Source organism: Eoetvoesiella sp. (genome assembly GCF_035555955.1).
In the GTDB taxonomy this organism is placed as follows: Bacteria; Pseudomonadota; Gammaproteobacteria; order Burkholderiales; family Burkholderiaceae_B; genus Eoetvoesia.
This window is the reverse complement of record NZ_DATMGA010000066.1, coordinates 226,405-280,076: the sequence shown is the minus strand read 5'-3', so window position 1 is coordinate 280,076 and position 53,672 is coordinate 226,405. Positions and strand designations below refer to the sequence as shown.

Annotated in this window: 57 protein-coding genes (1 of these 57 running past the window's edge); 30 read left to right on the top strand and 27 right to left on the bottom strand. The window is 62.9% G+C overall.

Features of this window, described 5'->3' with window-relative positions:
• Together VNT00_RS16300 and VNT00_RS17900 are read left to right on the top strand one after the other, a co-directional pair.
• A partial coding sequence (locus tag VNT00_RS16300) for an NAD(P)/FAD-dependent oxidoreductase (RefSeq protein WP_325589373.1) occupies window positions 1–604 on the top strand: 604 nt, incomplete at its 5' end.
• A gap of 20 nt (window positions 605–624) precedes the next feature.
• Window positions 625–1,317: a methylated-DNA--[protein]-cysteine S-methyltransferase gene (locus VNT00_RS17900; protein ID WP_414650942.1), complete on the top strand. Its 693-nt coding sequence runs from the start codon at window positions 625–627 to the stop codon at window positions 1,315–1,317.
• 34 nt (window positions 1,318–1,351) lie between these two features.
• Here the strand turns inward: VNT00_RS17900 and smpB are convergent, their stop codons facing one another.
• Window positions 1,352–1,813 carry an SsrA-binding protein SmpB gene (gene smpB / locus VNT00_RS16290; RefSeq protein ID WP_325589371.1) on the bottom strand — a complete coding sequence of 154 codons (462 nt, stop codon included), beginning with the start codon at window positions 1,811–1,813 and terminating at the stop codon, window positions 1,352–1,354.
• Window positions 1,814–1,873: 60 nt separating this feature from the next.
• Between smpB and VNT00_RS16285 the strand changes: the two genes are divergently transcribed.
• From VNT00_RS16285 to VNT00_RS16275, 3 genes are read left to right on the top strand one after another with little or no spacing between them, the layout of a single operon-like run.
• On the top strand, window positions 1,874–2,308 hold the full coding sequence (locus VNT00_RS16285; RefSeq protein WP_325589369.1) for a type II toxin-antitoxin system RatA family toxin: 435 nt from the start codon (window positions 1,874–1,876) through the stop codon (window positions 2,306–2,308).
• On the top strand, window positions 2,298–2,678 hold the full coding sequence (locus tag VNT00_RS16280) for an RnfH family protein (protein ID WP_325589367.1): 381 nt from the start codon (window positions 2,298–2,300) through the stop codon (window positions 2,676–2,678). The genes VNT00_RS16285 and VNT00_RS16280 overlap by 11 nt, the downstream gene beginning before the upstream one ends.
• Before the next feature lie 35 nt (window positions 2,679–2,713).
• The gene (locus VNT00_RS16275) at window positions 2,714–3,847 is read left to right on the top strand and encodes an enoyl-CoA hydratase/isomerase family protein (RefSeq protein WP_325589365.1); all 1,134 of its coding nucleotides are present in this window, start codon (window positions 2,714–2,716) and stop codon (window positions 3,845–3,847) included.
• Window positions 3,848–3,950: 103 nt separating this feature from the next.
• Here VNT00_RS16275 and ygfZ read toward each other — a convergent pair whose 3' ends face one another.
• Entirely contained in the window at window positions 3,951–4,916 is a 966-nt protein-coding gene (ygfZ, locus tag VNT00_RS16270; RefSeq protein ID WP_325589363.1) for a CAF17-like 4Fe-4S cluster assembly/insertion protein YgfZ, read from the bottom strand.
• Window positions 4,917–5,153: 237 nt separating this feature from the next.
• Between ygfZ and mltG the strand changes: the two genes are divergently transcribed.
• The 5 genes from mltG to VNT00_RS16245 all read left to right on the top strand — a co-directional run bounded on the left by mltG (window position 5,154) and on the right by VNT00_RS16245 (window position 9,989).
• Window positions 5,154–6,164 carry an endolytic transglycosylase MltG gene (gene mltG / locus VNT00_RS16265; RefSeq protein WP_325589361.1) on the top strand — a complete coding sequence of 337 codons (1,011 nt, stop codon included), beginning with the start codon at window positions 5,154–5,156 and terminating at the stop codon, window positions 6,162–6,164.
• Complete coding sequence (tmk, locus tag VNT00_RS16260) at window positions 6,164–6,820, top strand: dTMP kinase (RefSeq protein ID WP_325589359.1); 657 nt, start codon at window positions 6,164–6,166, stop codon at window positions 6,818–6,820. Before mltG ends, tmk begins: the two co-directional genes overlap by 1 nt.
• Complete coding sequence (gene holB / locus VNT00_RS16255; RefSeq protein WP_325589357.1) at window positions 6,817–7,872, top strand: DNA polymerase III subunit delta'; 1,056 nt, start codon at window positions 6,817–6,819, stop codon at window positions 7,870–7,872. Before tmk ends, holB begins: the two co-directional genes overlap by 4 nt.
• Window positions 7,873–7,944: 72 nt before the next feature.
• Window positions 7,945–8,715, top strand: a complete 771-nt coding sequence (locus tag VNT00_RS16250) for a TatD family hydrolase (protein ID WP_325589355.1) — start codon at window positions 7,945–7,947, stop codon at window positions 8,713–8,715.
• A gap of 257 nt (window positions 8,716–8,972) precedes the next feature.
• Entirely contained in the window at window positions 8,973–9,989 is a 1,017-nt protein-coding gene (locus tag VNT00_RS16245; RefSeq protein WP_325589354.1) for an ankyrin repeat domain-containing protein, read from the top strand.
• 120 nt (window positions 9,990–10,109) lie between these two features.
• Here the strand turns inward: VNT00_RS16245 and VNT00_RS16240 are convergent, their stop codons facing one another.
• A complete protein-coding gene (locus tag VNT00_RS16240) occupies window positions 10,110–11,078 on the bottom strand; it encodes an AraC-like ligand-binding domain-containing protein (protein ID WP_325589352.1) in 969 nt (322 codons plus the stop codon).
• A gap of 284 nt (window positions 11,079–11,362) precedes the next feature.
• Here VNT00_RS16240 and VNT00_RS16235 point away from each other — a divergent pair, with 284 nt between their 5' ends.
• Both VNT00_RS16235 and VNT00_RS16230 read left to right on the top strand, forming a co-directional pair.
• Complete coding sequence (locus VNT00_RS16235; protein ID WP_325589350.1) at window positions 11,363–12,835, top strand: aldehyde dehydrogenase family protein; 1,473 nt, start codon at window positions 11,363–11,365, stop codon at window positions 12,833–12,835.
• Window positions 12,836–13,033: 198 nt separating this feature from the next.
• Window positions 13,034–14,020, top strand: a complete 987-nt coding sequence (locus VNT00_RS16230; RefSeq protein ID WP_325589348.1) for a ketopantoate reductase family protein — start codon at window positions 13,034–13,036, stop codon at window positions 14,018–14,020.
• A gap of 92 nt (window positions 14,021–14,112) precedes the next feature.
• On the opposite strand, the gene VNT00_RS16225 is transcribed toward VNT00_RS16230, so the two are convergent.
• From VNT00_RS16225 to VNT00_RS16200, 6 genes are all read right to left on the bottom strand, one after another.
• Window positions 14,113–15,366 carry an NAD(P)/FAD-dependent oxidoreductase gene (locus tag VNT00_RS16225; RefSeq protein ID WP_325589346.1) on the bottom strand — a complete coding sequence of 418 codons (1,254 nt, stop codon included), beginning with the start codon at window positions 15,364–15,366 and terminating at the stop codon, window positions 14,113–14,115.
• A 76-nt stretch (window positions 15,367–15,442) separates the two neighbouring features.
• On the bottom strand, window positions 15,443–16,189 hold the full coding sequence (locus VNT00_RS16220) for an ABC transporter ATP-binding protein (protein WP_325589344.1): 747 nt from the start codon (window positions 16,187–16,189) through the stop codon (window positions 15,443–15,445).
• Window positions 16,179–16,931 carry an ABC transporter ATP-binding protein gene (locus VNT00_RS16215; RefSeq protein ID WP_325589342.1) on the bottom strand — a complete coding sequence of 251 codons (753 nt, stop codon included), beginning with the start codon at window positions 16,929–16,931 and terminating at the stop codon, window positions 16,179–16,181. The genes VNT00_RS16220 and VNT00_RS16215 overlap by 11 nt, the downstream gene beginning before the upstream one ends.
• A complete protein-coding gene (locus tag VNT00_RS16210) occupies window positions 16,924–18,006 on the bottom strand; it encodes a branched-chain amino acid ABC transporter permease (RefSeq protein WP_325589340.1) in 1,083 nt (360 codons plus the stop codon). Before VNT00_RS16210 ends, VNT00_RS16215 begins: the two co-directional genes overlap by 8 nt.
• 4 nt (window positions 18,007–18,010) lie before the next feature.
• Complete coding sequence (locus tag VNT00_RS16205) at window positions 18,011–18,931, bottom strand: branched-chain amino acid ABC transporter permease (RefSeq protein WP_325589338.1); 921 nt, start codon at window positions 18,929–18,931, stop codon at window positions 18,011–18,013.
• A 19-nt stretch (window positions 18,932–18,950) separates the two neighbouring features.
• Window positions 18,951–20,141 (bottom strand): ABC transporter substrate-binding protein, encoded by a 1,191-nt coding sequence (locus VNT00_RS16200; RefSeq protein WP_325589337.1) that lies wholly within the window; start codon window positions 20,139–20,141, stop codon window positions 18,951–18,953.
• Window positions 20,142–20,341: 200 nt separating this feature from the next.
• Between VNT00_RS16200 and VNT00_RS16195 the strand changes: the two genes are divergently transcribed.
• The 4 genes from VNT00_RS16195 (at window position 20,342) to VNT00_RS16180 (ending at window position 23,067) form a co-directional block, all read left to right on the top strand.
• Window positions 20,342–20,830: an RrF2 family transcriptional regulator gene (locus tag VNT00_RS16195; RefSeq protein WP_325589335.1), complete on the top strand. Its 489-nt coding sequence runs from the start codon at window positions 20,342–20,344 to the stop codon at window positions 20,828–20,830.
• Between the two features lie 132 nt (window positions 20,831–20,962).
• Complete coding sequence (locus VNT00_RS16190; protein ID WP_325589334.1) at window positions 20,963–21,457, top strand: glutathione peroxidase; 495 nt, start codon at window positions 20,963–20,965, stop codon at window positions 21,455–21,457.
• Window positions 21,458–21,559: 102 nt separating this feature from the next.
• Complete coding sequence (locus VNT00_RS16185) at window positions 21,560–22,258, top strand: glutathione S-transferase N-terminal domain-containing protein (protein WP_325589333.1); 699 nt, start codon at window positions 21,560–21,562, stop codon at window positions 22,256–22,258.
• 5 nt (window positions 22,259–22,263) lie between these two features.
• Entirely contained in the window at window positions 22,264–23,067 is an 804-nt protein-coding gene (locus tag VNT00_RS16180; RefSeq protein WP_325589331.1) for an RsiV family protein, read from the top strand.
• A 93-nt stretch (window positions 23,068–23,160) separates the two neighbouring features.
• Here VNT00_RS16180 and VNT00_RS16175 read toward each other — a convergent pair whose 3' ends face one another.
• From VNT00_RS16175 to VNT00_RS16150, 6 genes are all read right to left on the bottom strand, one after another.
• Window positions 23,161–23,889, bottom strand: a complete 729-nt coding sequence (locus VNT00_RS16175) for an alpha/beta hydrolase (RefSeq protein WP_325589329.1) — start codon at window positions 23,887–23,889, stop codon at window positions 23,161–23,163.
• A 95-nt stretch (window positions 23,890–23,984) separates the two neighbouring features.
• Entirely contained in the window at window positions 23,985–24,809 is an 825-nt protein-coding gene (locus VNT00_RS16170; RefSeq protein ID WP_325589327.1) for an SDR family oxidoreductase, read from the bottom strand.
• Window positions 24,806–25,417 (bottom strand): cysteine hydrolase family protein, encoded by a 612-nt coding sequence (locus VNT00_RS16165; protein WP_325589325.1) that lies wholly within the window; start codon window positions 25,415–25,417, stop codon window positions 24,806–24,808. The genes VNT00_RS16170 and VNT00_RS16165 overlap by 4 nt, the downstream gene beginning before the upstream one ends.
• On the bottom strand, window positions 25,417–25,950 hold the full coding sequence (locus tag VNT00_RS16160; protein ID WP_325589323.1) for an aromatic-ring-hydroxylating dioxygenase subunit beta: 534 nt from the start codon (window positions 25,948–25,950) through the stop codon (window positions 25,417–25,419). The genes VNT00_RS16165 and VNT00_RS16160 overlap by 1 nt, the downstream gene beginning before the upstream one ends.
• A 24-nt stretch (window positions 25,951–25,974) precedes the next feature.
• Window positions 25,975–27,282: an aromatic ring-hydroxylating dioxygenase subunit alpha gene (locus tag VNT00_RS16155; RefSeq protein WP_325589321.1), complete on the bottom strand. Its 1,308-nt coding sequence runs from the start codon at window positions 27,280–27,282 to the stop codon at window positions 25,975–25,977.
• A gap of 81 nt (window positions 27,283–27,363) precedes the next feature.
• Window positions 27,364–28,536: an ABC transporter substrate-binding protein gene (locus VNT00_RS16150; protein WP_325589319.1), complete on the bottom strand. Its 1,173-nt coding sequence runs from the start codon at window positions 28,534–28,536 to the stop codon at window positions 27,364–27,366.
• 278 nt (window positions 28,537–28,814) lie between these two features.
• On the opposite strand from VNT00_RS16150, the gene VNT00_RS16145 reads away from it, so the two are divergent.
• Window positions 28,815–29,795 (top strand): AraC family transcriptional regulator, encoded by a 981-nt coding sequence (locus VNT00_RS16145; protein WP_325589317.1) that lies wholly within the window; start codon window positions 28,815–28,817, stop codon window positions 29,793–29,795.
• A gap of 72 nt (window positions 29,796–29,867) precedes the next feature.
• On the opposite strand, the gene VNT00_RS16140 is transcribed toward VNT00_RS16145, so the two are convergent.
• From VNT00_RS16140 to VNT00_RS16125, 4 genes are read right to left on the bottom strand one after another with little or no spacing between them, the layout of a single operon-like run.
• On the bottom strand, window positions 29,868–30,578 hold the full coding sequence (locus VNT00_RS16140; protein WP_325589315.1) for an ABC transporter ATP-binding protein: 711 nt from the start codon (window positions 30,576–30,578) through the stop codon (window positions 29,868–29,870).
• The gene (locus VNT00_RS16135; protein WP_325589313.1) at window positions 30,575–31,330 is read right to left on the bottom strand and encodes an ABC transporter ATP-binding protein; all 756 of its coding nucleotides are present in this window, start codon (window positions 31,328–31,330) and stop codon (window positions 30,575–30,577) included. The genes VNT00_RS16140 and VNT00_RS16135 overlap by 4 nt, the downstream gene beginning before the upstream one ends.
• Window positions 31,327–32,295 carry a branched-chain amino acid ABC transporter permease gene (locus tag VNT00_RS16130; RefSeq protein WP_325589311.1) on the bottom strand — a complete coding sequence of 323 codons (969 nt, stop codon included), beginning with the start codon at window positions 32,293–32,295 and terminating at the stop codon, window positions 31,327–31,329. Before VNT00_RS16130 ends, VNT00_RS16135 begins: the two co-directional genes overlap by 4 nt.
• Entirely contained in the window at window positions 32,295–33,215 is a 921-nt protein-coding gene (locus VNT00_RS16125) for a branched-chain amino acid ABC transporter permease (protein WP_325589309.1), read from the bottom strand. The genes VNT00_RS16130 and VNT00_RS16125 overlap by 1 nt, the downstream gene beginning before the upstream one ends.
• Window positions 33,216–33,505: 290 nt before the next feature.
• Here VNT00_RS16125 and arsC point away from each other — a divergent pair, with 290 nt between their 5' ends.
• From arsC to VNT00_RS16105, 4 genes are all read left to right on the top strand, one after another.
• Window positions 33,506–33,850 carry an arsenate reductase (glutaredoxin) gene (gene arsC / locus VNT00_RS16120; RefSeq protein WP_325589307.1) on the top strand — a complete coding sequence of 115 codons (345 nt, stop codon included), beginning with the start codon at window positions 33,506–33,508 and terminating at the stop codon, window positions 33,848–33,850.
• Between the two features lie 108 nt (window positions 33,851–33,958).
• Entirely contained in the window at window positions 33,959–34,396 is a 438-nt protein-coding gene (locus tag VNT00_RS16115; RefSeq protein ID WP_325589305.1) for an MbcA/ParS/Xre antitoxin family protein, read from the top strand.
• Window positions 34,396–35,085, top strand: coding sequence for an RES family NAD+ phosphorylase (locus tag VNT00_RS16110; protein ID WP_325589303.1), 690 nt, complete (start codon window positions 34,396–34,398; stop codon window positions 35,083–35,085). Before VNT00_RS16115 ends, VNT00_RS16110 begins: the two co-directional genes overlap by 1 nt.
• A gap of 9 nt (window positions 35,086–35,094) precedes the next feature.
• Window positions 35,095–37,176: a DUF8189 domain-containing protein gene (locus VNT00_RS16105; protein WP_325589301.1), complete on the top strand. Its 2,082-nt coding sequence runs from the start codon at window positions 35,095–35,097 to the stop codon at window positions 37,174–37,176.
• 31 nt (window positions 37,177–37,207) lie between these two features.
• On the opposite strand, the gene VNT00_RS16100 is transcribed toward VNT00_RS16105, so the two are convergent.
• Window positions 37,208–38,104, bottom strand: a complete 897-nt coding sequence (locus VNT00_RS16100; RefSeq protein ID WP_325589299.1) for an ADP-polyphosphate phosphotransferase — start codon at window positions 38,102–38,104, stop codon at window positions 37,208–37,210.
• A gap of 76 nt (window positions 38,105–38,180) precedes the next feature.
• A complete protein-coding gene (locus VNT00_RS16095) occupies window positions 38,181–38,630 on the bottom strand; it encodes a flagellar protein FlhE (protein ID WP_325589297.1) in 450 nt (149 codons plus the stop codon).
• Between the two features lie 147 nt (window positions 38,631–38,777).
• Between VNT00_RS16095 and dmeF the strand changes: the two genes are divergently transcribed.
• Window positions 38,778–39,869: a CDF family Co(II)/Ni(II) efflux transporter DmeF gene (gene dmeF, locus VNT00_RS16090; RefSeq protein WP_325589295.1), complete on the top strand. Its 1,092-nt coding sequence runs from the start codon at window positions 38,778–38,780 to the stop codon at window positions 39,867–39,869.
• Between the two features lie 34 nt (window positions 39,870–39,903).
• Entirely contained in the window at window positions 39,904–40,257 is a 354-nt protein-coding gene (locus VNT00_RS16085) for a gamma-glutamylcyclotransferase family protein (RefSeq protein ID WP_325589293.1), read from the top strand.
• A 1-nt stretch (window position 40,258) separates the two neighbouring features.
• Here the strand turns inward: VNT00_RS16085 and VNT00_RS16080 are convergent, their stop codons facing one another.
• Window positions 40,259–40,807 (bottom strand): VOC family protein, encoded by a 549-nt coding sequence (locus VNT00_RS16080; RefSeq protein ID WP_325589291.1) that lies wholly within the window; start codon window positions 40,805–40,807, stop codon window positions 40,259–40,261.
• Between the two features lie 114 nt (window positions 40,808–40,921).
• On the opposite strand from VNT00_RS16080, the gene mhpA reads away from it, so the two are divergent.
• On the top strand, window positions 40,922–42,388 hold the full coding sequence (mhpA, locus tag VNT00_RS16075; RefSeq protein WP_325589289.1) for a bifunctional 3-(3-hydroxy-phenyl)propionate/3-hydroxycinnamic acid hydroxylase MhpA: 1,467 nt from the start codon (window positions 40,922–40,924) through the stop codon (window positions 42,386–42,388).
• Between the two features lie 76 nt (window positions 42,389–42,464).
• Here mhpA and VNT00_RS16070 read toward each other — a convergent pair whose 3' ends face one another.
• The gene (locus VNT00_RS16070; protein ID WP_325589287.1) at window positions 42,465–43,214 is read right to left on the bottom strand and encodes an IclR family transcriptional regulator; all 750 of its coding nucleotides are present in this window, start codon (window positions 43,212–43,214) and stop codon (window positions 42,465–42,467) included.
• A gap of 232 nt (window positions 43,215–43,446) precedes the next feature.
• Here VNT00_RS16070 and VNT00_RS16065 point away from each other — a divergent pair, with 232 nt between their 5' ends.
• The 3 genes from VNT00_RS16065 to VNT00_RS16055 all read left to right on the top strand — a co-directional run bounded on the left by VNT00_RS16065 (window position 43,447) and on the right by VNT00_RS16055 (window position 46,086).
• Window positions 43,447–44,616: an ABC transporter substrate-binding protein gene (locus tag VNT00_RS16065; protein WP_325589285.1), complete on the top strand. Its 1,170-nt coding sequence runs from the start codon at window positions 43,447–43,449 to the stop codon at window positions 44,614–44,616.
• Window positions 44,617–44,677: 61 nt separating this feature from the next.
• Complete coding sequence (locus tag VNT00_RS16060) at window positions 44,678–44,974, top strand: acylphosphatase (protein ID WP_325589283.1); 297 nt, start codon at window positions 44,678–44,680, stop codon at window positions 44,972–44,974.
• Window positions 44,975–45,105: 131 nt separating this feature from the next.
• On the top strand, window positions 45,106–46,086 hold the full coding sequence (locus tag VNT00_RS16055) for a glutathione S-transferase family protein (RefSeq protein WP_325589281.1): 981 nt from the start codon (window positions 45,106–45,108) through the stop codon (window positions 46,084–46,086).
• 83 nt (window positions 46,087–46,169) lie between these two features.
• Here VNT00_RS16055 and VNT00_RS16050 read toward each other — a convergent pair whose 3' ends face one another.
• The 4 genes from VNT00_RS16050 to VNT00_RS16035 all read right to left on the bottom strand — a co-directional run bounded on the left by VNT00_RS16050 (window position 46,170) and on the right by VNT00_RS16035 (window position 50,433).
• Window positions 46,170–46,511 (bottom strand): chaperone modulator CbpM, encoded by a 342-nt coding sequence (locus tag VNT00_RS16050; protein WP_325589279.1) that lies wholly within the window; start codon window positions 46,509–46,511, stop codon window positions 46,170–46,172.
• The gene (locus VNT00_RS16045) at window positions 46,508–47,452 is read right to left on the bottom strand and encodes a DnaJ C-terminal domain-containing protein (RefSeq protein ID WP_325589277.1); all 945 of its coding nucleotides are present in this window, start codon (window positions 47,450–47,452) and stop codon (window positions 46,508–46,510) included. Before VNT00_RS16045 ends, VNT00_RS16050 begins: the two co-directional genes overlap by 4 nt.
• Before the next feature lie 221 nt (window positions 47,453–47,673).
• The gene (locus VNT00_RS16040) at window positions 47,674–49,512 is read right to left on the bottom strand and encodes a monovalent cation:proton antiporter-2 (CPA2) family protein (RefSeq protein WP_325589275.1); all 1,839 of its coding nucleotides are present in this window, start codon (window positions 49,510–49,512) and stop codon (window positions 47,674–47,676) included.
• 30 nt (window positions 49,513–49,542) lie between these two features.
• Window positions 49,543–50,433 (bottom strand): dienelactone hydrolase family protein, encoded by an 891-nt coding sequence (locus VNT00_RS16035; protein ID WP_325589273.1) that lies wholly within the window; start codon window positions 50,431–50,433, stop codon window positions 49,543–49,545.
• Between the two features lie 244 nt (window positions 50,434–50,677).
• Between VNT00_RS16035 and VNT00_RS16030 the strand changes: the two genes are divergently transcribed.
• The 3 genes from VNT00_RS16030 to VNT00_RS16020 form a co-directional block, all read left to right on the top strand.
• Entirely contained in the window at window positions 50,678–52,969 is a 2,292-nt protein-coding gene (locus VNT00_RS16030; protein WP_325589271.1) for a heavy metal translocating P-type ATPase, read from the top strand.
• A 113-nt stretch (window positions 52,970–53,082) separates the two neighbouring features.
• On the top strand, window positions 53,083–53,373 hold the full coding sequence (locus VNT00_RS16025; protein ID WP_325589269.1) for a nucleotidyltransferase family protein: 291 nt from the start codon (window positions 53,083–53,085) through the stop codon (window positions 53,371–53,373).
• Window positions 53,370–53,672, top strand: the 5' portion of a protein-coding gene (locus VNT00_RS16020) for a HepT-like ribonuclease domain-containing protein (RefSeq protein ID WP_325589268.1). The gene runs 39 nt beyond the window's last position; 303 of the gene's 342 nt are visible here — the first part of the coding sequence; its start codon is at window positions 53,370–53,372; its stop codon lies beyond the right edge, outside the window. The genes VNT00_RS16025 and VNT00_RS16020 overlap by 4 nt, the downstream gene beginning before the upstream one ends.

Genomic DNA, 53,672 nt, shown 5'->3' with positions numbered 1-53,672 from the left:
GCTGAACGACAGGGGCGTTACCGTCAGCACCTCGGTCAAGGTGGCCGCCATCGAGGCCGATGCCGTGCTCGATACCGAGGGCCGCCGCTATCCCTGCGACCTGTGCGTATGGGCGGCGGGCATCAAGGCCCCCGATATTCTCAAGAACACGGGCCTGCCGCTCAATCGCATCAACCAGGTCATTGTCGATGCGGGCTTGCAAACCGAGGATCCCGCCATCTTCGCCATCGGGGATTGCGCCCAGGCTCCGTGGGACGGCACCGATAGTTTTCTGCCGGCGCGTGCCCAGGTCGCCCACCAGCAGGCCGATTTCCTTGTTTCCGTCCTGACCGCCCGTATCGAAGGCAAGGAGCCGGCCGCAAAGGCCTTCCTCTTCAAGGACTATGGCTCCCTGGTCTCGCTGGGCCATAATCGCGGCGTGGGCAGCCTCATGGGTGTTCTGTCGGGCAGGAAGATGTTCGTGCAGGGCCTGGTGGCGCGCCTCATGTACATGAGCCTGCACCTCATGCATCACCGGGCCGTCCTGGGGCTGGTGCGCACCATCAACATCGCCATCGGCCGCCTGTTGCTCAAGCGCAGCGCGCCACGCGTCAAGCTGCACTAGTGTCCTGTCGACAAGCCTCGATGCCTTATACTGGATCCATGATCTTCCATGCCAGCATGCCCAGCGCCCTGGGCGCTTTGTTGTTGTCGTCCGACGGCGCGGCGCTGTCGGGCCTGTATTTCATCGGCCAAAGAGATTGCCCCAATCTCGACGGATTTGCGCCCATGCGCCCCGACCATTTCGACCCTTCGGCGGGCGAGCACGAAGGCAGGCCCATCCGCACGTTCAGGGCCGTCAAGAACGGGTCGCAAGACGGCGACCTGTTCGCCGCGGAACCGGAAGCCGTCGCGCCGGCATTGGCCGTGGATGACGGCCCGCTGGCGTTCATGCAAGAGGAAACCCCCGCGCCGGCCAGGCAGGTGTTCCAGCAGGCCAGAACCGAGATCATCGAGTATTTCCAGGGCAAGCGCCGTAGTTTCGAAATGCCCTTGCGGCCCCAGGGCACGGCATTCCAGAAAAAAGTCTGGGATGCCTTGCTGAAGATTCCTTACGGCGAGCTGGTGTCCTACGGCGACGTCGCGCGCAGCGCCGGCCTGTCGGCGGGGCACGGACGAGCCGTGGGAGCGGCCGTGGGGCGCAACCCCCTGAGCATCATCATTCCCTGCCATCGGGTGGTGTCCGGCAGCGGCCTGCTTACCGGCTACAGCGGCGGCCTGGATCGCAAGCTGGCCCTGTTGCAGCTCGAAGGCTTTTCCCTTTTGCCAACGAATTAGCCGGACACGTACTGGCTGTCTAGCAAACAGCGCGCTAGCTGTCGCGGCGGCGGGTGTCGTGCTTCATGATGCGTTCTTTTTCGCGCGCCCAGTCCTTGTCGCGCGCGGTGTCGCGCTTGTCGTGCAGCTTTTTGCCGCGCCCCAGGCCGAAGTCCAGCTTGATGCGGCCGTTCTTGTAGTGCAGGTTCAAGGGCACCAGCGTGTAGCCGCGCTGCTCGACCTTGCCGATGAGCTTGCTGATTTCCTCGGCCTTCAGGAGCAGCTTGCGGGTGCGGGTGTTTTGCGGGTGGATATGGGTGGAAGCCGTGGGCAGCGGGCTGATGTGCATGCCGACTATGAAGATTTCACCGTCCCGCACAATGACGTAGCTTTCCTTGATTTGCACATGGCCGGCGCGTATGGCTTTGACTTCCCAGCCTTCCAGCACAAGGCCCGCCTCGTAGCGGTCTTCGATGAAGTAATCGTGGGTTGCCTTGCGGTTTTCGACAATGCTCATGAATCAATGTTGCTATAGTAGTAGGTAAAATCAATACATTCTATCCATTAACGACATTCGATGCATACCGTTCAACGCTCCGTTTTGGTTCCCTACAGCTGCGCGCAAATGTTCGATCTTGTGGCCGGCGTGGAAAAATACCCCGAGTTCATGCCATGGTGCGGCGGAACCACGGTCCAGGAGCGCGACGAGCATGGCATGCAGGCCGCCATTACCATCAGTTTCGCCGGCATACGGCAAACCTTCAGCACGCGCAACCAGCACGATTATCCCAGCCAGATCACGTTCAATCTGGTGGACGGGCCTTTTTCCGCCTTGACGGGCAAATGGCAGTTCCAGGAATTGGCCGAAGACGCGTGCAAGGTCGTTTACACCATGGAATACGCGTTTTCCAATCGGGCGCTCGAAATGGTGGTAGGGCCGGTGTTCAACCGGATCGCCACCAGCTTCATCGATTCGTTCACCCAGCGCGCGCAGGTCTGTTATGGCGAGTAGCACCGCCGCCGGGCCTGCCGCGATGACCGTGCAGGTGGTGTATGCGCGGCCCGGCGCCGTATGGCATAAAACCCTGGCGCTGCCCCCGGGCGCCACGCTTGGGCAGGCGCTGGAGGCCAGCGGGTTTGCCGAGGCGTTTCCCGATGCGGCGGCAGGCCGCCCGGCGGCGGGAATCTATGGGCAGGCCTGCTCCGAAGAAAGGGTGCTGGCCGACGGCGATCGCATCGAAATCTACCGCCCGCTGGTGTTCGACCCCATGGAGTCGCGGCGCAGGCGCGCCCTGCATCGTCAGGCATTCATGATCAAGGCGCGCAATCGTCCGCGCAAACGCAAGGCCAAGCTCGCCGCCGCGGCCAGAAGCGGCGTTTGACCAAAGCCTAAGAGCGAACCAAGGAGGCGATCATCATGGACGCAGCGGTTTTATTCGACACATGGTCGGCGGTGGGCAAGCAGAAAATCGGCGTGGTCACGCTTAACCGCCCGCGCAGCCTGAACGGCCTGACCCTGGAAATGTGCCGGGAAATCGGCTTGCGGCTCAAGCAATGGGAAAACGACCGTTCCATCGCCTTCGTCATTTTCAAGGGAGCTGGCGAGAAGGCCTTTTGCGCCGGCGGCGACGTGCGCAAGCTCTACGATACGGTGCTTGCCAACGTAAGCGGCCATCCCTGGGACAATACATACGCCAGGCAGTTCTTCGAGGCCGAATACCGGCTGGACTATGCTGTCCATACTTATGCCAAACCCGTGCTGTGCTGGGGGTCGGGCATCGTCATGGGCGGCGGCGTGGGGCTCATGATGGGAGCCAGCCACAGGGTGGTCGGCGAAACCACGCGCTTTGCCATGCCCGAGATCACCATCGGCATGTTTCCGGACGTTGCCGGCACCTGGATGCTGGGCCATCTTCCCGCCGGCATCGGCATGTTTCTGGCGCTGACCGGCGCGCAGCTGGGCGCCAGCGATTGCCAGTTCCTGGGGCTGGCCGATTATTTCGTCGAGTCCTCGAAGTGGGAAGAATTGAGGCAGGCGCTGGTCGCCCAGGCGTGGTCCGAGGTTCGAAACGAAAACGATATCCGGCTGCACCAGGTCTTGCGTTCCCTGCAGCCGGGCTCGATGGCGCTTTCCGGGCCGTTGCAGGCTCATTTTGCGCTGATTTCCGACCAGTGTTCCGGGCCGGATTTCGATGCCATTTGCGCCAACCTGCTGGCCCTGACCGATTATGAAAACGCCTGGGTGAAGCAGGCGGCCCAGACCTTCAAGCATGGCTCCCCGGGCGCCGCGCGGCTTTCCTTTACCTTGCTCAGGTCCGTGCGCACGCTTTCCCTTGCCGATGTGTTCCGCCGCGAATACATGGCGGTGCTGCAATGCATGGCCATGGGGGATTTCCAGGAAGGGGTGCGCGCCTTGCTGGTCGACAAAGACAAATCGCCGCGCTGGAGTCCGGCTTCGCTGGCCTGCGCCAGCCAGGAATGGGTGCGGCGCTATTTCGTCCAACCCTGGCCCGAAGACACGCCGCATCCTCTGGCCGATCTCGGCCGGTAGCGCAAGACTCCTATCGGAGCCGCCCGGCATCGAAAGTATATTGCGGCCGGTTCGTCCGCGCAGCGTGGTGGCCGCCGGCATCAACCCCGGATATCGGGCGCTCTCAGGCGGCGATGGAGTAGGGCAGGGGCTGAATGCGGATTGTCGCGCCCTCGGCCGTCTCCAGCCTGAAATCGGCCGAGTCCAGATCGGCCAACTGTACTTCCAGCAACAGGTGGCAGCCCGTTTCCGTGCTGGCGGCGTTGATCACGCGGCCGCAGGGCGACTCGGGCTGCCGGGCGTCGTAGATGTCGGCGCCCGGCAGCGGCTCCGAAGCGGGTGCGGGTTCGATCAGGCCATGGGCCATGCGCCGCTTGATGGTGCCCCGGTAATGGCTGCGGGCGACGACTTCCTGGCCGGGATAGCACCCCTTGGTAAAGCTGACGCCGTCGATGAGATCGAGATTGAGCGTCTGCGGGATGAAGGTGTCTTGCGTGGCGGCCACGATCCAGGGCAAGCCCGCTGCGATGTCGGCGGCCCGCCAAAGAGCCTCTGCGCCCGGTTGCGCGGCGGCGCCCGCTTTGCCGACGATCCACCATCGGGCCGCGCCGGCGTCAGCGCTCGGCGCGGCGATGCAGGCAGCGTCCGGCAAGTGGACGACCGTGTAGGGCGATGGGTCGGATGGCAGCGAGGCGCCGGCAATGCCCGCCCGCTCCAGGGCTTGTTCCGCCTGTTTCGCCTCGTCCCGGCGCAGCACGATTCCTTGCACGGGCAGCGTGGTGACGGCGAGCTTGGCCTTGGCGCGCAGCACGAACATGGACAGGCGCTTGACCACGGTTTCGGCGATGTCTTTTGCAATGAGGGCATGGAATGCGGGCGGCTCGGATTGCGGCGCGCGCCAGACGACCAGGCTGGCCAGCAGCCGTCCCTTGGCGGTGCAGTAGCCGGCCAGGCAGGCCAGGCCGGGGGGCAGCTGGGCGATGTCGTGGGTGAGCTGGCCGTGCAGGAAGGTGGCTGCGTCGGCGCCGGAAATTTCGATGACGGCGAGTTGTTCCAGGGGGACGGCAGTGTTTTCGAGGGGTTCGGTCATGGATGGTGCGGCGGATTTTCAAGACACAGGAATGGGTAGCGTTTATGATACGGTCTTTCCGAAAATATTGCCGCCAAGGCATTGCCGCCGGCGAGGTTTGCCCATGGCCCAGGCGGGCATCGCGGGCCTGGGGCGCCGCCGTCCCGGCACAGCATCCCGATCCCGCCGTTCAATGCTGGTTACGTATTTCCGGCCGCCGCGCCGGCGAGGCCGTCCGCCTCGGCTACACTTGAAACAATGAACAGATTCAAACGCTTCGTCCTGTGGGTGCTGCTCCTGGCTTTCATCGCGATGGCCGGGATCTCGGCGGCTTTCTGGTATTGGGCCAACAGACCGGTGGCACTTGGTGCGGAACATGTCGACTATCAGGTGGAAATGGGCAGCCGTCCCCGCAGCGTTGCGCAGGCCATGCGCAAGGCAGGCATCGACATGAACGCCGATGCCTTCGTCCTGCTGGCCCGGCTTACGGGCCGCGACACCCTGATCAAGGCGGGCGCGTACGAAGCCGTCAAGGGTGATACGCCTTCGGTCTTGCTGCAGCGCATGGCCGATGGCGACATGACCCAGACCAGCCTGGCCCTGATCGAAGGCTGGTCGTACCGGCGCATACGCCAGGCATTGCGCGAGAACCCCAATATCAAGCAAACATTGGGCGATATCACCGATGCGCAATTGCTGGCGCGGCTGGGCTCGGCATACGGCAGCCCCGAAGGCCTTTTTTACCCGGATACCTATGTCTTCGTGCCTGGCACGTCCGACTACGATATTTTGCGCCGGGCCTACCTGGCGCAAGAAAAGCTGCTGGCCGCCATGTGGGAGCAGCGCGCTCCCGACCTGCCCATCCAGACTCCCTACGAGGCCCTCATCCTGGCTTCCATCATCGAGAAGGAAACCGGCGACGGTGCGGATCGCGCGCGGGTCGCGGGGGTGTTCGTGAACCGGCTGCGCCTGGGCATGCCGTTGCAAACCGACCCCACCGTCATCTACGGCATGGGCGATGCTTATCAAGGGCGCATCCGTAAAAAGGACTTGACCACCGATACGCCCTGGAACACCTATACGCGCAGCGGCCTGCCTCCCACGCCCATCGCATCCAGCGGCAAAGCCTCCCTGTATGCGGCCCTGCACCCCGAACAGCATAAATTCCTGTATTTCGTTTCGCGGGGCGACGGCACCAGCGAGTTCTCCGAAAGCCTGAATTCGCACAATCGGGCGGTATCCAAATACATACTTGGGCAGAGAAAATAATGCAAGGCAGACGCGGTTGCTTCATCACCCTGGAAGGCCTGGACGGCGCAGGCAAAAGCACGCATGTGCAATGGCTGGTAGAGCATATCCAAAGCCAGGGCATTCCGGTGCTGTGTACGCGCGAACCGGGCGGCACGGCGCTGGGTGAGCAACTGCGCCAAATGGTGCTGAGCCAGCCCATGCACCTGAAGACGGAAACCCTGCTTATGTTCGCGGCGCGTTGCGAGCACATACAAACCGTCATCCAGCCGGCGCTGCGGACCGGCAAGTGGGTGGTATGCGACCGGTTCACCGATGCCAGCTACGCCTACCAGGGCGGGGGGCGCGAATTGGGCGCCGAGGCCATTGCCGCGCTGGAGCAATGGGTGCATCCCGATTTGCAGCCCGATCGCACCTGGCTGTTCGACGTGCCCTTGGACGTGGCGCGCGAGCGCCTGGCCCGCAGCCGCGACCTGGACCGCTTTGAAAAAGAGGGTGATGCGTTTTTCGAACGCACGCGCCGGGCTTACCACGAGCGCGCGCAGCAATGCCCCGGCAGATTGCGCGTCGTCGATTCCACCCGGCCCATGGAGGCCGTGCGCGCCGAGTTGCGCGGCCAGGCCCAGGAATTGATCGCTGCCTGGCGTGCCTTCGGCAGCGAGGAAGCTGGCGCATGAGCGACATACCACGCTTTTTTCCATGGCAGGAAGGCCTGGCCAAAGCCTGGCTGGGCCAGCGCGAGCGCTTTGCCCATGCTTGGCTGATTCACGGCATGGCCGGCATCGGCAAGCGCCAGTTCGCTCTGGCCGCGGCGGCCAGCCTGTTGTGCGAAGCGCCGGAAAACGGGCTGGCCTGCGGCCATTGCGCTGCCTGCCAATGGGTGGCCAGCGGCAATCATCCCGATTTGCGCCGCATACGGCCCGATGCGGTGGCGCAGGAAGAGGGGGGGGATCAGCCCGACGAGTCCGCCGCTGAATCCGCGGCATCGAAAAAAACGGCGTCCAAGGATATCCGTGTCGAGCAGCTGCGGGGGTTGTCGACCTGGTTCAACACCGCCACGCATCGCGGCGGCTGGCGGGTGGCTGTGCTGTATCCCGCCGAAGCGCTCAATGCGGTTTCCGCCAATGCCTTGCTCAAGGTGCTCGAAGAGCCGCCCGAGCACACGGTATTTTTACTGGTGGTGGATGCCCCCGACCGTATCCTGCCGACGCTGGTTTCCCGTTGCCGCAGGCTGCCCTTGCCCGTGCCTTCCATGGCCGAAAGCACTGGCTGGCTGGCTGCTCAGGGGCTGGGTGATGCGACGCAGTGGCTGGCGGCGGCAGGCGGAGCGCCTTTGCGGGCTCTGTCCATGCGAGACGCGGGCGAGCGCGCCTGCCCGGCATGGCTCGAGCAGTTTGTTCTGGCTGCGGCCCAGGGCGGCGCGCCCGATATCGGGGCCTTGGCCGATAGTCTTGAAAAAGACCCGCCCGCCGGCTGGATCGACGCCTTGCAGCGCCTGTTTTTTGATTTGTCGCTGGCGGCCTCGTCGGCGCCGGTCCGGTATTTTCCGGCACTTGGCGATTCTACGGCGCGGGTCGCCGGGGCGGCTTCGCCGTCCAGCCTGGCCGAGACCGGCAAGTGGCTGATGCAGCAGCGCGCCGTGGCGGATCACCCATTAAATACTAAACTATTCGTTTACAGCGTTTTGTCGCACGCGGCGCAAGCCTGCCGACCGCGGCGGCAGGCTTAGGGTCCGTTGAGACTTGTTGACAGGCCCTGAGCCTGCAACCATTTTGCGATCTTTTTCATTTCGAGTTTTGCCATGTATGTAGATTCCCATTGCCATCTGGATTTTCCCGAGCTTGCCCAGAATTTGCCCGATATTCTGGCACGCATGGAGCAAAACCGGGTCAGTCACGCCCTGGTGGTCAGTGTGAACTTGCCGCAATGGCCCGGTCTGATAGAACTGGTGGCGCCCCATCCGCACCTGTATGCCTCGGTGGGCGTGCATCCTGACTATGAAGACACCCAGGAGCCCACGGTCGACGGGCTGGTCGAGATGGCCAGGGCGCCCAAGGTGGTTGCCATCGGCGAGACGGGGCTGGATTATTTTCGCCTTTCCGAACCGCTGGAGTGGCAGCGCGAGCGTTTCCGCACGCATATCCGCGCCAGCCGCAAAAGCGGTTTGCCGCTCATCATCCATACCCGTTCGGCCAGCGAAGACACTTTACGCATCATGCGTGAAGAGGGCGCGGACGAGATCGGCGGCGTCATGCATTGCTTTACCGAGTCGTGGGAAGTGGCCAAGGCGGCCATGGACATGAATTTCTATATTTCGCTGTCGGGCATCGTCACGTTCAAGAAGGCCGCCGACCTGCAGGACCTGGCTACCCGGCTGCCGCTGGATCGCCTGCTTATCGAAACGGATTCCCCCTATCTGGCGCCCGTGCCGTACCGGGGCAAGGCCAATGACCCGTCCAAGGTGATTCATGTAGCTGAAAAGATCGCGGATTTGCGGGGGATTGCGGTTGCCGAGGTGGCGCGCTGTTCGACCGATAATTTCTTCAATCTTTTCAATAAAATAGAACGATAATTTAATTCTATTTATAGATTTTGATTGAATAATTTTTTAAATATTATTAATTTCAATTGATTAGGTTTTAGTTTTGATGTGTTGCTTTAATTTTTATCATTTAAAGTAAAACATTAAGAATTTTATAATAGTTGTTTAATTTCAATAATTTACTAATTTAAATTAATGTTATTTATTGATTATGATGCCGGGCGCCGACGGTTCCCGGCGTTCCTCTTCACCAACAAGCGATTGGCGTGAACACGATGATAAGCAAAATGACCAGGCCGTTGGAAACCGGAAAATGGGCGTGGCTGTGGGCCGTTGGCCTGGCGCTGCTGATCGCCTGCATGGCGGCCAGGGCCGCCGCGTCGTCGGAATGGTGGCTCGACATCGCCAACGACCGCGTGGAGGACGTCAAGGACGCCCTGGCCCAGGGCGAGAACCCCAATGCTCTGAATCCCGACGGGCTGCCCGCCCTGATGCTGGCGATCCGCGAGGGCTCCTGGCGGGTGTACGACCTGCTGCTTGCCCATAGGCGCATCGACGTCAATATCGAGAATCGCAATCACGAAACCCCGCTCATGTACATGGCCATCGTAGGGGACGTCAAACGGGCTCAGGCCCTGATCAAGCGCGGCGCGCACGTCAACCGGCTGGGCTGGACGCCGTTGCACTATGCGGCCTCCAAGGGCAATCTCAAGATGGTCGAATTTCTGCTGGCCAATAAGGCCATCGTCAACGCGCCTTCGCCCGACGGCACGACTCCCCTCATGATGGCGGCGTTTTCGGGCGATGAAGATGTGGTGCGCGCCCTGCTTTATGCCGGGGCCGACTCGACCACGCTGAACCTCAAGAAACAAAGCGCCGCCGACTGGGCGCGCCTGCGCGGGCACGACAGCCTGGCCGCCAAGCTCGATCAGCTGAGCCAGAAGGTTCTGGCGGAGCGACGGGCGCAGCGGGCTCGGGATCGCGCAGCGGCCGGCGCAGCCGGGCAGGCTGACGAGGCGCAGGCCAGCGGCGCAGGACAGGCCGGCGGCGCGGCGCAAAACAATTCCGCTTTGGGATCCGCAGCTGGTTATGGCGCTGCGGGCCCGGCTTCCGGCTCTGCCCGGGGGGCGCTTCCCGCTACGCCCGGCTTTGATCCGGACGCCGTCAAGTCCGTCGATATCCGGCCGCCCGAAACCGTTCCTCCGGCGCAGTTGTCGGCGCCCAAGAAGCCCTCCGAGGACCAAGGCAATTCCACCTCGCGCTATTTCGATCTGGACAGGTTCGACAAGGATCCCGCGTACTGACCACGAGCCAGAGCGCCAGCCTCTCGGACTTCAGGCCGGGGTCAGGCGGCACGGTCGATACTGTGCCGAAGGCCTCTCGTATCGTGGCGAAGCCGCCCCGCCCTCGGGGTCGGCAGGCATTCAGCCGCGGGCATTGCGGTATTCCCGGGGAGTGCAGCCGTAAGCGGCCTTGAAGCTGCGGCTGAAATGCGAAAAGTCATTGAAGCCGTGCATGAGCGCGATGTCGCCGATACTGTGCTGTGCAAATTCGGGCGATTCGCAGGCCGCTTTACAGTGTTCCAGGCGCTGCTGCCATAGATACCGGGACGGTGGTTCGAGGCCGCAGTCCTTGAAAACCTGCTGCAGGCGGCGGGTGGAAACCGAGAGCTGGCTGGCCACCAGATCGATGGTGAGTTCGGGGTTGGCCAATTGGCTTTCAATATAGCGCCGGGCGCGATAAAGCAGACGATACCGCGCGATCTGCGCAGGCTGCTCGCTGGCCGGATCGGCGTCGGACAATGCCGACGCAATGAGCTCCAGCGCTCCCGTCTTGAGGGCGCCCGCCACGGCGCCGCCGGCGCCGATGGCGCCGTCGCGATGCAGTTGCGCCGACAGCCCTTGCATGAATTGCGCGACCAGCCGCACGGTGCCGCGCGCGCCCGAGAGCCGGTGGGCGTTGCGGTGTTCGGCATCGCTCAGCACGTTGAGCAGGGCCTCGCGAGGCATGTGCACGATGAGCTGCTTCGACGGCGTGGGGAATGTAACGCGGTAGGGCCGCACGGAATCTAGCAGGGCTGCGTCGCCGGGGAACAGGCGTGCTTCGCGGCCGCATTGATCGACAACGCAAAGGCCTTCCTGCTGAATGCAGAGCATGAAATTGCTATGGGTGCTGCGCCGGACAAGGGCATCGTTCTTGCTGATCTGCACCGGGCTGGCGCTGCTTTCGCAAAAGTGGACGTCGTCGAGTCCCGAGTCGGCCAGGCTGGCATGAAAAGGCGCGTTTGAAAGCGCTCGGCATTCGATATCCGCAAACGTGGTGCAGACCATATCGCGCCAGTACGCCAGACGCCGGTCGGCGGCGACGGAGTCGGTCGAAAAATCGGTATTCATTGCAAACCTCCGGCGGCTGAAAAGCCGAAGCCGTTTAGTTCGTCTCCAGGAGCGGTCGGCGGAATCGCCAATGTGCCGGCAGCGATGGCGCGTTGCCGCCATATTTACGTTACCACCGAATGAGGCCCGACTCCAGCCCCCGACGGAGGGTGGCGGCGCCAAAGCTTCATGCCCGCGCATGGAGCACATTGCGTTGCGCATGCAGACGAGAAACGCGCGCATGCAGGCTGCAAAATGGAAGACATAACCATAAATAGACAATGCCCACTATTCTGGAGGAAATCATGAGTGCGAACGATATCAAAGCCGTGGTCAAGGACATCAGCCCCTTGTATATCGACGGGGTTTGGCGGCCTGGCTCGGAACAGCAGGTCAGCGAGGATTTCAATCCGCTGACCGGCGACATATACGCCTATGTGGCCCAAGCATCGGCCCAGGATGTCGACGATGCCATTGCCGCCGCATACAAGGCGCGCGACCCATGGAAGAACATGGTTGCCGCGCAGCGCGAGGCCATCCTGATCAAGGCGGCCGACATCATCGCCGCCCGCACCGACGAGCTGCGCGAGGTCATCATCGAGGAGTCCGGGTCGGTGTTCGGCAAGGCCATGTTCGAAATCGGCTATTGCATCGAGCTGCTGCGCGTGGCGGCCGGGCTGGTGCGGCAGGTTACGGGCGAAACCCTGCCTCTCACCGCGCCGGGCCAGGTCGGCATGACCATTCGCCAGCCTCTTGGCGTGATCGCCGGAATAGCGCCGTTCAATGCTCCGTTCCTGCTGGCCATGAAGAAAGTGGCTTTCGCCCTGGCGGCGGGCAACACATTCGTGCTCAAGCCGTCCGAATATACCTCGGTCATCGGCCTGAAAATCGCATCTATTTTCGAAGAGGCGGGTTTGCCTGCGGGGGTTCTCAATGTCGTTCCCGGGCCTTCGGAAATGGTGGGTGAAATCCTGATGAACGATCCGCGCGTCAAGATGGTGACGTTTACCGGCTCGACGCGAGTCGGTCGGCTGCTGGCGGCGCAGGCGGGCAAGAGCCTCAAGCGCCTTACGCTGGAAATGGGCGGCAAGAACCCGTTCATCGTGTTGAACGATGCTGATCTCGACTACGCGGTCGACGCCGCGGCGTTCGGCATCTATTTTCATCAAGGCCAGGTGTGCATGGCCAGTTCCCGCATCATCGTCGAGGCGGGGCTGTTCGACGCGTTCTGCGAAAAATTCGCCGCCAAGGCTTCGGCGTTGAAGACGGGCGACCCGCACGATCCTTCCACCATCATCGGGCCGCTTATCCGTGAGTCCCAGTGCGCGGTCATCAACGGGCATGTGGAAGATGCCGTGGCCAAAGGGGCGAAGCTGCTGTGCGGCGGCAAGCACGATGGTTCGCTGTACCAGCCCACCGTGGTGGCGGGCGTTACGCCCGACATGAAAATGTACGGCGAAGAATCCTTCGGGCCCATCACTTCCGTCATCCGGGCGGCGGACTCCGAAGAGGCGCTGCGCATCGCCAACGACACTTCCTATGGGCTGTCGTCGGCCGTCATGACCAACGACCTGCAAAAAGCCTTCGACCTCGCGCTGCGTCTGGAAGCCGGGATGGTGCACATCAATAACTGCACCGTGGCCGACGAGCCCCATGTGCCGTTCGGCGGGATCAAGAACAGCGGCGTCGGCCGGGAGGGGGGCCGCGCTTCGATGGACGAGATGACCGAACTCAAATGGATAACCACCCAGCTCGGCAAGCGCGGCTTTCCGTTCTAGGCGTTCGAGGCGGCCCGGCGGCGGGAATTTTGCCGCCGGGCCGCTCCAGGACAAAAAGTGCCCCTTCGGGGGCATTCTTTTTTGCCGGGCTTGCGGGAATGCCGGGTGGGGAAATGGCTTATCATGCTTTTTCAGGCCAGGCCTGCAAAAGATATTTCAGGCCCATCGGATAAAAACATTCAAGGAGGCGCAGGATAAATGCAGAAAGTAGCGATTTACGGTCTAGGCGCGGTGGGCGGCTTGATCGCAGCGCGGATGGTGGCTGCCGGTTGCGAGGTCAGCGCGGTGGCGCACGGGCAGACTCTGGCCGCCATACAGCGGCATGGGCTGCGTTTGCGCGTGTCCGGCCAGTTGCAAACCGTGCCGCTTCGGGTCGAGGAAAATCCCGAGGCCCTGGGCGTCCAGGACATCGTGTTCATCGCCGTCAAGTCGCCGGCGCTGGCGCAGGTGGTCGCCCGCATCGCGCCCCTTATCGGTCCGCACACCATGGTGGTCACAGCCATGAACGGCGTGCCGTGGTGGTTCTTCGAGGCCAGGGATGTGCCGTTCCAGGGAACCGCCTTGCAGTCGCTGGATCCCGACCGCAAGCTGGCCGCCGCCATCCCCATCGGGCACATCGTGGGTTGCGTGGTGCATTTTTCCAGTTCGCGGCCGGAACCGGGATTCGTCGAGCTGAAGTCCGGCAACCGGCTCATCCTGGGCGAGCCCGACGGCGCCATGTCCGAGCGGCTGCAGGCATTGGTGCGTCTTCTCGAAAAAGGGGGCTTCCAGGCCGACGCCAGTTCCAATATCCGCGGCGACATCTGGTACAAGCTGTGGGGCAATATGACCATGAACCCGGTTACCGCCGTGACCGGCGCGAATACCCAGCAGGTGCTGGACGACCCGCTGCTCAACGAGTTCTGCCGCGCCGCCATGCGCGAGGCCGCCCAAATCGGCGAGAAAGTGGGCTGCGCCATCGCCCAGACCGCCGAAGAGCGCAACGAAGTCACCCGCAAGCTGGGCGCCTTCAAGACCTCGATGCTGCAGGATGCCGAAGCCGGGCGTCCGCTGGAAATCGACGGACTGCTGACCGTGGTGCACGAAATCGGCATTCTGGCCGGCGTGAAGACGCCGACCATAGACGGTCTGTTGGGCCTGACCCGGGTCTTCGGGCGGGCCCACGGCATCTACGGCTGTCCTTAGCCTTCGGGAGACGGGGAGGCGCAAGCCGCCCGTCCGGTTTCTGTTTCTTCCGCCTTTCGGCCCATTGAGTATATGGGCCGGTGAATCGGCCGTCAGGCGGTCTGGCTGTCCATATCTGCCTGCCTGACTTCGGGTGGAGCCTGCACCTCGGGTGCCGCCGAAGCGAGGATCTCTGCGCGGTTGCCGCTTAGCGGCGGATAGATCCGCCGGCAATTGATGTTCTGCTTGGTGTTCTTAGCGGTTTCGCCGGAGGCGATGACCTGGCGGTCCCAGCCCGTGGTGTACACCGCGCCCCATGGGCCCAGGTCGAGAATGGTGGTGTACCAGTCGATGCGCAGCGGCAGCATGGGTTTGCCCAGCAGGTCGGCGACGACGTTATGCCCGGCATACCGGCCCATGGGCCGGCCGTGCTGGCATGACATGACCGAAGTATGGGGGTCGTCCAGCATGGACCAGGCGGCGTCCCCGGCGGCGAAGACGTTGGTCAGGCCTTTCACCCGCATGAACTCGTCCACGGCGACGCGCCCCTGCCGGTCTTTTTCCACGGGCAGCCAATGGCCCAGGCCATTGGCCTGCATGCCCGCGCACCAGACGACCGTGGCCGCGGGGATTTTTTCGCCGTCGGCCAGTGTTACGCCCATCGCATCGACGGCGGCCACGGCGATGCCGGTCCGGGTTTCCACGCCAAGCGCGGCCATGGCCTTGTCGATGACGGCCATGGCCTGCTCGCCCATGTCCGAGCCGATGGCGGGGCTGGAGTCGGCCAGGATCACGCGCACCGGTTCGGTGCCGTGATGCGCCGCGCGTATGGCCTCGAGCCGTCCGGGCAGCTCGGAGGCCAGTTCTATGCCGGTAAGGCCGGCGCCCACCACCAGCACGGTATATTTGCCCTCGCCGGCATGCTTCGAGTCGGGCAGGGCGGCAAGGTGCTGTTCCAGCCGCTTGGCGGCCTGGTAGGTGTCGATGTCGAAGCCGTGCTCGGCCAGTCCCGGAATGGGCGGGCGCCGCAGCTGGCTGCCCAGGGCGTAGACCAGGCGGTCGTAGGCCACGGACTGGCCGCCCGTGGGCGTATCGATGGCGACGGTCTGCCCCGCGGTATCGATGCCGGTGACAGCGCCTTGAACATGGCGGACCCCGATGGGATCCAGGACCTTGGAAAGGGGAATGATGGTGGATTCCAGATCCTGCTCGTAGTTGCGGACGCGGATGCTGTGGAAATCGTTTTGATCCACGACGGTGATGCTGACTTCTTCGCTTCCCACGCCAAGTTCGTCCAGCTTCCGCGCTGCCCCGATTGCGCTCCACAGGCCGCCGAATCCGCAGCCGATGACGACGATGTCTTTCATTTGAACAACTCCTTTGAGTTTGCTGGTTGTTTGCACAGGCCCGGGGAAGTCGGCCCTCCGGGCGGGAATAGCTTGGCTACATGCCGATGTAGTGGTGGACGAGATCGGGGTTGGCGTCCAGTTCGCCCGAGGCGCCGCTCCACACGACCACGCCTTTTTCCAGGATGTAATGCTTGTCGGCCACGCGCAGGAGCGCCGCCAGGTTCTTGTCGATGACCAGCAGCGCCAGGCCCCGGCTTTTCAGCAGCACGATGCAGCGCCAGATATCCTTGCGCACGATGGGCGCCAGGCCTTCGGTGGCCTCGTCCAGGATGAGCAGTTCCGGATTGGTCATGAGTGCGCGGCCTATGGCCAGCATTTGCTGTTCTCCCCCCGAAAGATTGCAGCCCAGGTGGCGCTCGCGTTCTTGCAGGCGCGGAAACAGGCCGTAGATGTCGTCCAGCGACCATCCGGGGCCGCTGCGTCCGGCCTGTCTGGCCGTGGCAACCAGATTTTCCCTGACGGACAGGTTGGGAAACACACGGCGGCCCTCGGGCACCAGGCCGATGCCGGCGTGGGCGATCTGATGGGGCTTGAGCCGGTTCAGGCTGGAACCGCGCAGCTTGACCTGGCCCTGCAGGCAGGGCTGCAGCCCCATGATGGTCTTGACGGTGGTGGATTTTCCCATGCCGTTGCGGCCCAGCAGCGCCACGCACTGGCCGGCCTCGATTTCCAGATCGACGCCGAACAGCACCTTGCTGTCGCCGTAGGCGGTTTCGACGCTGTTCAACTGCAGCAGGGGAGGCCGCTGCGGCGTGTTGAGAGAGGCATGTTCAGAATTCATCGTCGTCTCCGAGGTAGGCGTTCTTGACCTCTTGGTTTTCCTGGATCTGCTGCGGGGTGCCGCAGGCAATGGCCGTCCCGTACACCAGCACGGTAATGCGGTCGGCCAGGGCGAACACGGCGTCCATGTCGTGCTCGACGAGCACGATGCTGTAGTCGCCCTTCAGGCGCCGCAGCAGTTCCACCAGGCGTGCCGATTCCTGCTGGCTCATGCCGGCCATGGGTTCGTCCAGCAGCAGCACCCTGGGGCGCATGGCGAGGGTCATGGCGATTTCCAGCTGCCGCATCTCGCCGTAGCCGAGGGATCCGGCCCGGCGATGCGCCGCTTGTTCCAGATCGACTTCGCGCAAAGCCTGATAGGCGGGTTCGTACAGTGTCCTGTCGCTGCGCACGGCCGACCAGAACCTGAAGCTCGACCCCTGGCGGGCCTGGACCGCCAGCATGACGTTGTCGAGAACGGAGAAATCCTTGAATATCGACGTGATCTGGTACGAGCGGCCGATGCCGTGCAAGGCCCGCGCATCGACCGTGGACCGGGTGATGTCAGCCCCGTCGAAGAGGATCCGCCCCTGATCGGGCAGAACTTCTCCCGCCAATTGATGGATGAACGTGGTTTTGCCCGCGCCGTTGGGGCCGATGACGCCGTGAAGCTCGCCCTGAAGCACGGTCATGCTCAGGTCGTTGGTGGCGGCCAGGGCGCCGTAGCGCTTTACCAGGTTCTGCACTTGCAGGATTTCAGTCATGGCGGCCTCCCTTGCTGGCGAGCGACCCGTAAAGACCGCGCCTGAGGAACAGCACCACCAGCACGATGAAAACACCGAAGAAGCCCAGCCAGTGCGTGGTGATGAGATCGGTCGCGTTGCCGGGCAGTTCGATGGGCATGGTGGACAGGAATTCCTCGAGCCCGACGAAGGCGATGGCGCCGATCAGCGGCCCCAGCAGCGTGCCCAGGCCGCCCAGCACGCACATCAGTATGAGGTCGCCCGAGAGCGTCCAGCTCATGTAGGAGGGCGATGCGAACAAGGCGAGATTGGCGAGCAGCACGCCGGCCAGCACGACGATCTGGGCGGAAACCACGTAGGCGAACAGCCTGTAGCGGTTTGCCGAGAATCCCAGGGCGTACATGCGGCGCGTGTTCTGCTTGCAGCCGCGGATCACGGTGCCGAACCGGGAATGGATGAGGCGGTGCAGGAGATAGGCCGCCACGGCCAGTATTCCCAGGACCAGCAGGTAGAACTGGTAGGGGTTGTCGATGTCCAGGCCGGGCACGGTGCTTCGCGCTGCGATCTGCAGCCCGTCGTCCCCGCCGTACTGCTTCAGGCTGATGGCCAGGAAATAGAACATCTGCGCAAAGGCCAAGGTGATCATGATGAAGCCCATGCCGTCGACTTTGAGGCAGATGTAGCCGACCAGGTACGACACGATCGTGCCGATGGCGATGGCCGCCGCCAGCTGGATCAGGGACGAATGCACGCCATAGGTGGAAAGTATGCCGACAGCGTAGGCGCCGATGCCCAGGTACAGGGCATGGCCGAAGCTGACCATGCCTCCGTAGCCGAGAATGAGGTTCAGCCCCATGGCGGCCAGGCCCAGAATCATGGCGCGCGACACCAGGTCCAGATAGTAGGTGTGGCCCAGGAACAGCGACGCCACGGGAACCAGGGCAAGCGCAAGGAATATTGCCGCGGCGGGCAGCAGTTGCCGGGCACGATGCGCTTGGGGGGAAGCGGGGGCTTGAGCGGTGCTGATTTGCGCGTGTACGGGCCGGTTGCGGATGCCGTTCAGCGGCAGCGCCTGGCGGGTTTGTTCAGATAGCATGTGTTCACCCGTTCCTGACTGGAAACAGCCCGTGCGGCCGGATGGCCAGTACGAAAGCCATGAGAAGATAGATCAGCATGGAGGCCACGGCCGGGCCCGCGGCCTGGGCCAGGGACTTGGCCAGCAGCTCGTTGAAGGCGGCCGGAAGGAAGGCCCGCCCCAGGGTATCGACGAGGCCGACGATGAGCGCGCCGTAGAAGGCCCCGCGTATCGAGCCTATGCCGCCCGTGACGATGACGACCAGGGTGAGGATGAGTATGGGTTCCCCCATGCCCGGCTGCACCGACAGGATGGGGCCCGCCATGACGCCGCCCAGCCCGGCCAGGCCTGCTCCCAGGCCGAAGATCAGGGTGTTGAGCCGGCGTATGTTGGTGCCCATGGCGTCGACCATTTCGGCGTCGGCGGCGCCGGCGCGGATGAGCATGCCGACCCGGGTCTTGTTGATGAGCAGATAAAGCCCGAGCCCGCACAACAGCCCGACGGCGATGATGAAGATGCGATACGAAGGGTATGAGAACCCGAGGAAGTCGATCGTGCCCCGCAGCGCCCGGGGCGCGTTGATGTAGGTGGGGGCCGATCCCCAGATGTAGCGCACGACTTCGTTGAACACGAGGATCAGGCCGAAGGTGGCGAGCACCTGGTCGAGGTGTTCCCGCGAGTAGAGCCCCGCCAGGACGATGCGGTCCAGGGCGATGCCGATCAGGATGGCCGCCGGGACGGCGGCCAGCAGGGCCAGAGTGAAGGAGCCGTACAGGTTGAAGACGGCCGCCGCCACGTAGGCCCCCATCATGTACAGCGACCCGTGCGCAAGATTGACGAAATTCATGATGCCGAAGACCAGCGTCAGCCCCGCGGACAGCAGGAACAACAGGACGCCGAACTGCACACCATTGAGAATTTGAGTTGTCAGGAGTTGTAGATCCATTTCTCGATACGCCTGTGGATTATTTCATCGGGCAGTCTTGGTGATAGGCATCTTGCTGCGCCTTGAGCGGAGTGGCGATTTTCTTGAGCGTGAACCGGCCCTGCGCGTCCTTGACGACTTCGAACACGGAAAGATCCTGGATGGGGAAATTGTTGTTGCCGAACTTGAAGTCGCCGCGCACCGAAGGAAAATCGGCTTGCTTGAGGGCGGCCATGAACGCGGCCTTGTCTTCGACATGGCCCTTGACCTTTGCGATGGCCGAATCCAGCAGTTGCGCGCCGTCATAGCTTTGCGCCGCGAAATCCGAAGGGATGCGCTTGTATTCCTTTTCGAACTCGGCCACGAATTTCTTGTTGGCGGCGTTGTCCATGTCGGGTCCCCAGACGGGGCTGGTGATCACGCCCAGGGCGCTGTCGCGCTGAGCGGGGAGATTGATGGCGTCGGTCGTCGAGGTGGACAGGACCGGGATCTTGCCCAGCAGGCCGGCCTGCTGCCATTGGCGCAGGAAGTTGACGCCCAGCCCGCCGGGGTAGAAGACATAGACGGCATCGGGTTTCTCGGAGGCGATCTTGGCCAGCTCGGCGGAGAAGTCCTGCTGATTGAGCGGCGTGTAGATTTCGTCGAGCAGGGGAGCCTGGTAGTAGCGCTTGAAGCCTGTCACGAAGTCGAAGCCCGACTGGTAGTTGGGCACCATGGTGATGATTCTCTTGTACCCCTTGGACTTGGCATAGCTGCCCATGCTTTCGGCTTTCTGGTCGTTCTGGTACGAGGTGCTGAAGAAATAGGGGGAGCATTCCTTGCCGGCTATCTGGCTGGGGCCCGCGTTGGTGCCGATGAGAAACACCTCTTTCTTCGTGATGGGCCCGTGCACGGCGAGCATGACGTTGGAGAAGGTCACGCCGACGATGATGGGCACTCCGTCCTTGTCGATGAGCCGTTTTGCCAGTTGCACGCCGACCACGGGCTTGATCTGGGCGTCGGCCTTGAGGACTTCGATGTGGCGGCCGCCGAGCTTGTCGCCGTGGTTCTTGAGGTAAAGCATGAATCCGTCGTACGAATCCTGGCCCAGGGCGGCTTGCCCGCCCGAAAATACCCCCATGAAGCCGATTTTCAGGTCGTCGTGGTTTTCTTGCGCGGGGGCGGCGTTGGCCAGGGCCATGGTCAGGCCCAGGCCGGTTGCGGCGATTGCCTTGAGGAAATGGTGTCTCATGCTGTCTCCTTGTTCCGCCCGGCGGGGCGGAGATTTTGTCTTGATCGTTTTGCCATGAGCGGCTGCGGACGGTGCTGTATTTTTAATCTGGATATTAAATATCTAGATTATGGGATGAATTCTATGGCGATCGCAAGAGCTAGTCAACAATAATCTGGACATATATAATCCAGGTCATAAGGTATACGGATTAGATTATTATGCGCATGAACGAAGGCGTGGAGTGGGGCCTGCATTGCTGCGTGGCGCTGGGCTGGATCGGGCAGAACGAGGTCATTTCCACCACCAAGCTCGCGGCCAAGTTCGGCTTGCCCGCCGCCTACCTCAACAAATCCCTGCAGGCGCTTGCCCGCGCCGGCATCCTGGTGTCGTCGGCGGGGCCGAAGGGCGGGTTCCGGCTTGCCCGTTCGCCTGAAAAAATCACCCTGCTACAGGTCGTGGACGCTATCGAAGGGCCCGATGCGGCGTTTCGCTGCACGGAAATCCGCCGCAATGGCGAGGGTGCTTCGCCTGCCCGCGAATGTCGCAAGCCCTGCGCCATCACGGCGGCCATGCGCCGGGCGGAAGCCGCCTGGAGGCGTGAACTGTCAAGCCAGACCGTGGCGTCGGTCATGCACGATGCACCGCCGGCCGCCGCCGAACGGGCGATCCAGTGGTTCGAGAACATACGCTCGGCATCGGCGGCTTGACGCGCCGCGCAAATAGACGCGCCGGCATGGCCCTGCTACAGTGTTGAGATGCCCGGTTTCGGGCTGTTGCGCCGATGGGGCTACGCTCTCGTTGCGGCCAACCCGCTCCAGCCATCTCGTTCCAGGATCGCCATGCCATCGCTAAGTTCATTTTCGGCCAGCTCGATATCGGGCGACAGCGTCGAGCTGTCACGCTACCAGGGCCAGGTGGCGCTTATCGTCAATGTCGCCTCCCAATGCGGGTTCACGCCCCAGTATCGGGGTCTCGAGGCGCTTTACCTGGAATACCGGGATCAGGGGTTCACGGTGCTCGGCTTTCCCTGCGACCAATTCGGCCACCAGGAGCCCGGCACCGAGGCCGAAATCCTGGATTTCTGCACCACGAAATACGCCGTCAGCTTTCCTCTTTTCGCGAAGATCGACGTGAATGGCGCCGGCGCCCACCCCTTGTATCAATGGCTCAAGGAAGAAAAGTCCGGGGTGCTGGGCACCCAGGCCATCAAGTGGAACTTCACCAAGTTTCTCGTGGGCCGCGACGGACAGGTCCTGAAGCGCTACGGCTCCTCCACCGCGCCCGACGAATTGCGCAGCGATATCCAGCAGGCGCTTGCCGCTCCAAGCGCCTGATGCGCTACCATTGGCAGCGTCGGCAACTGCCGGCTGGTGTCCTCAATCTGGACTCCCGGCCGGTGCTGTCTCTGTTTTCATTTCCGCCACGAAAGGATTGCAATGATCGACCTGTATTACTGGACGACTCCCAACGGCCATAAAATCACGCTTTTCCTCGAAGAAACGGCAACACCCTACACTTTGCACGCCGTCAATATCGGCAAGGGCGATCAGTTCAAGCCCGAATTCCTGAAAATCTCGCCCAATAACCGCATTCCGGCCATTGTCGACAATGCGCCGGCGGACGGCGGGCAGCCCATCTCGCTGTTCGAATCGGGCGCCATCCTTTTATATCTGGCCGAGAAGACCGGGCGCTATATTCCTTCTGATTTGCGGGGCCGGGCCGACGTGCTGCAGTGGCTGTTCTGGCAAATGGGCGGGCTGGGTCCCATGGCGGGCCAGAACCACCACTTCGCCACCTATGCGCCTGAAAAACTGCCGTATGCCATCGACCGCTACACGCGCGAAACCGGTCGCCTGTACGGGGTGCTCAACAAGCGCCTGGCCGACCGCGAATTCATCGCGAGCGATTATTCCATCGCGGACATGGCCTGCTATCCCTGGATAGTCCCGCACGAAAAGCAAGGGCAGGATCTTAACGAATTCCCGCATCTGAAGCGCTGGTTCGATGCCATTGCCTCGCGACCGGCCACCGTGCGCGCGTATGCAAAAGCGGCGTCCATCAACACCGAGCCGACTGTCCACACCGAAGAAGCGCGCAAGATGCTGTTCGGCCAGGATGCCCACACAATCAGGTAATGCGCATGAAAAAATCGTCCATTCGTTGCCTGCGCGCCGCCGCGCTGGCCGGCGCGGCCGTCTTGCTGTCCGCCTGCGCGAGCGGCCCCCGCGACAATATTTCCATGATTCCGGCGGATCAGACCGCCCAGCAGACCAGCAAGGAAGGCTTGTTTACGCAGCCCGTCAAGTGGGACCGCAAAAAGCCCGGCTGCACGGGCGATTGCCCGGAAATCAAGGTCGATTCCCTGGTGTTCCCGGGCATGCCCAAGCTGACCAAGCTCGTCGACTACGCCCTGGCCGTCATGACCGGCGTCAACGGCGATCATCCGCACCCCTATGCCAGTCTTGCCGAGTACGAAGCCTACTTCTGGAAGACCGCCGCGCCGCGCGATTCCACCGTCTTTTCAGCCAAGACGCCGTACCGCAACAAGAACCTGACCGTGGTCGAGCTGAACACCTGGCAGTACTTCACGGGCGCGGCCCACGGTATTTCGGCCACGCAATTCCTCAACTGGGACAACGCGCAGGAAAAAGTGCTTGGCCTGGAAAATGTTCTTGTGCGCGGCAAGCACGACGCCTACGTGGCGGCGCTCAAGCGGGCGCATGCCAAATGGCTGGCCGCCAATCCAGACGCCAAGGCCGACCCGGCCACCTACAACCGGATCTGGCCCTTTCAGCCCAGCGACAACTTTGCGTTTTCGGATGCGGGGCTGGTCGTCAAGTACAACTCGTACGAGATCGCGCCGTATTCGTCGGGGCAGCCTGAATTGCTGATTCCCTATGCCGACTTGCAAGGGGTGCTCAGACCCGAATACATGCCTTCTTGAGCCCACGTGAGTGCCAGGCCGTGGCGCACGGGCGATGCCGCCCGCGGTCCGAAGCGCGCCGCTTTGCCCGGGCTTTCGCCCGGGCGCTTCATTTCAATCGCGTCCGGCATCCAGAATAGCCTGGGCCAGGCGCTCGGGATGGGTGAACCAGGTTTCATGGCTGCCGGCGCATTCCACCAGCCTGAACAGGCCCAGCCGTTCGGAAAGGCGCGGATGCCAGGGCAGGCTGTGCGGCAGGGCGACGTCCTGCTGGCAGTTGACGTAGGATTTGTCCACGGCCAGTTCCGCCAGCGGCGTCTCCAGCTTGATGGCATCGGTGAACGTGGCGTACGGATGGGGGTTGAGCTGCTCGTAGCTCGACTTGGCCAGCGCCAGATCGGCATCGTTGATGAACACTTCGCGCCAGACATTGAACGGCAGCATGACGGCGTTCTTGTTGGCCGCGGCCACGGCATCGAACATGGTGACGTAGTGCGGCGGCACCATGTCGTTGAGGCATTGGCCGTTCAGGGGCACGAATGCATTGACGTAAACCAGCCGCTTCAGGCGCTTGGCCGCGCGTTCGGCAACGCCCGAGATCACCATGCCGCCATAGCTGTGGCCCACCAGTCGCACATTGTGCAGGTTTTCCGACTCCAGGAACTCCACCGCCGATGCAATGGCATCCTCCAGCCCGATGCGGCTGCGGTCGTCGTTTTCGCGATTGCCGGCCAGGGTGGGGCAATGCACCGTGTGCCCGGCCTTGCGCATGTGCTGGGCCACGGCTTCGAGCTCGGCGCCGGTGTGCCAGGCGCCGTGGATAAGAACGTAAGTATCAGCCATAGTTGTCTCCGGTTGTTGATTGTCGATGTATTGCAGAGGGTGGGCCGCGGCTGCCGCCGGGGTTCCCGACGATGCAGGCTTGGGCGGCGGTGCGGCTATTCGTTTTGCGCGCGTTCGAACCAGACGCGGGGGGAAAGCCCCTGATCGGGCCCGAGAACGGAGAATCCTCCGTCGACGGGAATGTCCACCCCGGTGATCCACGAGGCGGAGTCAGAGGCCACGAAGGCCACGGCCTGGCCGATTTCGGCGCCGTCGCCCACCCGGCCCAGCGGATGAAGCTGGGCGGCCACGGCGTCGGCCAGGGGGCGGGAGTCGTTGCTGAAGCGCACCACGGATGGCGACCAGGTCCAGGCCGGGGAAACCGCAACGGCGCGTATGCCTTGGGGCGCGATGGTGACGGCCAGATTCTTGGTGAATTGCAGCATGGCCGCTTTCGAAGCGGGATACAGCGCGCGGCCCGCCGCGCCGAACTTTCCGCCTGTGCTGCCCAGGTTGACGATGCAACTGCCGCGCTGCATGTGGGGCAATACTTTCTGGGCGAAGATGGCGGCCGAAACCAGGTTGACCCCCAGGGTGCGATGCCATTGCTCGCGGCTGGAGTCCACGCCGTTGTCGTCGTAGCTGCAGGCATTGTTGACGAGGATGTCGATGCGCCCGAATGCGGCCAGCGTCTGTTCGACGCATTGGTCGATTTGCGCGTCGTCCTGGATGTCGATGGAGCAGAGCAGGGCCCGGCCGCCTTCGGCTTCGATTTCACGCACTACTGCCGCGCCCGCTTCGGCTCCGCGGCCCACGATGACCACCGCCACGCCGCAGCCCGCCAGAACCTTGGCAATGTCGGCGCCCAGTCCCTGGGTGCTGCCGGTGACGATGGCGGTTTTCCCCGCCAGGCCGGGTAGTTGGGGTATGGAGGCTGTCATGGGGCGAGGTCGTCAAAGAAACGCGACAGGGCGTCGGCGTCGAGAATTTCGGCCATCAGGCTCATGCTGTCCAGGGCGGCCTGATGGGTGGCGGGATTGGCGCTGGCGCAGGCCGGGGCGGCCACCAGGACCTCGTAGCCGGCGTCGGCGGCGTGCCGCACCGTGCCTTCGACCACCGAGTGGGTGGCCACGCCCGCGATGAGCACGCGCGAGGCGCCGACGATGCGCAGGATTTCTTCCAGAGGCGTTCCGAAGAACGCATTGATGCGCGTGTGCTTGACGACGAACTCGCGGGGATTGCCGGGATCGGGCGCGAGAGCTTCGTAAAAGCTGGCCCCCCAGCTGCCGTCGACCACGGCCTGGATGGCTGCGGTGTTGCGCATGATGGGCATATTGGGCAGCAGGTCGGCGTAGTCGGGCCGGAAGGCAATGCGCACGTGGACGATGGGCATGCCGCAGGCGCGCGCGCGCCGCAGCATGCCGCCGGCGGCCTCCACGAGGTTTTGGCGCACGGGGCTGTCGGCGCTCAGGCCGACCCGGATTTTGCCGTCCGGATGCAGGACGTCGTTCTGGTAGTGCAGGGCGATGAGCGCGGTGGTTGCAGGCATCAGATGTACACCTGGATGGCGCTGTGGGTGTCGTTGCAGTTCACAAGATTGACCTGCTTGAGCCGGATGCGCCAGCCGTCGTCGGTGGAAGCCAGCTTGTGGATATAGGAACCGGCCAGCTGGCGCTGGTCGCCCTTGCGCCATTCGCTTAGATGAAAGGCCGAGCGAACCACCAGGTAGCCCTCGTCGTCGGTGCCGTCGATCATGACGCTGCCCACGACGCGCGACGTGTGGGTAATGGGCTGCTGCGCCCAGTTGCGGGCGTTGGTCAGCGTGCGCATGCGCATTTCGCGCAGCATTTTATTGTCCCAGCACAGGGAAATGTGGTCGTAGGGGCTGGCCTGGCCGGGCTGCTGGGGAATCCAGTACATGCCGTCGTCGGTCCATAGCGCCAGCCATTCGTCCCAGCGGCGCTCGTCCAGGAGGCGAGCTTCGCGATAAATGAATTGCTGGACCTGATGGTAGGTTTCCAGCGGCGTGGTAACCGTTTTGACATTATCGCTGGCGACGTCGAAGTCTATGTCGAAAAGCATTTTGATTTCCTTTGGCCGTAAGTGTCAGACTTGCCCGAGCATGTATTGCTTCCATGCGTGGAACTGATTGCGCATGGGGAGCTCGCTGGTTCCGTTGACCGAAACCATGCCGCCGGGAACGGTCTTGTCGGTGCCCGCGTAGCGGTGCTGGCTGACCCAGTCGCCGCCATGGGTTTCGTTGCCCAGCTGGCAGCGGTTGTAGACCTCGAGGTCGTCGGGCATGACGTTGGACGACGGGGAGTTGATGAGGTTGGCGTACATGAGGCCGCGCTTGAAGACCTCTTCGGGCGCGCCCTTCAGGCGGAACACCTGGATCTCGACGCGGGTGCGGTCCACCGATACGGGGCGTATGACGCGGAACTGCTGGAATACCGTATGCGGCGAGCCGCTGCCGTAGATGATGGTGTTGTGGCGGTTCTCGCCCAGAATGGCCAGGGCGCGCTCGCGGCCGTAGGCTTGCACCAGCGATTCGAAGTGGGCGCGGCTGACAGGGTCGGTTTCGATGGCGCCGGGATTGAAGATGCCTTCCATATAGCCGTGGCCGTAGTCGAAGGCGTGCAGGTCCAGTTTTTCCCAGAATGTGTAGGGTTCGCCGTTGCCGTCCATGATGTGCAGCTCCAGCGGCATGCTGCCGATGGATTCGGCCTGTTCGCGGGCCGATATGTACGACGATTCGTGCGTGACCCTGGCATGCATGGTGTCGTGCAGGTTTTCGTAGAAGACCTTCCAGTTGGAGGGCTGCATCACCCTGAAGACGCCGCCGGCCACCTCGACTTCGCCCACGGGCGAGCGATCGCACATATTGTCGATGGAGGATTTGACCCCGCCCAGGAAGTCCTCCAGGCCGGGACCTTTCTCGGCCTGGCTGGCAAAGACGAAGCCCCGGTAGATGGCCACCCGGGCCAGCTGGCGCATGGCGAATTCGGGGCTTTTGGGATCGAAGTTGGTGCCTTCGAAGCCGGCGCGCATGGGCGCGGCCAGATGGGCCCCGTCGAGCTGGAAGGTCCAGGCGTGGTAGGGGCAGCGGAAGAAGCGGCCGGTGTTGCCGTCGCTTTCCGCCGGAACGAGCTGCGCGCCCTTGTGCGGACAGCGGTTGTACAACACATGCACGGAGTTGTCGGCGGCGCGCACCATGATCACGTCCTGGTCGCCGATGCGTGTGGCATGGAAGTCGCCCACGTTCGGCACCTGGCTTTCATGGCCCACGTAGATCCAGGCATGGCCATAGATGCGATCCATTTCCAGTTGGAAGAGATCCGGATCGGTATAGACCGATTTATGTACCGAATCGTCCCGCACCAGGTCGGCGATTTGTTGATCGGTGTAATGCATGATGCCTCCTTGCCAAAATTTTGCTTCCGGCTCCGTGTTAGGTGGTTGAACGAATTGCCGTCCGGTTCGATTGCCCGCGCCTTACTGCATTTTGCATTCCGGGGCGTACCGGTCGTGGTAGTCGGTGAAGATGGTCTCGACCGTCTTGTTGGTGATTTCTCCCTTGTCGTTCTTGACGACCTGCCTCAGGTAGTAGTTCTGAATGGGGAACTGATTGTTGTTGAACTTGAAATTGCCCTGCACGGCCTTGAACGGGGCCGAGCGCAAGGCCTGGCGGAAGGCGTTCTTGTCTTCGATCTTGCCGTGGATCTTGCGCACGGCGCCGTCCAGCAGCATGGCCGAGTCGTAGCCCTGCACTGCGTACATGGTCGGGATGCGGTGGTAGGTCTTCTGGAAGTCCTCCATGAAGCGCTTGTTCACCGGGTTGTCCATGTCGGGCGACCATTGCGCCGTGTTGTACATGCCGATCATGGGCTCGCCGACGGCCTTGATGGTATCTTGGTCGGCCGAGAACCCAGGCGTGTACATGGTCATGGTCTTGGTCAGCCCCGAATCGGCCATCTGCTTGATGAAGCTGATGCCCATGCCGCCGGGCAGGAAGAAGAACACGGCGTCGGCCTTGGAGGCGCGCGCCTGGGCGATTTCGGCGGAAAAGTCCAGTTGCTGCAGCTTTACATAGACCTCGTCGGCGATCTTGCCTTTGTACAGGTGCTTGAAGCCTTCGATGGTTTCACGCCCTCCCGGGTAGTTCGGCGCTATCAGGAATACTCCCTTGTGCTTTTGTTCCGATACGTACTTGCCCATGGCCGCCGCGGTGTCTTCGTTTTGCCACGATACGACGAAGAAGTTCTTGTTGCATTTATCGCCCGCATACTCCTTGGGGCCCGTGTTGGTCGAGATATAGATCGTGTCGCTGGCCAGGATGCTGGGCATCACGGGCAGCAGCACGTTCGAGAACACCATGCCGGTCATGACGTCCACGTGATCGCGCTTGAGCATGCGGTCGACGGCTTGCCGGCCGACGTCGGCCTTTTGCTTGTCGTCTTCGACGATGACGGTGGCGGGCAGGTCGCCCAGCTTGCCATTGAGGTGTTTCATGGCCAGTTCGAAGCCGTCGCGGATTTCGATGCCGACGACCCCGCCGGGGCCAGACAGCGTGCTCAGAAAGCCGACCTTGATCGAGTCGGCGCCATAGGCGGCCGATGTGGACAGCGCCAGGGCCGATAATGCCGCAACGAGTATGCCTGATTTCATGTTTGTCTCCGGTTGTCAGCGCCGGATCCGTCTGGCGGCCCGGCTTTTATAGGTGTTTTCGATGGCCTTTGCGGACGTTGCCGCGAAGGCCCGAGGAACGAGGAATCCTGCCTTTTCATGATGGTGGCGGGAAGGAGCTTGGGCTATCCACTAATGGCAATTTTCATCCAATTCAGGCAACATTAACAATAGGACCTGTCAACTGGGTTGACAGTCCCTATTGCAGCAGGCGGCCGCCGCGCCGCCCATCGTGTCCGCCCGATTACTGGAGGCTTGCCATGCAATCATGGTTTCGCAATGGTTTGCAGACTTTGTTCGATGCCCCGCCCATTTTCGCCTCGTCCGACCCGCGCGAGGTCAGGCTGGGCACATCCAGCGCCCTTACCGAGCACGATCTGGTCTGGCGCGACGGCATCGTCGATTGCGCCTTGCGCCGCGCGCAGCTGGGGGCCTTGTCGTTCCTTATCTTGCGCTATGGCGCCGCCGTCACCATCGCTCCGGGAGAACTGCAGCATTTCATGCTGTTCCAGGTGCCTCTCAGTGGTGCGGCGCAAGTCCGCGTCGGCAATACCTCGGTTGCCGCAAGCCGTACGGTGGGCGTCGTCATTTCCCCTACGCTGCCCCTGAGCCTGGACTGGGGGCAGGGGTGCGAGCAACTGCTGCTCAAAATTCCCCGCGCCCGCATCGAAAGGGCTTGTAGCGGGCTATTGGGGCGCCACCTCGACGCGCCGGTCGAATTCTTCCCCGAGCTATGCCTGGACAGCCCGCATGGGCAAGCCTGGCAGCATCAAATCGGCACTATGCTCTGTTATCTCGGGGGGGCTGCCGGGCCGGTACCGGCCCAGTGGCTGGCGGCTCAGGAAGAAGCGCTCATCCATCATCTGCTGCTCTGCCAAAAAAACAATTACAGCGACCACCTGTTGCGGCGTCCCGCCGGCGCCCAGAAAAAGGTGCGCATCGCCACCGAATACATCCATGCGCATTTGCAAGAGCCCCTTACGCTGGCCTGTATCGCGCAGGCCAGCGGCGCCAGCGTGCGCGCGCTGGCCATGGCTTTCCAGGAATACCACAACCTGTCGCCCATGGCCTATGTGCGCCGCGAACGCATGGAAGCCGCGCACAACGAACTCCGGCACGCCTCTCCGGATATCCGCGTCACCGACATCGCCTTCCGCTGGGGGTTCGGGCATCTGGGTCGTTTCTGCGCCGAATACAAGGCCCGCTACGGCGAAACGCCAATGCAGTCGCTCAAGCGCTAAGCCCCGGCGCGTTGCGGCATGGGCCTGCGGGCGATGTCCGCGCCATGGCCAGGGGCGCAACGGGGCGCCGCCTTACACGCCCACGTAGCGCTGCCAGATCTCGGGATTTTGCCGCAAGGCTTCGGAGCGCCCCGACCACACCACCTGGCCGCGCTCGATGATGGTGTGCTGGTCGGCCAGTTCCACCAGGCGCTGCACGTATTTGTCGATGACAAGCGTGGTCTGGCCCAGTTGGCGCAGCCGGCCCAGGCAGGCCCAGATTTCCTCGCGGATCAGCGGGGCCAGGCCTTCGGTGGCTTCATCCAGGATGAGCAGGTGCGGGTTGGTCATCAGCGCGCGCCCGATCGCCAGCATTTGCTGCTCGCCGCCTGAAAGCTGGTTGCCCATGTTGCCGGCTCGCTCCTGCAAGCGGGGAAACAGCGCATATACACGTTCCAGCGTCCAGGGTTCGGAGCTGTGCGACCGGTTGCTGGCAAAGGCGACCAGATTCTCCTGGACGGAAAGATTGGGAAATATCTGCCGGCCTTCCGGCACTACGGCGATGCCCAGGCGGGCAATCCGGTCGGCCGTCCAGGTGTGGATGGTTCGATCCTGGAACCTGACGCTGCCTTTGCGGATGGGGGTCAGCCCCAGGATGGAGCGCACGGTGGTGGTCTTGCCCATGCCGTTGCGCCCCAGCAGCGTGGCCATTTCGCCGGCTTGTATTGAAAACTCGATGCCGAACAGCACCTGGCTGGCGCCATAGGCGGTTTCGATGTGTTCGACTTGAAGCAGGGCGGTCATGCGGCGGCCTCGTCGCCCAGGTAGGCTTTCTTGACTTCGGGATTGCGGCGGATTTCCTCGGCGTCGCCGCTGGCGATGATGCGGCCGAACACCAGCACCGAAATGCGTTCGGCCAATTGAAATACCGCTTCCATGTCGTGTTCGATGAGCAAAATGGTGGTGGAGCCGCGCAAGCGGGTGATGAGCTCGACAAGCTGCAGGGATTCCCCCGGCCCCATGCCGGCCATGGGTTCGTCCAGCAGCAGCATGCGCGGGCGCGTGGCCAGCGCCAGCCCGACTTCCAGCTGGCGCTGCTGGCCATGGGCCAGGTTGCGGGCCAGCGTGCCGACGTGCGGTTCCAGCCCGATGGTGGCGGCCAGTTCGCGGGCCTCGTCGAAAACGGCGCTGTCGCCGATGGCCGGGCGCCAGAAGCGCATGCTGGTGCCGCTGCGGGCCTGGACGGCCAGCGCAAGGTTGTCCAGCACCGAGCAGGACTTGAAGATATTGGTGATCTGGTACGAGCGGGCCAGGCCGCGCTGGACCCGCCGGTGCATGGGCAGGGCGGTGATGTCCTCGCCATCGAAGAAGATGCGGCCTTCGTTGGGTTGCAGGCCGCCGGCTATCTGGTGAATGAGCGTGGTCTTGCCGGCGCCGTTGGGGCCGATGATGGCGTGAGTATGGCCCGCCTGAACGGCGAGGTCGAGGTGGTCGGTGGCCACCAGCCCGCCATAGCGTTTCACCAGTCCGCGCAGGTCGAGCAGCGCTTGCGTCATGATGTTTCTCCGCGGGATTTTGTGGCCCTGGACAGGCTGGCCAGCCCATCGGGCAGGAACAGGATGATAAGCAGCAGGATAACGCCCATGGGCAGCGCCCAATGCGTGGTGAAGGCGGTGAGGATTTCCTCGAGGGCGAGCATGAATACCGCCCCCACGACACCGCCGAAGAAATGGCCCATGCCGCCCAGGATGACCATGACGAGCAGGGTGCCGGATTCCATCCAGTGCAGTTGCGAGGGGCTGGCCATCATGCTTTGATTGGCGAACAGCGCGCCGCCCAGCGCGGCCAGGGCGCCGGCCACGGTGAAGCAGACCAGCTTGTAGCGGAACACCGGATAGCCGATGGCCTGCATGCGGGTTTCGTTTTCCTTGATGGCCTGCATGACCCTGCCGAAGCGCGAATTGACGAGGTGATGCAGCAGGAACAAGGCGACCACCAGGATGGCCAGCACCACGTAGTAGAAGGCCGAGTCCGAGCCGAGATCCACCCACATGGTCGAGCGCTGCGGCAGGCTCAGGCCATCGTCGCCGCCGTAAGTGCTGAGCGAGACGAAAACGTAGTAGATCATCTGGGCGAAGGCCAGCGTGATCATGATGAAATAAACCCCTTTGGTGCGCAGGCACATGAGGCCGATGCCGCAGGCCAGCAGCGCGCCGGCCGCAATGGCGGCGGGCCAGCTTATCCAGGCCGGCATGATGCCGTAGTACATGAGTATGGCCACGGTATAGGCGCCGGTGCCGAAATAGGCGGCGTGCCCCATGCTGATCATGCCGCCGAACCCGACCAGCAGGTTCAGGCTGGTTGCTACCAGGGCGAAGATGAGCAGCCGGCTGGCGAACCCGATGTAGTATTCCAGCCCGAGGTGCTGCGCCGCAAGCGGAAACACCGCCAGGACAAGCAGGAGCGGCAGGATCCAGAATGGCGAAAGGCGGTGGTGCAGGGTGCTATAGGTTGGTCTCATCAGCTTTGCGCGGGGAAAAGGCCTTCGGGCTTGAAAAACAGGACGCCGGCCATCAGGACGTAAATAAGAATGGATGCGAGCGCTGGCCCCAGGTTGGAGGCTACGTCGGCGGGCAGGAAGCTGCGGAACAGCGCGGGCAGCAGGGTGCGGCTGACGGTGTCGACGCAGCCGACCAGAATGGAGCCGATGAGGGCGCCGCGTATGGAGCCGATGCCGCCCACGACGATCACGACGAAGGCCAGGATGAGTATGCTTTCGCCCATGCCCACCTGCACCGACAGTATGCTGCCCAGCAGGGCGCCGGCCACGGCGCACAGGGCCGCCCCTACGCCGAACACCAGGGTGAAGATGAGCTTGATGTTGGCGCCCATGGCGGTGGCCATTTCGCGGTTCGAGGCGCCGGCCCGCACCAGCATGCCGATGCGCGTCTTGGTGACGACAAGGTACATGAGCAGCGCAATGACCAGGCCCACGGCGATGATGAACAGCCGGAACGACGAGTAGTCGAAGCCCTGCCACAGCTGGACAGGCTGGGAGATGAGTTCGGGCGTGGACAGCCGCAGGGGCTGTTCGCCCCAGACGATGCGCGCGCCTTCATTGAAGATGAGGATGAGGGCGAACGTGGCCAGCACCTGCGACATGTGGTTGCGCTGGTAGAGCCGGCGGAACACGAGGATTTCCAGGATGATGCCCACGACCATGGTGGCGCCGACGGAAAGCAGCAGACCCAGCCAGAACGAGCCGGTCAGCAAGGCGAAGGAGGCGGCGAAATAGGCGCCCAGCATGTACAGCGAACCATGCGCCAGATTGATGAAGTCCATGATGCCGAAAACCAGCGTCAGGCCCGCGGCCAGCAAAAACAGCATCAATCCGAATTGCAGTCCGTTGAGGACGAGATTGACGAGCAAGGTAAGGTCCATGCATGGGTCTCCGGCCGCGCGCCGATGATTCGACACAGCGTTTATGTCAGCGGTTTATTGTTTTAGGTATAAAAGTTTTAGATGCTAAAGATATAGGAAGCCTGGCGGCCTAGCAATACAGAAAAACACTAATCCGTTTCCGGAGCGGCATCCCGCTGTCGCGCGGATGGCCGGGTTGCGGCGCCTGGCGGGCACCATGCACCGCCGTTGCGGGCCATGGGATTTGCCGGTGGGCGCCGTGCATTGCTATAGTGCACACCACTCGAATTTTTTCCTTTGCTGGCCGGATCATGATCAAAATCTATCACAACCCCCGCTGCGGAACGTCGCGCACCACATTGCAGATTCTGGAAGAGCGCGGGCTGAAGCCCGAAATCATCGAATACCTCAAGACGCCGCCGAGCCGCGATGAGCTGATCGCGCTCATCAAGGGTGCAGGGCTGACCGTTCGCGGGGCTATGCGCAGCAAAGAGGCGGTGTATCAGGAACTTGGGCTCGACGACGAGGCCCTGAGCGACGATCAGTTGATCGATGCCATCGTCGCGCATCCCATTCTTATGAACAGGCCTTTCGTCGTCACCGACAAGGGCGTGCGGCTTTGCCGCCCGGCCACCGAGGTCGACGCCATACTCTGACGCCGCCGGCGCAAAGCGCCTGGGCATGCCGGGCCGGCCCCACAGGTAAGGAGTATTCACATTGCTCCATTGTGGGAGTATAATTTGTCCATAATTGGAGTGTCCATTATGGAACTTGCCTACACCTATCCGGTCAGCCGCTTCGAGCCCGCCACTGTCGTCGACCTGAATTCCCGGTCGGCGCGCGAGCGCCTGTCCAAGTCCGCGCTGAAGGGGTTCTTCAAGCTGGCGCAGGCCTGGGGCCTGCGCGACGAAGAGGCCTGCGTGTTGCTTGGCGGCATTTCCAGCAGCGCGTTCTACGAGTGGAAGAAAAAACCCGGGCGCCTGCTCGAGGTGGATCGCATCACCCGCGTTTCCTATTTGCTTGGAATCTACAAGGCCCTGCATATCCTGTATGGCGACGACCTGGCCGACCGCTGGGTCAAGCTGCCCAACAGCAATGTCATTTTCGGGGGCCGCACGCCGCTCGAATATATGCAGGAAGGCGGACTGCTTGCCATGCAAACCGTGCGCAGGCTGCTCGATGCGCGGCGGGGCGGGGTTTGATGAAGGCAGCGGCCGAACCGCCTTTGTCGTTGTTGCGGCAATTCGACACCTACCGGCTGCTGCCTTCGCGATTCGCCGATCTCGAGGACTCCGTCCTGGCGCCGCTTTCCGACGACGACGCGCATCTCAAAGACCTGTTCGACCTCGATAACGCCACCAATCATCGCCTCATGGGCGAACGTGGCGGGCTGGCGGGAATCGGCGTCGACGAGCTGGTGTTCGGCGTTCCCTGTTTCCGCATCGTCAATGCCGCCTATACCTACCCGCGTCCCGAAGGCAGCCGGTTCAATGGCGGCGAGCGGGGCGCCTGGTATTGCGCCTTCGACCTCGATACCGCCATGGCGGAAATCGTCTTTCATAAATCGGTCGAATATTCCGAGATCGGCTATTTTCAGGACAGCGTGGCCTACCAGGCGTTTCTGGCCGACTTTTCCAGCCAGTTCCACGATATTCGCAGTGCGCCGCGGTTTGCGGACTGCCTGTCGCCCGACAGCTACATTGCCTCCCAGGCCCTGGCCGAGCGGCTTCTGGAAGCGGGTTCCATGGGCATCGTGTACCCGAGCGTGCGCCGCCGGGGCGGTGTCAATCTGGCCTGTTTCCGGCCCGCTCTGGTGAACAACGTCCGCCGCGGCGAGACATTCCAACTGACCTGGTCAGGCTCGCCCGTGCCGGCGGTTTCAACCTTGTAAAGGATATTCGTGGACGTCCGATCTGGCCTGAAAGTGGCGGTGCGCTGCGCGCTATTGTGGGTGCTGGCATTGCCCGGCGCATGGGCCGGACCCACGCTGGCCGAATGCCACGGCATGAAAAACCTGGTCTTCGTCGCGCACCAGGACGACGATCTGCTTTTCATGAATCCCGATATCGATCAGACCATCGATGCCGGCGGCTGTGTGGAAACGGTTTACCTCACCGCCGCCGAGCGGGGCGAGGGCATGGGCTATATGCTGGGCCGCGCGCGGGGCGTGCGGGCGGCCTATGCCGTCATGGCCGACGACAGCGACAGCTGGACCGAGTCCATCGTGAAATACGGCGGCCGGCACCAGGCGCGGTTTTCACTCAATGCCAATCCTCGGGTCGTCCTGATCCACATGCGCCTCGAAGACCCATGGCTGGGCAAGGGCTGGGGCAGCCTTACGCCCCTGAGCCGCGTCGAGTCGGTCAAGGGAACCAGCGCCAAGGCCCTGGGCCCCTACAACGAAAGCTACACGCGCGCCGATCTGGTGGCGGCCCTTGCCGCCATGATCGCCGACTACCAGCCCACCATCATCCGGCACATGGACGACTCGATCGCCATACCGTATACATCGCTTTGCTGGCGCTGCATCGGCCACGACCACCCCGACCACATCGCCAGCGCGAAACTGGTGCGCGATGCCATGCTCCTGGCGCCGGGCAACTACGATGAGGCGGCCTACGTCGACTACCCTACGCAAGAGCGGGGTTCCAACCTGACTGTGACGGAAATTGCGTCGAAGGTTGCGGCATTCAAGCGCTACGCCCAGGACGACTACCAATATTGCCCTGTGCCTGCCGCGTGCAAAGAACCTCTGGGAACGGCGGCGTCCTGGGTGCAGCGCACCTATTATGTGGTGCGCCACGACGTGCCGCCGGCCCTGACGGTGGCGAGGCACGGCAGTTACCTGCTGTTCACGACGGGTGAGCAGAACAGCGCCGCCAACATGCTGCTGGGCCGCGACCATCGCTGGGAACCCTTGGGCGGCCGCACCGCCGATGGCGTGGTGGCGTTCAATTGGGCCGATGGCGCGGCGGGAATCATGACGCGCGATGCGACGGGCCAGTTATGGATAAAAAGCCAGGAGGCCGGGCCGGATTGGCGAGCCTGGCGCCTGGTGCCGGGGATGCGCAGCCTTCATTTGCCCCGGGTGCTGACCCAAAGCAACGGCAGGCCGGCATTCCTGGTTCTGGGCGACGATGATCGCCTGCGCTATTGTCCGGGCATTGCGCCCGATGGCCGTCTCGACGCGCCGTGTTCGGCCCTGCCCGTGCTGGCGGGCATGCGGCGGGGGCCGGCCTTTGCCTTGGCTGGCAATGGCCGGGTTGTGGTGCTTGCCGGTGATCGGGAAGGCCGGCTTTGGATCGCCACTCAAAACGTCAAAAGCCCGGATGCGTGGGAAGCCTGGCGCAAGCTGCCTATGGCCCGTTCCGCAGGGGGGCTGGCCGCCATGCGCAATGCGCAGGGATTCATCGAGCTGTACTGGCGGGATCTGCGCTCCGGCGACATGATGCGCATGGTTCGCGGGCCGGGCCGGGGCGGGCGCGTTCGATGGAGCGTGCCGCAGAGTCTGGGGTTCGCCTATGTGGGGCGCCCCGCCATCGGGCTCAACGAGTACGGGCAGATTGCCGTTGCGGCCCTGGAGCGTGTTGGAGGCTCGCTCATCCTGTATGAGGCGCAAGGTGTGACGACGGTGGGCGCCAATGCGAAGTCGGCGCCTGCTTTGCGCACGGTGGGCGGGCAACTGGTCCTGGTTTCGCGTAGCAGCGACGTCAGCCAGACGTATTGGCTGTGGAAGCGCGCGAACGGGTCCTGGGAGCCTCCGCGGCTCTTGGCCGCGCCGCCGGGCACGGGCGGCGAATCCTATTCCGAGCCTGCTCCGGTCATTGCTCCGAATCCGGCCCCGGCCCCGATTCCCGCCGCGCCTCCCTTGCAAAACGCAACCCTGCCCGTGGGCTGGCACCCCAAGGCTGGCGGAACCCTTGACGGAACGGCCGGCGCTTCCGGGCCGGCGCCGGCGGCCGGCTCCGTGCATCCGAGCTAGGGCCTGTTGATGCGGCTGGCTCCTGGCCCGGCTATGGTTTGAGGTCCGGCCTTCGCTTGTCTTCCTTCAGCCTGGCGCGGCCTTCTTCCAATTGCCTGAGGCGTGTTTCATCCATGGCGGGGTAGGCCAGCCGCAGGTCCTTTAGCGTGTTGATGATGATTTCCGAGACGATCAGGCGCATGGTGTTTTTATCGTCGGCGGGAATGACATACCAGGGCGCTTCGGCGGTGCTGGTGGCGTTCAGGCATTTTTCGTAGGCGGCCATGTAGTCGGGCCAGAGCCGGCGCTCGTCGAGATCGCCGAGGTTGAACTTCCAGTTTTTTTCGGGAACCTCCACGCGTTCCAGGAGCCGCTTTCTTTGTTCTTCCTCGGATACATGCAGGAAGAACTTGACGATGCGGGTGCCGTTGCGGGCCAGATGGCTTTCCAGCTCGTTGATGGACCGATAGCGCTGCTCCCATATGGACTCTTCCCGGGCCAGGGCATCGGGTATGTTCTGGGCTACGAGCAGGGAGGGGTGGACGCGTGAGATCAGGACCTCTTCATAGTACGAGCGGTTGAAAATGCCTATCATGCCGCGTTCGGGCAGCCGCTGGACTGCGCGCCATAAGAAATCGTGGCGGAGCTCGAGCGCGGTGGGCTGCTTGAAGCTGGTGACCTGGCAGCCTTGCGGATTGATGCCTGACATGACAGCCTTGATGGTGCTGTCCTTGCCGGCCGCGTCCATGGCCTGAAAGATAACCAGAATGGCGTATTGGCTCGAGGCATAAAGTTTTTCCTGGAGCTCTGCAAGCGTTTCAACCTGTTCCCGCAAGCTCTGGCTGTAGTCGTCCTTCGATTTGTACAGCGGCTTGGTTTCGGTTGGAGCATCGTCCAGCCGGATCGCTTTACGTTCGTGCACTCGGTAGTCGTCGGGATCGATTTTCATGATGTTTCGTTTGCTTGAGTTCGTGGCATGGACATAGCATGGACGCGGCGTGGCGGCTGGGGCTTGTCGACAGGCCCTAGGGGGAATGCGGCGCGGCGGAAGTGAACCATACGATGACGCTGCCCTGGACGAAGACCGGCGCGGGAAGGGGGCCGCTGTCTTGCGCGACGTGAACCAGATACATGGGTTTGTCGGCGCTCAGTCCGTTGAAGGCATTGGTATTGATGGCGCTGCCCTTGAGGGGTACGCACCGCGCCGTGCCGTTCCAGCACAGGCGGGTTTGCACGATGTCGCGGGACGAGTACGAAGTGCTGGCATGCACACGGCTTATGGTTGCGGAGCCTGCCGGGCGCGCGGAGGCGTCGGCGGGAAAGTATTCCACGGCCACATCGGCGCCGCCGCGGCTGATGGCCGGGCTGACGCGTGTTGCGCTCCACGAGGCGGATCCGGCCCGGCTTGCGGGCGCTAATGCCAGCAGCACCGGCAAGGCCAGCATGCAAAAAGAGGATCGCGCGGTGATCGGCATGAGTTTCACGTGGCTCCGTGGTGGCGGCTGGATGGGGAGGGCGGCATCTTGCGGCATGCTTCGAAGCTATTTCGCCTCGAACGTTTCCACCGCCCACGCTCCCGGGCAGTTATAGTATATGCAGTCTAGTCCACCTTGATCATTTTCATGCAGAAACCCACTGCCGCCTCCCGGTTCGCGCCATCCCATCAATTCCACGAGGGCAACCCGCTGGCCGAGCGCAACGCCTTGCGCGTCATGATATTGACCATTGTGATGATGGTCTTCGAAATCGCGGGCGGCTGGTACTACAACTCGATGGCTCTGCTGGCCGACGGCTGGCACATGAGCTCCCATGCCCTGGCGCTGGGCCTGGCCGTTGCCGCCTATTCCTATGCGCGCAAGCTGGCTTCCGACCAGCGCTTCACCTTCGGCACCTGGAAGATCGAAGTGCTGGGAGGCTACACCAGCGCGCTCATGCTGGTGCTCATCGCCGGCCTGATGGTCTACGAATCGGTCGAGCGGCTGCTCAGTCCCAGCCCCATCTACTACAACCAGGCCACACTGATCGCGGTGGTCGGCCTGCTGGTGAACCTGCTCTCGGTATGGATGCTGGGGCTGGACGGCGCGGGGCACGCCCACCATGGCCACGCGCACACTCACGCGCATGGCCGGGCATCCGGCTCGGGGCAAGAGCATGGCCATGCCGATGATCACGGCCATGTGCACGGCGCTTGCTCACAGGAAACGGCGGGCAATGGGGCGACGCAGGCGGCGCCTGCTGCTGGCGGCGCCGAGGCGGGAACGCTGTTGCGCGGGCCCGATCACCAGGACTTGAACATGCGCTCGGCCTATGTGCATGTACTGACCGACGCCGCGACGTCGGTGCTGGCCATCGTCGCCCTGCTGGGCGGCCGCTTTCTCGGCCTGGGCTGGCTGGATCCCGCCATGGGGCTGGTGGGCGCCGTAGTAGTCCTGGTCTGGGCCATCGGCTTGCTGCGCGAGTCGGGCGGCATTTTGCTGGATGCCGAAATGAACGCGCCCATTGTGCATAAAATACGCGAAATCATCGCTGCCATACCCATAGCCGCCGAGGTCTACGACCTGCACGTATGGCGGGTCGGCAAAGGAAAATACGCGTGCATCGTGGGGGTTGCCACCGATGCCGACGTCACCCCCGAGTATTTCAGGCAAAGGCTCGAGGCGAACAGCGAATTGGCCCACATCACGGTGGAAATCAACAAGCTTGCCGACGCTTGAAGGCCGGCTGTCAACTTCCCTTTTACATACCGACATGGATTCCGACGACTCTTGCGTCCTGCTTTTCTCCTATGGAACCCTGCAGCTGGAAAGCGTGCAGCTTGCCTCCTTCGGCCGCTTGCTGCACGGGCAGCGCGACAGCATGCCGGGCTATAAAAGTGTTTTCATCGAAATCACCGATCCGGACGTCATTGCCAAAAGCGGGACGAACCAGCATCCCATGGTGATTCGCAGCGGCAACCCCGACGACGAGGTGGAAGGCCAGCTGTTCCACATTACGCCGCGGGAACTGGCGGCCGCCGATGCCTACGAGGTGGGCGATTACCAGCGGGTCGAAGTCGCGCTGAAATCCGGCCGGCGGGCCTGGGTATACGTGCAGGCCGGGTAGCCTATTCCACACCCATCATCTTTGCCATGCGGGCGCGCCATTGGCTGCGTGGCTGGAATCCGGGCAGCTTGCGAGCGTGGGCTTCGACGGCTTGCATGAGCTCGTCGTCGGGCAGGCTGAAATCGACCGGCACGCGCATGGGCTGGTCCACGTACCACGGGGTGTCGATGAAAAGCTCCAGCCGGTTGCCCTCGGGGTCGCGAAAATACACGGAGACGGCGTTGCCGTGCGTGACCGGATGGATGTCGCTTGCCTCGGTGGCGGGCAGCCTCGAGTACAGGCTCTTGAGGGTTTCCAGGCTGTCGGCCCGCAGTGAGATCTGATTGATGATATTGAAGGACAAATTGTCGGGCCGGCCGGTCGCCAGGACGATTTGGTGATGTTCGTCGGGGTCGCGGCTAAGGAACACCAGCCTGAAATCGCCGTTGGGCCCCGGAAGCGTGCCGCGATCCGTCACGAAGAAGCCGAGCAGTTCGTGATAGAAGCGCTCCATCTTTTCGATATCCTTCACGTAGAAGCCGACGTGGCTAAAGGACAATCCTGAACGCATGGTGGTCTCCATATTTATCATTTTTCAATATTATCCTATTTTTATAAAATAAATCCACCTTTAAATTTTATTAAATTATCGTATAATGATATTTATGAAATCAAGGAGACTCGCATGCTGGATGTAGCCATCATCGGTTTGGGGCCGGTCGGAGCCACCCTGGCCAATTTGCTGGGCAAGCTGGGGCTGTCCGTGGCGGCGTTCGACCGGGCGACGGAAATCTTCCCGTTGCCCCGCGCCGTGCATTTCGATGGCGAAACCATGCGGGTCTTCCAGGAAGCGGGCATTACCCCGCAACTGCTGGATTATTGCCATGTTTCGCCCGGCATGAAGTTCGTGGATCCCAACGGGAAGCTGCTGGTCGACTGGCCCAGGCCGATGGAAGTCGGCTCGCAGGGCTGGCACCCCAGCTATCGCTTTCACCAGCCCGACCTCGAACGTCTCTTGCGCGAACGATTGCACGACAGGCGTGGCGTACAGGTCAAGCTGGGCTGCGACGTCTATGCCGTGGACGAACACGATACCCACCTCACACTGCGGTACGAAGATGTCTGCAATGGCCGGCTCGCCAGCCTGGACGCCCGCTACGTGGTGGGATGCGATGGCGCGCGCTCCCTTGTGCGGCGGCTTATCGGCTCCGAGCTCGAAGATCTTGGCCTGCACGAAAAATGGCTGGTATTCGATGCCATTCTCAAAGGCCCCTGGCCGAGATCCCTGGGCGATTTCAGCATACAGTTCTGCAATCCCAGACGCCCCGCCACCTACGTCCGCGGGGTTGGAAACCGCCGGCGCTGGGAAATCATGCTGATGCCCGGCGACAACGTGGCCGAGATCTCGCGCCCCGAGAACATCTGGCCCTTGGTCGAGTCATGGATCTCTCCCGACGAGGCCGACATCGAGCGCGGCGCCGTGTATACCTTCCATTCCGTCATCGCCCAGAATTGGCGCAAGGGCCGCATGTTGCTGGCCGGGGATGCCGCGCATCAGACGCCGCCGTTCCTGGGCCAGGGCATGTGCGCCGGCGTCCGCGACGCCGCCAACCTGGCCTGGAAGCTCCAGGCGGTCGTCTCGGGCCGCTGCGCCTCCAGCCTGCTCGATACCTATCAGGCCGAACGACACCCGCATGTCGCCGAATACATCAGGCTGGCCGTCCGGCTGGGCAGGCTCATCCAGGCAACCGACGGTGCGCAGGTGCAAGAGCGCGACCAGCAATTCGCGCAGGGTCCCGAGCTCTTGCGCAGCATCACCCCCGCATTGGGTGCCAGCGCCCTGAACGATGCGCAGGGCGGGGCCGGCACGCTTTCCTGGCAGCCTTTGCTGCGCGATGGCAGCTATATGGACGACAAGGTCGGCATGAATTTTTACGTAGTGGCCCAGCCTGGCCTGATCGACGACGAACTCAAGGCGGCGTGTACGGCGGCGGTGATGAAGCCTGTGCTGGTGCCGGCGAACGAGCCGGCCATTGCAGACTGGCTGGATGCCCTGGGAGCGGGCATGGTGGTTGTCCGCCCCGACCGCTACTTGCTGGGCACCGCCAATACGCCGCAGGAACTCAGGCGGTTGTGGTCCCGGCTGGGTTGAGTCCGCTTTTTTAAAAGCCCATGCGCCGCGTCGGCCCCGGCTTTCAGGTGCTTATGGCGAGCCAGGCGATGCCAGCTTATTTTTGCTCGCGCCGCACGTTCTGGCTCAATTGGCGGGCGGTGGCCGCCAGCAGTTCCAGCAGCTTGTCGTAGTTCATGAATTCGATCCGGCGCGCCGGGATCACCAGTGCCAGGGCGCCGACGGCCTGGGGCCCTTCGTCGAAGAACGGCACGGCGATGGCGCCGACGCTGGGTTCGAGTTCGCCCTTCGACAAATAATGCCCGGCCTTGCGGGTTTTTTGCAGCGTTTCCCAAAAAATTTCCCAGTTGGCCGACAAAGGAAACTCCGCCAGTTCCTGGGCGTGGTTTTCGTACAGGCGCCTGAGCCTGGCCTTGGGCAGGGTGGCCAGGATCACCTTGGGCGCCGCGCCGAGAAACAGCGGCCGGGAACGCCCGCGCCCGTACGCCAGGCGCAGGCTGTTGGGCCCGGATTCCCGATGGGTGTCGATGATTTCCTCGTCGAACAGCCGGGTCATGACGCAGTCGCAGTCGGTTTGCTCGGCCAGGGCGCTCATGAGCGGCTGGCCCGCAGCGTAATAGAGATCGGTGGTGCGCAGCTGATAGTCCAGCGTGATGATGCGCGGGCCGAGCGTGTAGTGGCCGTTGCCCAGGCGCAGCAGCAGCCCCGCGCCCACCAGCTCCCGAAGGTAGCGGTAGCTGGTGGGCGCCGAGCAGCCGATTTCGTCGGCGATGCCTTCAGCTGACCACAGCGGGGCCTCGACGGTGAACAGATCGAGAATGGACAGCATTTTGGCAAGACTGGACATGAGGCCCCTCGAAAGTGCAAACGCTTTTGAGCGTTCATTTTATATGGTGATAATGCGACGATTGTAATTGCGCTTGCCCGAGTTTGATTCTCGATCTGTATTATTTTTTAGGAAATTTTCTGATTGATTTTTTAGTATTTCAATTATATTATCAAATTGTGATAATTAAATAATTATGAGCCGGCCAAGCGGCATGCCACTCGATAAATTCCAACGTCAACGGAGACAAACCATGCAATATTTCAGGCTCAAATACCTTGCCGCGGCAAGTCTGCTGGCCTGCGCGGCCTCGGCCCAGGCCGACATCAACATCGGCGTCATTCTGTCGACCACCGGCCCGGCGGCTTCGCTGGGCATCTTCGAAAAGAACGGCGTGCTGCTTGGGCCCACCGAGGTTGCGGGCCAGAAAATCAACTATCTGTTCTTCGACGACGGCGGCGACGCCACCACGGCGGTCAAGAACGCCCGCCGCCTGATCACCGACGACAAGGTCGATGCCATCATCGGGCCCACCGTCACTCCCTCGGCCATGGCTCTCATTCCCGTCGTGGCCGAAGGCAAGACGCCCAATATCACCCAGGGCCCCACCAACTCGCTGGTGCAGCCCATGGACGCCCAGCGGCACTGGGTATTCAAAACCACCACCAACGACGAGCACGAAGCGAATCCGCTTTTCGCGCAAATGGCGCATACCCACGTCAAGAAGCTGGCCTTCATCGGCTTCTCGGACGGCTACGGCGACCAATGGGAAAAGCTTACGCGCCGCTACCTGAGCTCGCCCGACAGCCCGGCCAAGGGCATCGAACTGGTCGCGGCCGAGCGCTACGCCCGCCCCGATACCTCGGTGACCTCGCAGGTCCTGAAAATGCTGTCCAAGAATCCCGATGCCGTCCTCATCGCCGGTTCGGGCGGCGGGGCGGCCACGCCGGTGCTCGAGCTGCGCAAGCGCGGCTACAAAAAAGACATCTACGTCACGCTGGGTGCGACCTTTGGAGATTTCCTGAAAATATCCGGGGCCGATGCCGAAGGCATCTACGCGCCGTTCGCGGCCGTCATGGGCGTGAATCAGGTCCCTGATTCGTATTCGGCCAAAAAGGGCGTCGAAAAATTCGTTGCACTGTACGACGGCAAATACGGCAAGGGCACGTCCAACATCTTTGCCGCCGGAGCCTGGGATGCCACCCAGCTCATCGCCGAGGCCGCTCCTGTCGCGCTGAAAAAAGCCAAGCCCGGCACACCCGAATTCCGGGCCGCCTTGCGGGACGCGATCGAAAGCATACACAACTACGACGGCGCGCGCGGACGCTACAGCATGACGCCGCAAGACCATGCCGGCCTGGATTCCAGCGCCCTCATGCTGGGGCAAATGCGAAAAGGCCATTGGACCTACGTAAAGCCATAAGGCGGGTGCATCGGCGGGCGGTGCGGCGCCGCTTTGCCGGGGCGGCGGTATACTCTGCCTCATGAAAAAACTCGCCGAAACCCGCCACATAGAAACCGTCTCGGTGCGGATAACCGGCCGCGTGCAAGGCGTCGGCTTCCGGGCAGCCACCGTGCGCCAGGCCCACTCCATGGGTATTACCGGCTGGGTGCGCAACAATGACGACAATTCCGTCGAGGCGCTGCTGCAGGGTCCGCACGACCAGGTCGACCGCATGCTATCCTGGCTGCTGACGGGGCCTCCGGCCGCCAGGGTGGCCGAGGTGCAAAGCACGGAAGTGCTCACCGAAAGGCATTTCGACCGGTTCGAGCAAATCTGAATCAAATTGCTGGGCAGGCGGCTTTTGCTGCAATGGCGTAATCCGCGTTCATGCACCGCGTCCGGCTTCGCCGAACCGATCCTGACGGGATTGCCGCGCAAGGTCCGGAATCGACACAACAGGAGAAAAAAATGGGTTTGCTGGTCAACGGCGAATGGGTGGACCGGTGGTACGACACCTCGAAAAGCGGTGGCAAATTCATTCGCAGCGACACCCAGTTCCGCAACTGGATCACGCCGGACGGCAGTGCCGGGCCAAGCGGCGAACCAGGTTTCGCCGCCGAGCCAGGCCGCTATCACTTATACGTTTCATGGGCCTGCCCATGGGCGCACCGCACCTTGATACTGCGCAGGCTCAAAGGGCTGGAAAACATCATAGGGGTTTCGGCGGTCAATCCGTACATGGGCGATCACGGCTGGACGTTCGAACCCGCGCCCGGCGTCATCGCCGACCCCGTGTCCAATGCCCGCTACCTTTACGAAATCTATTGCCGGGCCGTGCCCGAATACAGCGGCCGCGTCACAGTGCCCGTGCTGTGGGACCTGAAGCGCGAAACCATCGTCAACAACGAATCGTCGGAAATCATCCGGATGCTGAACAGCGCCTTCGACGCAGTGGGCGCGGCGCCGGGCGATTATGCGCCCAGCTCCCTGCTGGGGCAGATCGACGCCATCAATGCCCGGGTTTACGATGCCGTCAACAACGGCGTGTACAAGGCGGGCTTTGCGACCGACCAGAACGTGTACGAAGGCGAAGTCGCCAATTTGTTCGCGGCGCTGGACGAGCTCGAAGAGCGGCTGGCCACCCAGCGCTATCTGGTGGGCGACCGCGTCACCGAAGCCGACTGGCGCCTGTTCACGACATTGATACGCTTCGATGCGGTGTACTACAGCCACTTCAAGTGCAATATGCGGCGCATTGCCGACTATCCCAACCTGGGCGGCTATTTGCGTGAGCTGTATCAATGGCCGGGCATCGCCGAAACCGTGAATTTCCAGCACATCAAGCAGCATTATTACCGCAGCCATCCAACCATCAATCCCAACGGCATCGTCCCGCTGGGGCCCGTGCTGGACCTGGATTCACCGCACGGGCGCGGGCATCTGGTCTAGGGCCTGGCCAATTCTGATCCTTATCTTCGGCGCCTGGACTCGCCATGCGGCGTTGCACGCTATGGGGGCCGCACACATCTTGTCTATTTTCGGCGGCCGCCAGTCATGGCGCGCAGGCTTGCCAGTTCCTGCTCGAGCTGCGATACGCGCTGCAGCAGGTTCAGGGCCAGGGCCAGGCCGTTGGGGTTGAGTTCGAAATCATCGCGCAGCCGGCGCGCGGTGCGGGCTATGGCGACGCAATCGGTACGAAAGAAATAATTGCCCGGGTCGGCCTTGGCGGGTTCGAGGATGCCGGTTTCCACCAGATCCATGATGTCCTGTTCGGCCAGTCCCGATACTTCGACGATATGCGCCAGGGAGCAGATGTCCGAATCGTTGAGCCAGACGCTTTCGGTCAGGGACAGGGTGGTCGTGGAGAGGGTCATGATTTTGCTCCTGCGTTGGCTTGCGCGCGCGGCTTGAAACTGGAAGCGGCGGCTAGCTGGCTGTAGAGTTCACGCTCGCGCTCGGTCGTGGTCTTGGGCACCTCGATGTGAACGATCGCGTACAGGTCGCCCTGCGTCGCGCCTGCCGGCAGGCCGCGCCTGGACAGACGCAGCTTGCGGCCGGCCGAGGTATTGGGCGGAATGGTCATTTCCACCGCGCCCCCTAGTGTGGGCAGTTCGATGGTGGCGCCGAGCACGGCTTCCCACGGGGCCAGGGGCAGGTCCATGTACAGGTCGCGGCCATCGACACGGTAAAGCGGGTGGGGCTGGACTTTCATGATCAGGTATAGATCACCTGGCTTTCCGCCGTTCAGGCCTGTACCGCCTTTGCCCGGCAAGCGCAGGCGCTGGCCGTCGGACGCCCCCTTGGGGATATTGACCCGGAAGGTATGCGGCACGCGATGCAGCAGCCCTTGCTTGTCGTACTCGGGCACGGCAATACTGATCTCGGTTTCGGCGCCGGCGTAAATTTGCTCGAGCGTGATGGGCAGGGGAACCTCGAAGTCCTGGCCATGCATGGGCCGCTGCGCGCGGTGCTGCTGTTCGGAGCGCTGGGCCTGCGCGAACGCCGCCAGCAGGTCGGCAAGGTCGACGTCGGAAAAGCCGGAGGCGGATTCATGGAACTGTTCCTGCCATTGATGCGGCGGCACGAATTCCTCGCCCTGGCCGTAGGTGCCCAGGTTGTCGTAGGCGGCGCGTTTTTCGGGGTCCTTGAGTGTTGCGTAGGCTTCGGCGATCTCCTTGAACTTTTCCTCGGCTCCGGCCTCTTTGGATACATCGGGATGGTATTTGTGGGCCATTTGGCGGTAGGCCTTTTTTATGTCTGCCTGGGAAGCATTGCGTTCCAGGCCGAGCGCTTTGTAGTAATCAACGTATTTCATTGAAACTCGCAAAAAAGGTTGGCGCGTCGCGGGTCCGGTAGTCTTGCGGGGCGCGAAAGCCCTGCCTGACCAGGCCCGGCACGTAAAAATTATGACCCCGGACGCGGAACAAGACAAGCCGGGAGGCAGCGCCGCATCGGCCCATGGCCCGCTTGCCTGCTGCCCCGGCATCCGGCTGCGTTTCGCGGCCGCGTTGGCGCGGAGCCGCTGGCAGCAGCCGGCTATGCGCCGGGCGTGCCGGAGTCTTCGTTCAGCATGGCCTGGATGTCCGCCGCCAACAGATCGTTCATGCGGTCGCTGCTTTCGCGGCTGGCAATGATGAACCGCTCTTCATCCTTCCAAAGGGGAGCGAGCTTCTGGAACACGTTGGCGTCATGCCTGCGGAACAAATGCGCCGCGCGCTGGGCTTGCGAGTCTTTGAAACCCAGCGACTTCAGAGCCTGGGCGCCCAATGCCAGGCTGGCCTCGAAGGTTTCCCGCTCGATGCCGTGCGCGCCCTTGTCCAGCAGGCGGTAGGCATGGCGCCTGTCGTAGGCGCGCGCCAGTATCTTCAGATTGGGAAAATGGCGGGTCGCCACTTCGACAAGGGCTTCGGCCTGGTCCCTGTCGTCGATGGCCACGATGAGCAGCTTGGCGTCTGCGGCGCCCGAGGCCTTGAGCAGGTCGAGCCTGGTCGCGTCGCCGTAGTACACCCGGCGTCCGAAGCGCCGGACCAGTTCGACCTGTTCGGCGCTGGCGTCGAGCGTCGAGGTTTTGAAGCCGTTGACGATGAGGAGCCGGGCGGCGATTTGCCCGAAGCGTCCGAAGCCGGCGACGATGACGTCGGGGCGGGTGTCGAAGGCTTCGTTTTCGGGTTCCGGCGCCGAAGAAAGGTTGTGCGAGCACCAGCGTTTGTAGGCAATGAGCGCCAGCGGCGTAAGCGCCATCGAGATGGCCACGGTGGCCGTGGCCAGAACGGCTGTCTGTTCGGGGATGATGCCCGCAGCTGTGGCGACGCCCAGCATGACGAAGGCGAATTCGCTGCCCTGGGACAGCGCTGCGGCGGTCAGCGATGCCGAGCGGCCGTCCACGTGAAATGCCCTGGCAACGGCGAACACCACCACGAACTTGACGGCCATGAGGCCGGCGACCAGGGCTGCCAGCAAGGCCAGATGGGCGGCGATGAACCCCAGGTTCAATCCCACCCCGACCGAGATGAAGAACAGCCCGAGCAGCAATCCGCGAAAAGGTTCGATGTCGCTTTCGAGCTCGCGCCGGTATTCGCTGTCGGCGAGCACCACGCCGGCCAGGAAGGCGCCCAGCGCGGACGACAGGCCGACGGCTTCCATGAGCAGGGTGACCGCGATCACCAGCAGCAAGGCGGACGCGGTGAAGATTTCGCGCGCGTGCGAGTTGGCGATGAAGCGGAATGCCGGGCGGGTCAGGTAGCGCCCCGCCACGACAATGATGGCCATTGCTGCCAGAACGGCCAGGGCGTGCACCCAGGAAGGCAGCCCGGCCAGCACGCCGTGGCCGCCGGGCTCGACGGCCGAAAGGGCGCCATCGGCGGCCAGCAGGGGCAGGGCCGCGAACATGGGAATGGTGCAGATGTCCTGGAACAGCAGGATGCCGAAGGTGGCGGTGCCGGCAGCCGTGTGCTGCAGCCCGCGTTCGGCGAAGGTTTGCAGGACCACCGCCGTGGACGACAGTGCAAGGATGAAGCCCAGCGCCAGGGCGGCGCGCCATCCCGGCCCCAGCGCCATGATGGCGGCGGCCAGCGCCAGGCCGGTTGCCAGAACCTGGGCGCCGCCCAGCCCGAACAGCAGGCCGCGCATGGCCCAGAGCCTGGACGGGCGAACCTCCATGCCGATGAGGAAAAGCATGATGACGACGCCGAACTCGGCGAAGTGCATGACTCCGGCGTGGTTGCTGACCAGGTGCAGCGTGAACGGCCCGATGAGCACGCCGGCCAGCAGATAGCCAAGCACGGATCCCAGGCCGAATCTTCGGGCTATGGGAACGGCGATGACGCCCGCGCCAAGATAAACCACCGCCAATGGCAACAGGCTTGCGCCTTCCATAAGTCGTATGTCCTTGGAAAATGATGAATGTTATATCCGCAGGTACTTGTTCAGGAAGTCCAGCGTGCGCAGCCAGGCCAGCTTGGCGGCCGCTTCGTCGTAGCGCGGTGTGGTGTCGTTGTGGAAGCCGTGGTGGACATCGGGATACATGTATTCTTTATAGACGATATGGTTGGCCTTGAGCGCCTTTTCGAAGGCGGGCCATCCGGCGTCGATGGCCTCGTCCAGGCCGGCATAGTGAATGAGCAGCGGCGCCTTGATTTTCGCAGTGTCTTCGGCGCTGGGCTGGCGGCCGTAGAACGGCACGCCGGCGGCAAGGTCGGGCAACTTCGTCGCCAGAGTGTTGACCATGCCTCCGCCCCAGCAAAAGCCCACCGCCCCGATTTTTCCGCTGCACTCGGGGCGCGTTTTCAGGAATTCGAAACCGGCGATGAAGTCCTGGAGGCTTTTGGCGGGATCGAGTTCGGCGAACAGCTTCCTGGCCTTGTCTTCGTCGCCGGGGTAGCCGCCCAGGGGCGTCAGGGCATCGGGTGCGAAGGCCACGAAGTTTTCCAGGGCCAGGCGGCGCGCCACGTCTTCGATATACGGATTGAGGCCGCGGTTTTCATGGATGACGAGCACGCAGGGAAGCTTCTGGGCCTCGCCGGCGGGACGGGCCAGATAGCCGCGCATGGGGCCGGACCCGTGAGGGGAGGGGTAGTCAAGGTATTCCGTCTGGACGCGAGGGTCGCTGGCGGGCACTTGCTGGGCCAGCGCAAAATCGGGCTGCAGGCTTTCGAGCATGGCCGTCGCGGTGACGCCGCCGATGGCGAACTTGGCCGCGCGCTCCAGGAACTCGCGGCGGTCTATCTGGCCGTGCACGTAGAAATCGAACAACTTCATGACACCGGGGGGAAAATCACTGGCTTTCTTTCGTTCCACAGTCGGACTCCTTGGTGCGGGAAGGGGAGGCTGCCGGGTTTTCGGGCGTCGAGGCGGGCGTAAGCCCGGGCAGCGCGGCGGATGGATCTGCAAGCGCGTGGTCTCCAAATTCTGAGCCAGAAACGGGAAAAAGTGAAGCGGCCGCGCCGAAAGACTCCAATACGCTTGACATTACCATGATTGGAAGCTTTAAAGTTGCCATTGAATAGCCGTTCACCGTAGCCATTTTTCAGAGGAGATTGGGATGACCACAGGGCAAAGCACTACCGGTCGCGCCGGCGTGACCGTTGCGGCGGTCGATCTTGCGGTCGAGGGCATGAGCTGCGCCTCATGCGTTGGGCGCGTTGAAAAGGCGCTGTTGAAAGTCCCTGGCGTAAGCGCAGCCACCGTGAACCTTGCCACGGAACGCGCCCAGGTGTTCGTGGCGCCCGGCGCCGTCGGGTCGGACCTCGTCCAGGCGGTGGCGAAGGCCGGCTATGAAGCCCGGATCATCGCCCCGGATGCCGGCGCCGACGACACGGCGCCGGCCAGGCGGGCGGCCGAAGAGGCCGCGCTCGGGCGAGCGCTATGGGTGGCGCTGGCATTCACGCTGCCCGTATTCGTGCTGGAAATGGGCGGGCATATGGTTCCGGCCTTTCACCACTGGTTGGATGGCGTCATTGGCATGCAGGCCAGCTGGCGCGTCCAGTTCGTCCTGACCAGCATCGTGCTGTTCGGGCCGGGGTGGCGGTTTTTCAAAAAAGGCATTCCGGCTTTGCTGCGGCTGGCGCCGGACATGAACTCCCTGGTGGCCTTGGGCGCGGCCGCCGCCTACGCTTATTCGGCGGTCGCCACGTTTGCGCCGGCCGTGCTTCCGCCGCAAACGGTGCATGTCTACTACGAAGCGGCATCGGTCATCGTCACGCTCATCCTGCTCGGCCGCCTCCTGGAGGCCAGGGCCAAGGGCCGCACCTCCGAAGCCATCAAGCGCCTGGTAGGGCTGCAAGCCAAGTCCGCGCGGGTGCTTCGCGACGGAAAGGCCATGGAAATCGCCATCGACCAGGTGCAAAGCGGCGATATTATCGAACTGCGTCCCGGCGAGCGCGTGCCGGTGGACGGCGTGGTGGTGGACGGCGCCGGGTACGTCGACGAATCCATGATCAGCGGCGAACCCGCGCCGGTGGAAAAGGCAGTTGGCGATCAGTTGGTGGGCGGCACCGTCAATCAGAATGGCGCGCTTACCCTGCGCGCCACCAAGGTGGGCGCCGATACCGTGCTGGCCCAGATCATCCGCATGGTTGAACAGGCGCAAAGCGCCAAGCTGCCCATACAGGCGGCGGTGGACCGGATCACCATGTGGTTCGTGCCGGCCGTGATGGCGGCCGCGCTGCTGACGTTCGTGGTCTGGCTGATGGCGGGTCCGGATCCCGCGCTGACCCTGGCCCTGGTCAATGCCGTGGCGGTGCTGATCATTGCCTGCCCTTGCGCCATGGGCCTGGCCACGCCCACCGCCATCATGGTCGGAACGGGCAGGGCAGCGCAGATGGGCGTGCTGTTCCGCAAGGGCGAAGCCCTGCAATTGCTCCGGGACGCCAAGGTCGTTGCGGTGGACAAGACCGGCACGCTGACGAAGGGTCGCCCCGAGCTGACAGACCTTATCCTGGCCGAAGGTTTCGACAGGGCCTCGGTCTTGTCTGGAATCGCGGCGGTCGAGGGCAGGTCGGAACACCCCATCGCGCGGGCCCTGGTCGAAGCGGCCCAGGCCGAAGGCCTGGTTCCGGGCCGCGTCGAACAATTCGAGTCGGTCACAGGCTTCGGCGTCAGTGCGTTGGTGGGTTCGACGCGCCTGCACGTCGGCGCGGATCGCTATATGCAAAAACTGGGGCTGGACATTTCCGTTTTCGCCGATGCCGCGCTTCGCCTGGGAAGCGAGGGCAAGACGCCCTTGTATGCGGCGGTGGATGGGAGGCTCGCCGCTGTGATCGCGGTTGCCGACCCCATCAAGGAAACCACGCCGCAAGCCATACGGGCGCTGCACGAGCTTGGCCTGAAGGTGGCCATGGTCACTGGCGACAACCGGCGCACCGGGCAGGCCATAGCCAGCCAACTGGGCATCGACGAGGTGGTAGCCGAAGTGCTGCCCGACGGGAAGATCGACGCGGTAAACCGCCTGAAGCGTGAGCATGGCCTGCTTGCCTATGTGGGCGACGGCATCAACGACGCGCCGGCCCTGGCCCAGGCTGATGTCGGCCTGGCCATCGGCACGGGTACGGACATTGCCATCGAGGCGGCCGATGTGGTGCTGATGTCGGGCGACCTGCGCGGCGTGCCGAACGCCATTGCCTTGTCCAGGGCTACGCTGGCCAATATCCGGCAGAACCTGTTCTGGGCGTTTGCCTACAACGCCGCGCTCATCCCCGTCGCCGCGGGGGTGTTGTACCCCTGGAACGAAACCTTGCTTTCTCCCGTTCTGGCCGCCGGCGCCATGGCGCTTTCCAGCGTCTTCGTCCTGGGCAATGCCTTGCGGCTAAGGCGCTTCCAGGCGCCGCTTTCGTAGCTGCATAGTGGGTGAGCGGGAAATCAATACATGACCAATCTGAAAAAATAGCTCTTGAAGTGCTATTCTTGATTGCATATCATTTGAACGAGTTTTGATAAACGAGGAACGCCATGCGACCATCCGTCGTGCTCGACATGAAGCGAATTGCCGTACGCGAGGCGGTTAGTCGTTTTCGTACGGCGAACCCGAGGATATTTGGATCGGTGCTGCATGGCACCGACCAGGATGGCAGCGACATTGATGTGTTGGTGGATGCTTTGCCTGGCGCAACGCTGTTTGATCTGGGCGGCCTGCAAGACGAGCTTGAGTCGCTGCTTGGCATTAAGGTCGACTTGTTGACTCCGGCTGATTTGCCACCGAAGTTCCGGGCCAAAGTGCTCGCGGAAGCGCGGCCGATATGAATGAGAGCCGCCTGGGCGATTACCTCGATCACATGCGGCAGGCAGCTGCGGATGCCTGTAGTTTCGTTGATGGTTTAGCCAAAGATGATTTCCTTGAGGACAGGCGCACTCAGCAGGCTGTCGTCATGAGTCTTATCATTATCGGTGAGGCTGCAGCGAAGTTGATGGACAACTACGCCGAGTTTACCCGCATCCATAAGCACGTACCGTGGCGCAATATGCGTGGTATGCGCAACCGCATTGCTCACGGCTACTTTGAAATAAATCTCGATGTGGTGTGGGAAACTGTGCAAACGGCC

Coding starts and splice junctions, on each gene's coding strand:
- VNT00_RS17900 (WP_414650942.1), top strand. CDS start 625: ATGCCTTATACTGGATCCATGATCTTCCATGCCAGCATGCCCAGCGCC.
- smpB (WP_325589371.1), bottom strand. CDS start 1,813: ATGAGCATTGTCGAAAACCGCAAGGCAACCCACGATTACTTCATCGAA.
- VNT00_RS16285 (WP_325589369.1), top strand. CDS start 1,874: ATGCATACCGTTCAACGCTCCGTTTTGGTTCCCTACAGCTGCGCGCAA.
- VNT00_RS16280 (WP_325589367.1), top strand. CDS start 2,298: ATGGCGAGTAGCACCGCCGCCGGGCCTGCCGCGATGACCGTGCAGGTG.
- VNT00_RS16275 (WP_325589365.1), top strand. CDS start 2,714: ATGGACGCAGCGGTTTTATTCGACACATGGTCGGCGGTGGGCAAGCAG.
- ygfZ (WP_325589363.1), bottom strand. CDS start 4,916: ATGACCGAACCCCTCGAAAACACTGCCGTCCCCCTGGAACAACTCGCC.
- mltG (WP_325589361.1), top strand. CDS start 5,154: ATGAACAGATTCAAACGCTTCGTCCTGTGGGTGCTGCTCCTGGCTTTC.
- tmk (WP_325589359.1), top strand. CDS start 6,164: ATGCAAGGCAGACGCGGTTGCTTCATCACCCTGGAAGGCCTGGACGGC.
- holB (WP_325589357.1), top strand. CDS start 6,817: ATGAGCGACATACCACGCTTTTTTCCATGGCAGGAAGGCCTGGCCAAA.
- VNT00_RS16250 (WP_325589355.1), top strand. CDS start 7,945: ATGTATGTAGATTCCCATTGCCATCTGGATTTTCCCGAGCTTGCCCAG.
- VNT00_RS16245 (WP_325589354.1), top strand. CDS start 8,973: ATGACCAGGCCGTTGGAAACCGGAAAATGGGCGTGGCTGTGGGCCGTT.
- VNT00_RS16240 (WP_325589352.1), bottom strand. CDS start 11,078: ATGAATACCGATTTTTCGACCGACTCCGTCGCCGCCGACCGGCGTCTG.
- VNT00_RS16235 (WP_325589350.1), top strand. CDS start 11,363: ATGAGTGCGAACGATATCAAAGCCGTGGTCAAGGACATCAGCCCCTTG.
- VNT00_RS16230 (WP_325589348.1), top strand. CDS start 13,034: ATGCAGAAAGTAGCGATTTACGGTCTAGGCGCGGTGGGCGGCTTGATC.
- VNT00_RS16225 (WP_325589346.1), bottom strand. CDS start 15,366: ATGAAAGACATCGTCGTCATCGGCTGCGGATTCGGCGGCCTGTGGAGC.
- VNT00_RS16220 (WP_325589344.1), bottom strand. CDS start 16,189: ATGAATTCTGAACATGCCTCTCTCAACACGCCGCAGCGGCCTCCCCTG.
- VNT00_RS16215 (WP_325589342.1), bottom strand. CDS start 16,931: ATGACTGAAATCCTGCAAGTGCAGAACCTGGTAAAGCGCTACGGCGCC.
- VNT00_RS16210 (WP_325589340.1), bottom strand. CDS start 18,006: ATGCTATCTGAACAAACCCGCCAGGCGCTGCCGCTGAACGGCATCCGC.
- VNT00_RS16205 (WP_325589338.1), bottom strand. CDS start 18,931: ATGGATCTACAACTCCTGACAACTCAAATTCTCAATGGTGTGCAGTTC.
- VNT00_RS16200 (WP_325589337.1), bottom strand. CDS start 20,141: ATGAGACACCATTTCCTCAAGGCAATCGCCGCAACCGGCCTGGGCCTG.
- VNT00_RS16195 (WP_325589335.1), top strand. CDS start 20,342: ATGCGCATGAACGAAGGCGTGGAGTGGGGCCTGCATTGCTGCGTGGCG.
- VNT00_RS16190 (WP_325589334.1), top strand. CDS start 20,963: ATGCCATCGCTAAGTTCATTTTCGGCCAGCTCGATATCGGGCGACAGC.
- VNT00_RS16185 (WP_325589333.1), top strand. CDS start 21,560: ATGATCGACCTGTATTACTGGACGACTCCCAACGGCCATAAAATCACG.
- VNT00_RS16180 (WP_325589331.1), top strand. CDS start 22,264: ATGAAAAAATCGTCCATTCGTTGCCTGCGCGCCGCCGCGCTGGCCGGC.
- VNT00_RS16175 (WP_325589329.1), bottom strand. CDS start 23,889: ATGGCTGATACTTACGTTCTTATCCACGGCGCCTGGCACACCGGCGCC.
- VNT00_RS16170 (WP_325589327.1), bottom strand. CDS start 24,809: ATGACAGCCTCCATACCCCAACTACCCGGCCTGGCGGGGAAAACCGCC.
- VNT00_RS16165 (WP_325589325.1), bottom strand. CDS start 25,417: ATGCCTGCAACCACCGCGCTCATCGCCCTGCACTACCAGAACGACGTC.
- VNT00_RS16160 (WP_325589323.1), bottom strand. CDS start 25,950: ATGCTTTTCGACATAGACTTCGACGTCGCCAGCGATAATGTCAAAACG.
- VNT00_RS16155 (WP_325589321.1), bottom strand. CDS start 27,282: ATGCATTACACCGATCAACAAATCGCCGACCTGGTGCGGGACGATTCG.
- VNT00_RS16150 (WP_325589319.1), bottom strand. CDS start 28,536: ATGAAATCAGGCATACTCGTTGCGGCATTATCGGCCCTGGCGCTGTCC.
- VNT00_RS16145 (WP_325589317.1), top strand. CDS start 28,815: ATGCAATCATGGTTTCGCAATGGTTTGCAGACTTTGTTCGATGCCCCG.
- VNT00_RS16140 (WP_325589315.1), bottom strand. CDS start 30,578: ATGACCGCCCTGCTTCAAGTCGAACACATCGAAACCGCCTATGGCGCC.
- VNT00_RS16135 (WP_325589313.1), bottom strand. CDS start 31,330: ATGACGCAAGCGCTGCTCGACCTGCGCGGACTGGTGAAACGCTATGGC.
- VNT00_RS16130 (WP_325589311.1), bottom strand. CDS start 32,295: ATGAGACCAACCTATAGCACCCTGCACCACCGCCTTTCGCCATTCTGG.
- VNT00_RS16125 (WP_325589309.1), bottom strand. CDS start 33,215: ATGGACCTTACCTTGCTCGTCAATCTCGTCCTCAACGGACTGCAATTC.
- arsC (WP_325589307.1), top strand. CDS start 33,506: ATGATCAAAATCTATCACAACCCCCGCTGCGGAACGTCGCGCACCACA.
- VNT00_RS16115 (WP_325589305.1), top strand. CDS start 33,959: ATGGAACTTGCCTACACCTATCCGGTCAGCCGCTTCGAGCCCGCCACT.
- VNT00_RS16110 (WP_325589303.1), top strand. CDS start 34,396: ATGAAGGCAGCGGCCGAACCGCCTTTGTCGTTGTTGCGGCAATTCGAC.
- VNT00_RS16100 (WP_325589299.1), bottom strand. CDS start 38,104: ATGAAAATCGATCCCGACGACTACCGAGTGCACGAACGTAAAGCGATC.
- VNT00_RS16095 (WP_325589297.1), bottom strand. CDS start 38,630: ATGCCGATCACCGCGCGATCCTCTTTTTGCATGCTGGCCTTGCCGGTG.
- dmeF (WP_325589295.1), top strand. CDS start 38,778: ATGCAGAAACCCACTGCCGCCTCCCGGTTCGCGCCATCCCATCAATTC.
- VNT00_RS16085 (WP_325589293.1), top strand. CDS start 39,904: ATGGATTCCGACGACTCTTGCGTCCTGCTTTTCTCCTATGGAACCCTG.
- VNT00_RS16080 (WP_325589291.1), bottom strand. CDS start 40,807: ATGCGTTCAGGATTGTCCTTTAGCCACGTCGGCTTCTACGTGAAGGAT.
- mhpA (WP_325589289.1), top strand. CDS start 40,922: ATGCTGGATGTAGCCATCATCGGTTTGGGGCCGGTCGGAGCCACCCTG.
- VNT00_RS16070 (WP_325589287.1), bottom strand. CDS start 43,214: ATGTCCAGTCTTGCCAAAATGCTGTCCATTCTCGATCTGTTCACCGTC.
- VNT00_RS16065 (WP_325589285.1), top strand. CDS start 43,447: ATGCAATATTTCAGGCTCAAATACCTTGCCGCGGCAAGTCTGCTGGCC.
- VNT00_RS16060 (WP_325589283.1), top strand. CDS start 44,678: ATGAAAAAACTCGCCGAAACCCGCCACATAGAAACCGTCTCGGTGCGG.
- VNT00_RS16055 (WP_325589281.1), top strand. CDS start 45,106: ATGGGTTTGCTGGTCAACGGCGAATGGGTGGACCGGTGGTACGACACC.
- VNT00_RS16050 (WP_325589279.1), bottom strand. CDS start 46,511: ATGACCCTCTCCACGACCACCCTGTCCCTGACCGAAAGCGTCTGGCTC.
- VNT00_RS16045 (WP_325589277.1), bottom strand. CDS start 47,452: ATGAAATACGTTGATTACTACAAAGCGCTCGGCCTGGAACGCAATGCT.
- VNT00_RS16040 (WP_325589275.1), bottom strand. CDS start 49,512: ATGGAAGGCGCAAGCCTGTTGCCATTGGCGGTGGTTTATCTTGGCGCG.
- VNT00_RS16030 (WP_325589271.1), top strand. CDS start 50,678: ATGACCACAGGGCAAAGCACTACCGGTCGCGCCGGCGTGACCGTTGCG.
- VNT00_RS16025 (WP_325589269.1), top strand. CDS start 53,083: ATGCGACCATCCGTCGTGCTCGACATGAAGCGAATTGCCGTACGCGAG.